54 protein-coding genes and 1 tRNA gene (1 of these 55 only partly in view) are annotated in these 55,140 nt (G+C 63.8%); 28 read left to right on the forward strand and 27 right to left on the reverse strand.

Annotation, left to right across the window (positions count from 1 at the left end; all coding sequences use genetic code 11):
- Nucleotides 1-33: 33 nt before the first annotated feature.
- The 6 genes from A9D13_RS13080 to A9D13_RS13105 are packed head-to-tail and all read right to left on the reverse strand — an operon-like array spanning nucleotide 34 to nucleotide 8,476.
- Complete coding sequence (locus A9D13_RS13080; RefSeq protein WP_066774429.1) at nucleotides 34-918, reverse strand: SPFH domain-containing protein; 885 nt, start codon at nucleotides 916-918, stop codon at nucleotides 34-36.
- Nucleotides 919-966: 48 nt separating this feature from the next.
- On the reverse strand, nucleotides 967-2,772 hold the full coding sequence (recQ, locus tag A9D13_RS13085) for a DNA helicase RecQ (RefSeq protein WP_373288757.1): 1,806 nt from the start codon (nucleotides 2,770-2,772) through the stop codon (nucleotides 967-969).
- Nucleotides 2,773-2,797: 25 nt separating this feature from the next.
- Nucleotides 2,798-5,431 (reverse strand): methionine synthase, encoded by a 2,634-nt coding sequence (gene metH / locus A9D13_RS13090; protein ID WP_066774431.1) that lies wholly within the window; start codon nucleotides 5,429-5,431, stop codon nucleotides 2,798-2,800.
- Between the two features lie 20 nt (nucleotides 5,432-5,451).
- On the reverse strand, nucleotides 5,452-6,513 hold the full coding sequence (locus A9D13_RS13095; protein WP_066774433.1) for a homocysteine S-methyltransferase family protein: 1,062 nt from the start codon (nucleotides 6,511-6,513) through the stop codon (nucleotides 5,452-5,454).
- The gene (gene metF / locus A9D13_RS13100; RefSeq protein WP_066774435.1) at nucleotides 6,510-7,430 is read right to left on the reverse strand and encodes a methylenetetrahydrofolate reductase; all 921 of its coding nucleotides are present in this window, start codon (nucleotides 7,428-7,430) and stop codon (nucleotides 6,510-6,512) included. Before metF ends, A9D13_RS13095 begins: the two co-directional genes overlap by 4 nt.
- A complete protein-coding gene (locus A9D13_RS13105; protein ID WP_066774437.1) occupies nucleotides 7,427-8,476 on the reverse strand; it encodes an ArsR/SmtB family transcription factor in 1,050 nt (349 codons plus the stop codon). Before A9D13_RS13105 ends, metF begins: the two co-directional genes overlap by 4 nt.
- Nucleotides 8,477-8,618: 142 nt before the next feature.
- Between A9D13_RS13105 and A9D13_RS13110 the strand changes: the two genes are divergently transcribed.
- The 3 genes from A9D13_RS13110 to A9D13_RS13120 are packed head-to-tail and all read left to right on the forward strand — an operon-like array spanning nucleotide 8,619 to nucleotide 9,398.
- Nucleotides 8,619-8,912: a hypothetical protein gene (locus A9D13_RS13110; protein ID WP_066774440.1), complete on the forward strand. Its 294-nt coding sequence runs from the start codon at nucleotides 8,619-8,621 to the stop codon at nucleotides 8,910-8,912.
- Nucleotides 8,913-8,914: 2 nt separating this feature from the next.
- On the forward strand, nucleotides 8,915-9,118 hold the full coding sequence (locus tag A9D13_RS13115; protein ID WP_066774442.1) for a hypothetical protein: 204 nt from the start codon (nucleotides 8,915-8,917) through the stop codon (nucleotides 9,116-9,118).
- Between the two features lie 25 nt (nucleotides 9,119-9,143).
- A complete protein-coding gene (locus tag A9D13_RS13120) occupies nucleotides 9,144-9,398 on the forward strand; it encodes a hypothetical protein (RefSeq protein WP_066774443.1) in 255 nt (84 codons plus the stop codon).
- Between the two features lie 3 nt (nucleotides 9,399-9,401).
- Here A9D13_RS13120 and A9D13_RS13125 read toward each other — a convergent pair whose 3' ends face one another.
- Entirely contained in the window at nucleotides 9,402-9,650 is a 249-nt protein-coding gene (locus A9D13_RS13125; protein ID WP_066774445.1) for a ribbon-helix-helix domain-containing protein, read from the reverse strand.
- Nucleotides 9,651-9,721: 71 nt separating this feature from the next.
- On the opposite strand from A9D13_RS13125, the gene trmB reads away from it, so the two are divergent.
- Nucleotides 9,722-10,420 (forward strand): tRNA (guanine(46)-N(7))-methyltransferase TrmB, encoded by a 699-nt coding sequence (trmB, locus tag A9D13_RS13130; protein ID WP_066774449.1) that lies wholly within the window; start codon nucleotides 9,722-9,724, stop codon nucleotides 10,418-10,420.
- A 40-nt stretch (nucleotides 10,421-10,460) separates the two neighbouring features.
- Here trmB and A9D13_RS13135 read toward each other — a convergent pair whose 3' ends face one another.
- Complete coding sequence (locus A9D13_RS13135; protein WP_066774700.1) at nucleotides 10,461-10,655, reverse strand: YdcH family protein; 195 nt, start codon at nucleotides 10,653-10,655, stop codon at nucleotides 10,461-10,463.
- A gap of 262 nt (nucleotides 10,656-10,917) precedes the next feature.
- Between A9D13_RS13135 and A9D13_RS20140 the strand changes: the two genes are divergently transcribed.
- From A9D13_RS20140 to A9D13_RS13165, 7 genes are all read left to right on the forward strand, one after another.
- Nucleotides 10,918-11,073, forward strand: coding sequence for a YdcH family protein (locus A9D13_RS20140; RefSeq protein WP_082922389.1), 156 nt, complete (start codon nucleotides 10,918-10,920; stop codon nucleotides 11,071-11,073).
- A 146-nt stretch (nucleotides 11,074-11,219) separates the two neighbouring features.
- The gene (gene ptsP / locus A9D13_RS13140; RefSeq protein WP_066774451.1) at nucleotides 11,220-13,493 is read left to right on the forward strand and encodes a phosphoenolpyruvate--protein phosphotransferase; all 2,274 of its coding nucleotides are present in this window, start codon (nucleotides 11,220-11,222) and stop codon (nucleotides 13,491-13,493) included.
- A gap of 224 nt (nucleotides 13,494-13,717) precedes the next feature.
- A complete protein-coding gene (locus A9D13_RS13145) occupies nucleotides 13,718-14,563 on the forward strand; it encodes a helix-turn-helix domain-containing protein (protein ID WP_082922390.1) in 846 nt (281 codons plus the stop codon).
- A 74-nt stretch (nucleotides 14,564-14,637) separates the two neighbouring features.
- A complete protein-coding gene (locus A9D13_RS13150) occupies nucleotides 14,638-15,591 on the forward strand; it encodes a tetratricopeptide repeat protein (protein ID WP_082922391.1) in 954 nt (317 codons plus the stop codon).
- Entirely contained in the window at nucleotides 15,527-16,570 is a 1,044-nt protein-coding gene (gene tilS, locus A9D13_RS13155; RefSeq protein ID WP_082922392.1) for a tRNA lysidine(34) synthetase TilS, read from the forward strand. Before A9D13_RS13150 ends, tilS begins: the two co-directional genes overlap by 65 nt.
- Before the next feature lie 80 nt (nucleotides 16,571-16,650).
- Nucleotides 16,651-18,594, forward strand: a complete 1,944-nt coding sequence (gene ftsH / locus A9D13_RS13160; protein WP_066774453.1) for an ATP-dependent zinc metalloprotease FtsH — start codon at nucleotides 16,651-16,653, stop codon at nucleotides 18,592-18,594.
- A 111-nt stretch (nucleotides 18,595-18,705) separates the two neighbouring features.
- Nucleotides 18,706-18,984, forward strand: coding sequence for a hypothetical protein (locus A9D13_RS13165; protein ID WP_066774456.1), 279 nt, complete (start codon nucleotides 18,706-18,708; stop codon nucleotides 18,982-18,984).
- Between the two features lie 4 nt (nucleotides 18,985-18,988).
- On the opposite strand, the gene A9D13_RS13170 is transcribed toward A9D13_RS13165, so the two are convergent.
- The 3 genes from A9D13_RS13170 to rpoZ form a co-directional block, all read right to left on the reverse strand.
- Nucleotides 18,989-19,396: a GNAT family N-acetyltransferase gene (locus tag A9D13_RS13170; RefSeq protein ID WP_066774708.1), complete on the reverse strand. Its 408-nt coding sequence runs from the start codon at nucleotides 19,394-19,396 to the stop codon at nucleotides 18,989-18,991.
- A 59-nt stretch (nucleotides 19,397-19,455) separates the two neighbouring features.
- Entirely contained in the window at nucleotides 19,456-20,523 is a 1,068-nt protein-coding gene (locus tag A9D13_RS13175; RefSeq protein WP_066774458.1) for a DUF3667 domain-containing protein, read from the reverse strand.
- 139 nt (nucleotides 20,524-20,662) lie between these two features.
- The gene (rpoZ, locus tag A9D13_RS13180) at nucleotides 20,663-21,007 is read right to left on the reverse strand and encodes a DNA-directed RNA polymerase subunit omega (protein WP_066774460.1); all 345 of its coding nucleotides are present in this window, start codon (nucleotides 21,005-21,007) and stop codon (nucleotides 20,663-20,665) included.
- Nucleotides 21,008-21,128: 121 nt separating this feature from the next.
- Here rpoZ and A9D13_RS13185 point away from each other — a divergent pair, with 121 nt between their 5' ends.
- A complete protein-coding gene (locus A9D13_RS13185; protein WP_066774462.1) occupies nucleotides 21,129-22,325 on the forward strand; it encodes a phospholipase D-like domain-containing protein in 1,197 nt (398 codons plus the stop codon).
- On the opposite strand, the gene A9D13_RS13190 is transcribed toward A9D13_RS13185, so the two are convergent.
- The gene (locus tag A9D13_RS13190; protein WP_082922393.1) at nucleotides 22,322-22,948 is read right to left on the reverse strand and encodes a TetR/AcrR family transcriptional regulator; all 627 of its coding nucleotides are present in this window, start codon (nucleotides 22,946-22,948) and stop codon (nucleotides 22,322-22,324) included. The two genes, A9D13_RS13185 and A9D13_RS13190, sit on opposite strands and share 4 nt — an antisense overlap.
- Before the next feature lie 91 nt (nucleotides 22,949-23,039).
- On the opposite strand from A9D13_RS13190, the gene A9D13_RS13195 reads away from it, so the two are divergent.
- Nucleotides 23,040-24,299 carry a multidrug effflux MFS transporter gene (locus tag A9D13_RS13195; RefSeq protein WP_082922419.1) on the forward strand — a complete coding sequence of 420 codons (1,260 nt, stop codon included), beginning with the start codon at nucleotides 23,040-23,042 and terminating at the stop codon, nucleotides 24,297-24,299.
- Here the strand turns inward: A9D13_RS13195 and A9D13_RS13200 are convergent.
- Nucleotides 24,267-24,956: a PAS domain-containing protein gene (locus tag A9D13_RS13200; protein WP_082922394.1), complete on the reverse strand. Its 690-nt coding sequence runs from the start codon at nucleotides 24,954-24,956 to the stop codon at nucleotides 24,267-24,269. The genes A9D13_RS13195 and A9D13_RS13200 overlap by 33 nt on opposite strands.
- A 166-nt stretch (nucleotides 24,957-25,122) precedes the next feature.
- On the opposite strand from A9D13_RS13200, the gene A9D13_RS13205 reads away from it, so the two are divergent.
- On the forward strand, nucleotides 25,123-25,350 hold the full coding sequence (locus tag A9D13_RS13205) for a hypothetical protein (RefSeq protein ID WP_066774468.1): 228 nt from the start codon (nucleotides 25,123-25,125) through the stop codon (nucleotides 25,348-25,350).
- 105 nt (nucleotides 25,351-25,455) lie between these two features.
- On the opposite strand, the gene A9D13_RS13210 is transcribed toward A9D13_RS13205, so the two are convergent.
- The 3 genes from A9D13_RS13210 to metX form a co-directional block, all read right to left on the reverse strand.
- Nucleotides 25,456-26,979: a replicative DNA helicase gene (locus A9D13_RS13210; RefSeq protein WP_066774470.1), complete on the reverse strand. Its 1,524-nt coding sequence runs from the start codon at nucleotides 26,977-26,979 to the stop codon at nucleotides 25,456-25,458.
- A gap of 110 nt (nucleotides 26,980-27,089) precedes the next feature.
- A complete protein-coding gene (gene metW / locus A9D13_RS13215; RefSeq protein WP_066774472.1) occupies nucleotides 27,090-27,689 on the reverse strand; it encodes a methionine biosynthesis protein MetW in 600 nt (199 codons plus the stop codon).
- Complete coding sequence (gene metX / locus A9D13_RS13220; protein WP_066774476.1) at nucleotides 27,689-28,813, reverse strand: homoserine O-acetyltransferase MetX; 1,125 nt, start codon at nucleotides 28,811-28,813, stop codon at nucleotides 27,689-27,691. The genes metW and metX overlap by 1 nt, the downstream gene beginning before the upstream one ends.
- A 103-nt stretch (nucleotides 28,814-28,916) precedes the next feature.
- Here metX and hisC point away from each other — a divergent pair, with 103 nt between their 5' ends.
- Nucleotides 28,917-30,035, forward strand: a complete 1,119-nt coding sequence (hisC, locus tag A9D13_RS13225; protein ID WP_066774477.1) for a histidinol-phosphate transaminase — start codon at nucleotides 28,917-28,919, stop codon at nucleotides 30,033-30,035.
- Nucleotides 30,032-30,976: a prephenate/arogenate dehydrogenase family protein gene (locus A9D13_RS13230; protein ID WP_066774479.1), complete on the forward strand. Its 945-nt coding sequence runs from the start codon at nucleotides 30,032-30,034 to the stop codon at nucleotides 30,974-30,976. The genes hisC and A9D13_RS13230 overlap by 4 nt, the downstream gene beginning before the upstream one ends.
- Here A9D13_RS13230 and A9D13_RS13235 read toward each other — a convergent pair.
- The 5 genes from A9D13_RS13235 to A9D13_RS21290 form a co-directional block, all read right to left on the reverse strand.
- Nucleotides 30,973-31,698: a lysophospholipid acyltransferase family protein gene (locus tag A9D13_RS13235; RefSeq protein WP_308420393.1), complete on the reverse strand. Its 726-nt coding sequence runs from the start codon at nucleotides 31,696-31,698 to the stop codon at nucleotides 30,973-30,975. The genes A9D13_RS13230 and A9D13_RS13235 overlap by 4 nt on opposite strands.
- Nucleotides 31,699-31,709: 11 nt before the next feature.
- Nucleotides 31,710-32,240 (reverse strand): YdcF family protein, encoded by a 531-nt coding sequence (locus tag A9D13_RS13240; protein ID WP_066774486.1) that lies wholly within the window; start codon nucleotides 32,238-32,240, stop codon nucleotides 31,710-31,712.
- 88 nt (nucleotides 32,241-32,328) lie between these two features.
- Nucleotides 32,329-33,303: a cell division protein FtsX gene (locus A9D13_RS13245; RefSeq protein WP_082922395.1), complete on the reverse strand. Its 975-nt coding sequence runs from the start codon at nucleotides 33,301-33,303 to the stop codon at nucleotides 32,329-32,331.
- 13 nt (nucleotides 33,304-33,316) lie between these two features.
- A complete protein-coding gene (gene ftsE, locus A9D13_RS13250; RefSeq protein WP_066774714.1) occupies nucleotides 33,317-34,075 on the reverse strand; it encodes a cell division ATP-binding protein FtsE in 759 nt (252 codons plus the stop codon).
- Nucleotides 34,076-34,144: 69 nt separating this feature from the next.
- On the reverse strand, nucleotides 34,145-34,267 hold the full coding sequence (locus tag A9D13_RS21290) for a hypothetical protein (protein ID WP_268235836.1): 123 nt from the start codon (nucleotides 34,265-34,267) through the stop codon (nucleotides 34,145-34,147).
- A 70-nt stretch (nucleotides 34,268-34,337) separates the two neighbouring features.
- Between A9D13_RS21290 and A9D13_RS13255 the strand changes: the two genes are divergently transcribed.
- From A9D13_RS13255 to A9D13_RS13285, 7 genes are all read left to right on the forward strand, one after another.
- Nucleotides 34,338-35,216, forward strand: coding sequence for a zinc-ribbon domain-containing protein (locus A9D13_RS13255; RefSeq protein ID WP_066774716.1), 879 nt, complete (start codon nucleotides 34,338-34,340; stop codon nucleotides 35,214-35,216).
- Nucleotides 35,217-35,346: 130 nt separating this feature from the next.
- Nucleotides 35,347-35,433 (forward strand) — tRNA-Leu (locus tag A9D13_RS13260).
- A gap of 492 nt (nucleotides 35,434-35,925) precedes the next feature.
- Complete coding sequence (locus A9D13_RS13265) at nucleotides 35,926-36,864, forward strand: glycosyltransferase family 2 protein (RefSeq protein WP_244884886.1); 939 nt, start codon at nucleotides 35,926-35,928, stop codon at nucleotides 36,862-36,864.
- A gap of 34 nt (nucleotides 36,865-36,898) precedes the next feature.
- On the forward strand, nucleotides 36,899-38,185 hold the full coding sequence (locus A9D13_RS13270; protein ID WP_229665443.1) for a class I SAM-dependent methyltransferase: 1,287 nt from the start codon (nucleotides 36,899-36,901) through the stop codon (nucleotides 38,183-38,185).
- A gap of 5 nt (nucleotides 38,186-38,190) precedes the next feature.
- Nucleotides 38,191-39,417 (forward strand): class I SAM-dependent methyltransferase, encoded by a 1,227-nt coding sequence (locus A9D13_RS13275; RefSeq protein ID WP_082922396.1) that lies wholly within the window; start codon nucleotides 38,191-38,193, stop codon nucleotides 39,415-39,417.
- 129 nt (nucleotides 39,418-39,546) lie between these two features.
- Nucleotides 39,547-40,680 carry a glycosyltransferase family 4 protein gene (locus tag A9D13_RS13280; protein WP_172808174.1) on the forward strand — a complete coding sequence of 378 codons (1,134 nt, stop codon included), beginning with the start codon at nucleotides 39,547-39,549 and terminating at the stop codon, nucleotides 40,678-40,680.
- A 6-nt stretch (nucleotides 40,681-40,686) separates the two neighbouring features.
- Nucleotides 40,687-41,658: an endonuclease/exonuclease/phosphatase family protein gene (locus A9D13_RS13285; RefSeq protein ID WP_156522060.1), complete on the forward strand. Its 972-nt coding sequence runs from the start codon at nucleotides 40,687-40,689 to the stop codon at nucleotides 41,656-41,658.
- Between the two features lie 6 nt (nucleotides 41,659-41,664).
- Here A9D13_RS13285 and A9D13_RS13290 read toward each other — a convergent pair whose 3' ends face one another.
- Nucleotides 41,665-43,164 carry a lipopolysaccharide biosynthesis protein gene (locus A9D13_RS13290; protein ID WP_066774489.1) on the reverse strand — a complete coding sequence of 500 codons (1,500 nt, stop codon included), beginning with the start codon at nucleotides 43,162-43,164 and terminating at the stop codon, nucleotides 41,665-41,667.
- A gap of 603 nt (nucleotides 43,165-43,767) precedes the next feature.
- On the opposite strand from A9D13_RS13290, the gene A9D13_RS13295 reads away from it, so the two are divergent.
- A complete protein-coding gene (locus A9D13_RS13295) occupies nucleotides 43,768-44,058 on the forward strand; it encodes a hypothetical protein (protein ID WP_066774492.1) in 291 nt (96 codons plus the stop codon).
- Nucleotides 44,059-44,180: 122 nt separating this feature from the next.
- On the opposite strand, the gene A9D13_RS13300 is transcribed toward A9D13_RS13295, so the two are convergent.
- The 4 genes from A9D13_RS13300 to A9D13_RS13315 form a co-directional block, all read right to left on the reverse strand.
- Nucleotides 44,181-45,629, reverse strand: a complete 1,449-nt coding sequence (locus A9D13_RS13300) for an O-antigen ligase family protein (protein ID WP_082922399.1) — start codon at nucleotides 45,627-45,629, stop codon at nucleotides 44,181-44,183.
- Nucleotides 45,630-45,732: 103 nt separating this feature from the next.
- Nucleotides 45,733-46,881, reverse strand: a complete 1,149-nt coding sequence (locus A9D13_RS13305) for a glycosyltransferase (RefSeq protein ID WP_229665445.1) — start codon at nucleotides 46,879-46,881, stop codon at nucleotides 45,733-45,735.
- Nucleotides 46,878-49,013 (reverse strand): GumC family protein, encoded by a 2,136-nt coding sequence (locus A9D13_RS13310; protein WP_066774730.1) that lies wholly within the window; start codon nucleotides 49,011-49,013, stop codon nucleotides 46,878-46,880. The genes A9D13_RS13305 and A9D13_RS13310 overlap by 4 nt, the downstream gene beginning before the upstream one ends.
- A 118-nt stretch (nucleotides 49,014-49,131) precedes the next feature.
- A complete protein-coding gene (locus A9D13_RS13315; RefSeq protein WP_066774494.1) occupies nucleotides 49,132-50,604 on the reverse strand; it encodes an outer membrane beta-barrel protein in 1,473 nt (490 codons plus the stop codon).
- 573 nt (nucleotides 50,605-51,177) lie between these two features.
- Here A9D13_RS13315 and A9D13_RS13325 point away from each other — a divergent pair.
- Together A9D13_RS13325 and A9D13_RS21120 are read left to right on the forward strand one after the other, a co-directional pair.
- Nucleotides 51,178-51,813 (forward strand): polysaccharide biosynthesis/export family protein, encoded by a 636-nt coding sequence (locus tag A9D13_RS13325; protein WP_229665446.1) that lies wholly within the window; start codon nucleotides 51,178-51,180, stop codon nucleotides 51,811-51,813.
- Between the two features lie 175 nt (nucleotides 51,814-51,988).
- On the forward strand, nucleotides 51,989-52,663 hold the full coding sequence (locus A9D13_RS21120; RefSeq protein WP_066774498.1) for a response regulator transcription factor: 675 nt from the start codon (nucleotides 51,989-51,991) through the stop codon (nucleotides 52,661-52,663).
- A gap of 171 nt (nucleotides 52,664-52,834) precedes the next feature.
- On the opposite strand, the gene A9D13_RS13335 is transcribed toward A9D13_RS21120, so the two are convergent.
- On the reverse strand, nucleotides 52,835-54,127 hold the full coding sequence (locus tag A9D13_RS13335; RefSeq protein ID WP_082922401.1) for a cell wall hydrolase: 1,293 nt from the start codon (nucleotides 54,125-54,127) through the stop codon (nucleotides 52,835-52,837).
- Between the two features lie 145 nt (nucleotides 54,128-54,272).
- Here A9D13_RS13335 and A9D13_RS13340 point away from each other — a divergent pair, with 145 nt between their 5' ends.
- A complete protein-coding gene (locus tag A9D13_RS13340; protein WP_066774501.1) occupies nucleotides 54,273-54,755 on the forward strand; it encodes a zinc-ribbon domain-containing protein in 483 nt (160 codons plus the stop codon).
- A 119-nt stretch (nucleotides 54,756-54,874) separates the two neighbouring features.
- Nucleotides 54,875-55,140, forward strand: the start of a protein-coding gene (locus A9D13_RS13345; RefSeq protein WP_066774503.1) for a DUF4136 domain-containing protein. The gene runs 334 nt beyond the window's last position; only the first 266 of its 600 coding nucleotides appear in the window; it begins with the start codon at nucleotides 54,875-54,877; its stop codon lies off the right edge, out of view.

Genomic DNA, 55,140 nt, shown 5'->3' on the forward strand with positions numbered 1-55,140 from the left:
CGCAATTCGCTCCTTGGGCGCGGGCCGTCACCCTCACCCTTTCCCCGTATTCACCACCGGCTGGGCATCGCGGTCGCCGCAAAGCACCACCATCAAATTCGCTACCATATCGGCGCGCTGGTCGGGGGTGAGGTCGACGATCTCGTCCGATTTCAGCTTGTCCAGCGCCATCTCCACCATCGAGACTGCGCCCATCACCAGCTTGGCGCGGGCGGCGATGACGGCTTCGGCCTGCTGGCGGCGCAGCATGGCGCCTGCGATCTCGCTCGCATAGGCGAGATGGGTGAGGCCCGCTTCGTCAACCACGATGCCGGCGACCTTCAGCCGTTCGTTCAATTCGGCCTGCAGTTCGGCGTTGATGACATCGGCGCTGCCGCGCAATGTCGTCTCGTCCTCTTCACCCATGTCGTCATAGGGATGGCGCGCGCCCACGGTGCGCAGCCCCGCCTCGATCTGGATGTTCACGAATTCCTTGTAGTCGTCGACGTCGAACACGGCCTGCGCCGTATCCTCCACGCGCCAGACGACATTGCAGGCGATGTCGATGGGATTGCCGCGCAGATCGTTGATCTTGACCTTTTCGGAATGGATATTGTGCGCACGCACCGACACCTTGTGGCGCGCCATCCACGGCCACACCCAGCGCAGACCATTGGTCCGGTCGGTTCCGCGATAGCTGCCGAACAGGGTAATGACCGCTGCATTATTGGGTTGCAGCATATAGAACCCCGCCGTCATGAAGACGAGGCCGACGACCGACAGGATCAGCGTGAAGACCCCGAACGCCCCCGCCCGATCAAGCTGAGGGACCGAGAACAGGCCCATCAGAATATCGCCCAGCAGCAGCACCAGTATCGGATAGCCGCTGAATGTGTTCGCCCCGGTCTCCCGCGACGTCTTCATCGATTTGAGTTCCATCGGAATGCCCCTTTCCCGTCTGGGGCAACGCTATAGCACAATAGAATATCAGGAATACTGCTCGATCACGCCCAGGAAATCCTCGCCATAGGCATCGAGCTTTTTCGCGCCAATGCCGGGGAGTTCGCCCAGCTGCCACAGGCTGCCGGGTTTCTTTTCGGCCATGTCGCGCAAGGTGCTGTCGTGGAAGATGACATAGGGCGGCACGCCCGCGTCCTTGGCCAGATCGCGGCGCAGCGTGCGCAAAGCCTCGAACAAGGGATCGCCTACGGGGTTGGGTGTGGCATCGCCGCCCACGCCCCGTTTCCGGCTGCGAGCGGTCCGCGGCGGCATCACGAGGTCAAGCGGCACCTCGCCCTTCAAATAGGCTTTCGCCTCCGGCCCCAGCATCAAACCGCCATGTTCGGTGGGAAGCAATGCGCCCCGCACCTGCAGCGCGCGTGACACGGGCTTGAGCAGTGCCGCCTCCTCGCCATCGACGATCCCAAAGACCGAGAGGCTGTCATGCCCGTTCTGGCGGCTGCGGTCGGTGGACTGGCCGGTCAGGATGCTCTCGACATAGCCCGCGCCATACATCTGCCGCGTGCGGGCGACGGCAGACAGGTATTTCTGCGCGGTGACGGTGGCGTCGACCGCCTTGGGCGGGTTGAGGCAATTGTCGCAATTGCCGCAGGTTTCGGGCGGGGTTTCGCCGAAATGCCGCAGCAGGATCGCGCGGCGGCATCCGGCGGTTTCGACCAACGCGCCCAATGCGCCCAGCCGCGCGCGTTCGCCGGTGCTGCGGTCCTGCCCCACTTCGGCCACGCGCATGCGGGCGCGGGCGAAATCATCGCCGCCCCAGAAGAGATGCGCGACCGAAGGATCGCCATCGCGGCCAGCGCGGCCGGTTTCCTGGTAATAGGCCTCGATCGACTTCGGCAGCCCTGCGTGGATGACGAAGCGCACGTCGGGCTTGTCAATGCCCATGCCGAAAGCGACCGTGGCGACGATCACCATGTCCTCGCTCGCCACGAAATCGTGCTGGTTCTTCGCGCGCACTTCGGGCGGGAGACCAGCGTGATAGCAGCGCGTCTCGCGGCCCGACTTGCCCAGGGTTTCGGCAAGGCGCTCGGTCGCGGCGCGGGTGGGTGCATAGACGATGCCGGGGCCGGGCTCCGCATCGATGATCTGCTGGATCTGCCGCGTCAGGCTGTCGCGCGGGCGGATGTGATAGCGGATATTGGGGCGGTCGAACCCGGCGACGATCAGCCCCTCGCCGGGAATGCCGAGCTGGGTGAGGATGTCGGCGCGCGTATGTTCATCCGCCGTCGCTGTCAGCGCAAGGCGGGGAACGTCCGGAAACGCCTCCATCATCGGCGCGAGCAGGCGATAATCAGGGCGGAAATCGTGGCCCCATTCGGAAACGCAATGCGCCTCGTCGATGGCAAACAGCGCGATGCGGCATTGCTGCAGCAAATCGCGGAAGTGCGGCTGGCTGGCGCGTTCGGGCGCAACGTATAGCAGGTCGAGATCGCCCGCGAGCAGGCGCTGGATCGTCTCGGCCCGGTTTTCATCGACGCTGGTAAGGGTCGCGGCGCTTATGCCGTTCGCCTCGGCACTGCGCAGCTGGTCATGCATCAGCGCGATCAGCGGGCTGACGACGATGCAGGTGCCCTCCAGCATCAGCGAGGGGAGCTGGTAGCAAAGCGACTTGCCCGCGCCGGTGGGCATCACGCCCAGCGTGGACTGTCCGGCCAGCACGCGCTCCACCACATCGGCCTGCACCCCGCGAAAGGCGGAAAAGCCGAAGGTGCGCTTAAGGATGTCGAGGGCGGCCTGCATGCTGAAAGGCCATGGCAGATCGCGCGCCCGCATGGAACGGGCGCGCCTGTCTTAATCCTCAGTCGAGATTGGGCCTAAGCCAGCGTTCCGCCGTGGCAAGGTCAATGCCGCGCCTCTGCGCGTAATCCTCCAGCTGGTCGCGCCCGATGCGGGCGACGCCGAAATACTGGCTTTCGGGATGGCCGAAATAGAAACCCGAAACCGCGCTGGTCGGCCACATCGCATTGCTCTCGGTCAGGGTGATGCCCGCTTTTTTCTCGACGTCCATCAGCTCCCACAGCATGGGTTTCAGCGAATGGTCGGGACAGGCCGGATAGCCGGGAGCCGGCCGGATGCCGCGATACTGCTCCTTGATCAACGCCTCGTTCGTCAGCTGCTCGCCCGGGGCATAGCCCCATAGTTCGGTGCGGACATGCTGGTGGAGACGCTCGGCGAATGCCTCGGCAAAGCGGTCGGCCAGAGCCTTCAGCATGATGTCGGAGTAATCGTCATGCGCGGCGCGGAAGCTTTCCGAATGGCTGTCGATGCCGTGGATGCCGACGGCAAAGCCGCCGATCCAGTCGCCATCGGGATCGACGAAATCGGCAAGGCAGAAATTGGCACGGTCCCGCGATTTCTTCACCTGCTGGCGCAGGAAGGGGATGCGGGTCCCATCGGTCAGCAGGACATCGTCGCCATCGCGCTTCGCTTCCCAAAAGCCGCAGACGCCGCGTGCGGTAAACCACTGGCCTTCAATGATCTGTTGCAGCATTTTCTGTGCATCGGCAAAGAGGTTGCGCGCGCTTTCGCCCACCACCTCGTCATCGAGGATAGCGGGATAGGTGCCTGCCAATTCCCATGCGCGGAAGAAAGGCGTCCAGTCGAAACATTGCGCCAGATCGGCAAGGTCCCACGCCTCGAACACATGCACGCCGGGCTGCGCCGGGGCGGCCGGCTTTTCCGCCATGTCGGCGGCGAAGCCGTTTGCCCGCGCCTCTTCCAGCGAGAGCAGAGCACTCTGCCCCTTGCCAGCCCGCTTTTCGCGCACGCTCTCGTAATCCGCCGCCACGCTTTCAACGTAAGGATCGCGCTGCGTATCGGACAAAAGCTGCGAGGCCACGCCCACCGCACGGCTGGCATCCAGCACGTGGATCACCGGGCCGTCATAGGCCGGGTCGATCTTCAGAGCGGTGTGCACCTTGCTCGTCGTCGCGCCGCCGATCAGCAGCGGAATGTCGAATCCGGCGCGCTGCATTTCCTCCGCCACGGTCACCATCTCGTCCAGCGAGGGGGTGATCAGGCCCGACAGGCCGATGATGTCGGCGTCATTGTCCTTCGCGGCCTTCAGGATGTCGGGCCAGGGCACCATGACGCCAAGGTCGATCACTTCGTACCCGTTACACTGCAGCACGACGCCGACGATATTCTTGCCGATATCGTGAACGTCGCCCTTCACCGTCGCCATGATGATACGGCCCTTGGCCTTGGCGCCCGCTTCCTTTTCCGCCTCGATGAAGGGGATCAGGTGCGCAACCGCCTTCTTCATGACGCGCGCGGATTTCACCACCTGCGGCAGGAACATCTTGCCGCTGCCGAACAGGTCGCCCACGACATTCATGCCGTCCATCAGCGGGCCTTCGATCACCTCGATCGGGCGGGCGCCATTGGCGGCGAGTTCGCTGCGCATCTCTTCGGTATCGTCGACGATATGCGCGTCGATACCCTTGACCAGCGCATGCTCCAGCCGCTTCGCCACCGGATAGCTGCGCCATTCGGCGGCCTGCTTCTCGGCCTCAGGGTTCTTGCCCTTGTAGCTTTCGGCGAGCGCAATCAGCCGTTCGGTCGCGGTCTCGAACCCGCTGTCCGCCGGGGGATCGCGCATCAGGATCACATCTTCGCAGGCATCGCGCAGCTTGGCGTCGATCTGGTCGTAAACGTCGAGCTGCCCCGCATTGACGATCGCCATGTCGAGCCCTGCCGGGATCGCGTGATAGAGGAAGACCGAGTGCATCGCGCGGCGCACCGTCTCGTTCCCGCGGAAGCTGAAGGAGAGATTGGAGAGACCGCCTGAGAAATGCACATGCGGGCAGGATTTGCGCAGCACCGCCACCGCCTCGATGAAGTCGAGGGCGTAGCGGTCATGCTCTTCAATACCCGTCGCCACGGCGAAGACATTGGGATCGAAGATGATGTCCTCGGGCGGAAAGCCGATGCCGGTCAGCAGCTTGTAGGCGCGCTCGCAGATCTCGATCTTGCGCTGCTTCGTGTCGGCCTGTCCGGTTTCGTCGAAAGCCATGACCACCACGGCGGCGCCGTAATCCATGCATTTGCGCGCAGCATCGAGGAATGGCTCTTCGCCTTCCTTCATGCTGATCGAATTGACGATGGGCTTGCCCGAAACGCATTTCAGGCCCGCTTCGATCACCTCGAACTTCGATGAATCGATCATCACCGGCACCCGCGCGATGTCGGGTTCGGCGGCGATCAGCTTGAGGAAGGTCGTCATCGCCTCGACCGCGTCGAGCAGGCCTTCGTCCATGTTGACGTCGATGACCTGTGCGCCGTTTTCCACCTGCTGGCGTGCGACCTCCACGGCGGCTGGGTAATCGCCCGCCATGACAAGCTTTTTAAAGCGCGCCGAGCCGGTGACATTGGTGCGCTCGCCGATATTGACGAAGCGGCTTGCCGCTGCGGCAAAATCCTGATCAGACATGATAATTCCTATGCGCCCGCTCAAGCGGCCATGATAAAGGGTTCGAGGCCCGCAAGCCGCGTTTTCGTTTCAAGCGTCGGCAGCTGGCGCGGTGCGATGCCCGCCACCGCCTTGGCCATGGCCGCAATATGCTGCGGGCTGGAACCGCAGCATCCGCCCAGCACATTGACCAGTCCGCGCTCCGCCCATTCGCGGACAAAGCCCGCCGTGGTGTCGGGCATCTCGTCGTATTCGCCCAGCTCGTTGGGGAGGCCCGCATTGGGGTAATGCATGGTCAGGCAATCGGCGATCTTCGCCAGATGCGCGACATGGGGTGCAAGCTGCGTCGCGCCGAACGAGCAGTTCAGCCCGACCGTCAGCGGCTTGGCATGGCGCACAGCATACCAGAATGCCTCGACCGTGTGGCCCGACAGATTGCGGCCCGAAAGATCGGTCAGCGTCATCGACAGCATGATCGGTACTTCGCGGCCCAGCTCGCGCTCGACCTGCTTCACCGCCATGATGCCGGCCTTGGCGTTCAAAGTATCGAACACCGTTTCGATCAGGATGAAATCCGCCCCGCCTTCGGCCAGTGCCTTGGCCTGCTCGGCATAGACCTGGGTTAGATAGTCGAAATCAATCTCGCGGTAGCCCGGATCGTTCACGTCGGGCGAGAGCGAAAGCGTCTTGTTGGTCGGCCCGATCGCGCCTGCGACAAAGCGCGGGCGGCCATCCTTGTCTGCGAATTCGTCTGCAACCTTGCGCGCCAGACCTGCGCTTTCGCGGTTGAGTTCGACGACCAGTTCTTCCGCAGCATAATCGGCCTGGCTGATACGATTGGCCGAAAACGTGTTGGTCTCGGCAATATCGGCGCCGGCCTCGAAATAGGCGCGGTGGATCGATTCGGGCACTTCGGGCTTCGTCAGGGCGAGGATATCATTGTTGCCCTTCTGGTCCTTCGTCAGTCCCAGCGTTCCGGCATAATCTTCCTCGACCAGCCCCTTGGTCTGGATCTGGGTACCGAATGCGCCATCGGTGATGAGAATGCGCTTCGCGGCTTCGGTCTCGAAGGCGGCGCGTGCTGCACTGGGTTCAATCGTCATGCTGCGGTCTCCGGTTCGGGCGTCTTCACCTTGGGCCGCAGGCCCAGAAGGTGGCAGATCGCATAGGACAGTTCGGCCCGGTTCAAGGTGTAGAAGTGGAAGTCGCGCACGCCGCCCTGATACAGGCGGCGGCACATTTCGGCTGTGATGGTGGCGGCGACCAGCTTGCGCGCGTCGGGTCGGTCGTCCAGCCCTTCGAACAGATCGTCCATCCATTTCGGAATATGCGCGCCGCATTGCGTGGCGAATTTGCGCGTCTGGGCCACATTCGAAACAGGCAGGATGCCCGGCAGGATCGGCGCGCTGATGCCCTGCGCTGCTGCCGTGTCCTGAAATTTCAGGAAGCTGGCAGGATCAAAGAAAAACTGCGTGATCGCCCGGCTCGCGCCGGCATCGATCTTGCGTTTGAGATTGTCGAGATCGGCCTGCGGCGACAGCGCCTCGGGGTGTGTTTCGGGATAGGCCGCGACCGAGATGTCGAAATCGGCGATCTCCTTCAGCCCCGCGACCAGTTCGGCGGCGCTGGCATAGCCGCCGGGATGCGGTTCGAACTTGCCGCCGGGCGTCGTTGGATCGCCGCGCAGCGCGACGATATGGCGCACGCCCGCTTCCCAATAGCTTTCGGCGATTTCGCGGATCTCATCCTTGGTCGCTTCCACGCAGGTCAGATGCGCGGCGGCGGGGAGATGCGCTTCCTTGATGATGCGCTCCACCGTACCATGGGTGCGTTCGCGGGTGGTGCCGCCCGCGCCATAGGTAACCGAAACGAACGAAGGATCGAGCGGCGCCAGCTTACGGATCGCATCCCACAGCTGCGCCTCCATCTTCTCCGTCTTGGGCGGGAAGAATTCGAAGGAGACCGCGATATCGCCGGGAAGCCCGGCGAACAACGGCGCTGAAATGCTGGTACTGCTCATGAACTGCTACGCTTTCTGGAACTGGCCCCGGCCTTGCGCAGGGGCGTGATATTCTTGATCGTGTCGGCGCGGGTGGCGACCCAGATTCGCACCGTCAATTCTCCGCCCTCGATGGCGGCATCGGCACTGGCCGTGAATCCGGCATCGCCCAGCAGGGATGCCATCTGCCCGTCGGTAAAGCCAAGGCGGGCATGGGCATCACGCTCACGCAATTCCTCGAACCGATGGGCCGCGAAATCGACGATGACGACGCGCCCGCCGGGGCGGGTGACGCGGGCCGCTTCTGCCAGCGCGAGTTCGGGGAGCTGCGCGTAATGCAGCACCTGGTGAAACAGCACCGTGTCGAAGCTGCCATCGGAAAACGGCAGTTCGGTAAAATCGCCCTGCAGCAGATTGAGCCGCGCAGGCGGCAGATGCTGCAGGCGGGCACGCGCAACACGCAGCATGTCCGCGCTCTTGTCGATGGCGGTGACGTGGCGAGCATGGGCGGCGAACAATTCTGCCATGCGCCCCGTCCCGGTACCGATGTCGAGAAGATCGCCCAGCGCCTCCTCACCCTCGTTCGCGGACAGGCCCAACAGCTCGCCCAGTCGCGCCTCGACCAGCGCGTCATCGCTGTGGAGGCTCCTGAGCCGGTCCCATTCCTCGGCATGGCGGGCGAAGTAATATTCGGCGCTTTCCTCCCGCGCGGCGCGGATCGCGGCAAGGCGGTGCAGATCACCCTGCGCATCGGCGGCGAAGCCTGCGTCCTCTTCCTCTGCCGCCGCCAGCAGGCGGTCGGTCGCGGCCATCATGGCCGAGGGAGAATCGCCGAGCCGTGTCTTCAGAAAGACCCAGCTCCCCTCCTTGCGCTTTTCCACCAGCCCCGCTTCTGTCAGAATGCGGATATGGCGCGAAATGCGCGGCTGGCTCTGCTCCAGCACTTCGGCCAGTTCGCCCACGGCCAGCTCCATGCGCGACAACAGGCGCAACAGCCTGAGGCGCGAGGGATCGTCGATCGCGCGCAGCAGGTCGGAAATGGCCAGGGATGATGGCGTGGCTGTCATGACGGACCGGGATATAAAGAAAGCTTTATATGTTTGCAATGATTGCCTGCATCCCTCTTTCGCGCCTAAAACCCCCCGCATAAATCATCCATCCGCATGGCCGCCGTGGCGATGCGAAATCCCAAAGGGAGCAATACCGCCCATGAAGAAGATCCTCACCCTTGCCGCCGTGGCCGCCCCGGCCCTGCTGCTGGCTGCCTGCGGCTCGACCGAATCCGCCGACGCCCCGGCAGAGGCCGACAATGTCGAAATGCCCGCCGCCGAGGTGATGGCGCAGCCCGGCATGGAAGAAGACTCCGCGGTCGAGCCCGAAGCTGCCGATGCGGCCATGGCAGAGCCTGCCGAACCCGCCCCCGTCACCGACACCACCGCGGAAGAAGCAGCGGACGAGGCTGACGATGCCGCCGCCGATCTTTCGGCAGCGATGGCCGAATAAAGATGCGCATCCGCCTCGCTGCCGCGCCAGTGTGCATGGGCATGTGCCTGTGCGCACTGGCTGCCTGCGGCGAGGCGGTGCCTTCGCCCGCGCCTGCCGACGCGGATGAAGCGAAGATTTTGAGCGAAGCGGCCGAGATGATTCCCGCCAGCCCAGACAAGCCGGATGAAGCAAATCCTGAAACGAACCCCGCTCTCACGCGTTGAAGGGGCAAACACAGGAGAATGATATATGGGTCTTATCAAACTCGCAGCCCTTGGTGCCGTCGGTTACGGCGCCTATCGCTATTACCAGTCCAAGACGACTGACAGCTCGCCCGCCTTTGCCGGCGGCACCCCGGTCGATCACGACTCCACCGACGAGGTGACGCCGATCCGCGATGCCGGCCCCGCCGCCATGCGCGACGAACCGCGCCGCAAGTGGACCGAGGTCGATCAGGCCGCGGACGAAAGCTTTCCGGCAAGCGACGCACCGGCGACCTATTAAAACCTAATCCGGCCCGCCTGTTTCCAAGAGGCGGGCCACCAGCCACAGGCGGATCGCACTGGCGAGCCCCGGCGGGGTTTCGCTGGCGATCCGTTCTGCGTCTATGCGCGCGACGATCGCATTGATCGGCAGCGCCTCTTCCTCGCTGGCGGCGCGCAACATTTCCCAGAACGCGGGTTCCAGACTGATCGAGGTCTTGTGCCCGGCAATCTCGACCGAGCGTTTGACCGGAGGATGGTAGAGCGGCGTCATCGCGCCCTGCCATAACTGCGCATGCGTCCAATGTCTCGACGAAGCCGCATCACTGGGCTAACGGCGCGCGCATGAGTGCACATAAAGAAGGCGATCCCACCACGCTGAGCAGGCTCTATGGCCGCTCGAAAGGCAAGGCCCTGCGCGCAGGCCAGCAAGAGCTGGTCGACACGCTGCTGCCGCAGATCTCGGTCCCCGATGAAGGGCCGGTGGATTCGCGCACCCTGTTCGGTGACGATCGCCCGCTCCATTTCGAAATCGGTTTTGGCGGGGGCGAGCACATGGCTACCCGCGCCGACATGCTGCCCGATCACGGCTTTGTCGGGTGCGAACCGTTCGTCAATGGCGTGGCGCAGGCGCTGGTGCATATTCGTGACGACCGGCTCGCCAATGTGCGCCTCCACATGGGCGATGCGCTTCAGGTCCTGTCGCGCGTTCCCGATCAGGCACTCTCTTTCGCTTATCTCCTCCATCCCGATCCCTGGCCCAAGGCCCGCCATGCGAAACGCCGCATGATGAACGACGGCCCGGTGGAGATGATCGCGTCAAAGCTTAAGCCCGGCGGCGAATTCCGCTTTGGCACCGATCACCCGATCTATCTGCGCCACGCGCTGATGGTGATGCAGCGCCATACCGACAAGTTCGAATGGCTGTGCGATGGGCCAAAGGATTTCCTCACCCGCCCCGGCGGCTGGCCCGAAACCCGGTACGAGGCGAAAGCCCGCAGGCAGGGGCACGAGGTCTGGTATTTCCGCTATCGCCGGAAGTAAGTGGCGCCGGAAGTAGGGGCGCCGGAAGGGCTGACGCGGATCAGGCGATGATGTCGGGGATCAGCGCATCCTCGATCAGCATGATCTGATCCTTCAAAAGCAGTTTGCGCTTTTTCAGACGTGCCACGCGCAACTGGTCGCTCGGATTTTCCTCAAGCGCGCCTATGGCAGCGTCGAGGTCGCGGTGCTCCACCCGCAGAATCTCCAGCCGTTTGCGCATCTCGTCTTCGGTCATGACGCGATCCATGCCCCTTTCATCGCGTGCAGGCAACGTCTCTTGCGACCCGTCGCAATCTTATTGCCATTTCACCGCAAGCCACCGGGTTTACGCTTCGCAAGATGACGGTTTTGTGATTGTCTGCTGCTTGTCGGATGGATGACCGCCATACGAGTCGCCACCGGCCATGGCACAGCCATGAGGGGCAAGCCCGTGCCAGTCCGCCCGGGCCTCGCTGCGCTACCAAAGAGCAACACGCTAACGCAGGAGATGAAACTCTATGGAATCCACGCACATCAGCGCGCTCAATACGAAACATGCCGGTCTTGAACGGCAGATCCACGAGGAAATGATGCGCCCCGCCCCCGATGATGCGAAGATAAAGACGCTGAAGCGACGAAAGCTCAGGATCAAGGAAGAGATCCTCATGAACTGAGGGCAGATCCCCTTCTTACGTTGCGCCCCCGTGCCATTGGCTTCGGGGGCGTTTTCGTATCCGGCGCGCTCGGCGTTGCCCGCTGAAATAACTAAGGGTTCTCTGGCCCTTTGCTCAGCCGCCCGTTTGCTATAATCCGCAGGGCCATGCCATCCGCCATTCTCGCCGCACGCACGATCCTGACCAGCCTTCACGAGGTGATGGCCTCGCGCACCCATGCGCAGGCAAAACTGAACATGGTCGTCGATCTGATCGGTGAAAACCTCGATAGCGAGGTCTGCTCGATCTACCTGCTGCGCGAAGGGATGCTCGAACTCTTCGCGACGCGCGGCCTCAATCAGGACGCGGTGCATGTCACCCGCCTTGCCGTGGGCGAAGGTCTCGTCGGCTCCATCGCCGAACAGGTCGAGGTGCTGAACCTTGCCGAAGCCGCGGCCCATCCCGACTTCTCCTATCGCCCCGAAACGGGGGAGGACAAGTTCCACTCCTTTGCGGGCGTTCCCATCGTCCGGCTAGAGCGCGCCGTGGGCGTGCTGGCCGTGCAGCATGTCGAACCACGCCGCTATGAAGAGGTGGAGATCGAGGCGCTGCAGACCGTGGCCATGGTCTTGTCGGAGCTGATCGCAAATGCCGGGCTGATCGACGATGCCGACACCATAGCCGCCCCGCAGCTGACCGATCCGCGCCAGCTTTCGGGCCTGTCGCTGGTCAAGGGGCTGGCCAAGGGGCACGCGGTGTTCCACCAGCCGCGCATCACCATCGAACATGTCGTCGCCGAAGACACCGAGGCCGAGCGCGCCCGCGTGCTGCAGGCGTTCGACAAGATGCGCGAGCAGATCGAGACGATGGCGAACCAGGCCGAATTCGGCGTGGGCGGCGAACATGACGAGGTGCTCTCCACCTACAAGATGTTCGCCTATGACGAAGGCTGGGCGCGCCGCATCAACGAGGCGATCGACAGCGGCCTCACCGCAGAGGCCGCCATCGAGCGCGTGCAGCAGCGCACCCGCATGCGCATGCGCCAGATCGACGATCCGCTGCTGGCCGACCGGATGCACGATCTGGAGGATCTGGCGAACCGGCTGCTGCGCATCGTGTCGGGGCAGGTCAGCACTGCGGCGCGGCTGGGGCTTCGCGACGATACGATCCTGATCGCGCGCAACCTGGGCCCTGCCGAACTCCTCGAATATGACCGGCGGCGGCTGAAGGGCGTGATCCTCGAGGAAGGCTCGCTCACCAGCCATGTCGTCATCGTCGCGCGCGCCATGGGCGTGCCGGTGCTGGGCCGCATCCGCGGCATGCGCGGGCTGGTGCGTGAAGGCGATCTGGTGCTGCTCGACGGCACGCAGGGCATTGCCAATATCCGCCCCACCCCGCCCGTGGTCGAAGCGTTCGAGGCGCGCAGCGCCCGCAGCAAGGAGCGGCAGGCCCGCTATGCCGCGCTGAAGGATGTCGAGCCCTTCACCAAGGACGGCGAGCGCATCACCTTGATGATCAATGCCGGGCTTCGCGACGATGTGCCGATGCTGAACCTGACCGGCGCCGACGGCATCGGCCTGTTCCGCACCGAATTCCAGTTCCTCGTATCCGCCGCCCTGCCGCAGCGTGATCGCCAGACCCGGCTTTATCGCGACGTGCTGGAAGCTGCCGGCGAAAAGCCGGTCGTGTTTCGCACCGTCGACGTGGGCGGCGACAAATCGCTCCCCTATCTGCGCGGCGATGAAAGCGGCGAAGCGGATGAAAACCCCGCCATGGGCTGGCGCGCCCTGCGCCTCGCGCTGGAACGCGAAGGGCTGATGAAGGCGCAGGCCCGCGCCCTCCTCGAAGCATCGGGCGGCAAGACGCTGAACGTGATGTTCCCGATGGTCTCCGAACCGTGGGAATTCGACGCCGCAAAGGCGGTTTTCGACAACCAGCTCGCCTTCCTGCGCGAGAGGCGCAAGCTGCTGCCCGAGGCGATCCGCTATGGCGTGATGCTGGAAGTGCCAGCCCTTGCCGAAGTGCTTGACGTGCTGGCACCCAAGATCTCTTTCCTGTCGATCGGCACCAATGATCTGACCCAGTTCCTGTTCGCCGCCGATCGGTCGAACCCGAAACTGGCTGAACGATATGACTGGCTGAATCCGTCGATCCTGCGCTTTATCCGGCGGGTAGTGCGCGGACTTGCCGGACAGCAGATCGACATCACCGTATGCGGCGAAATGGGTGGCCGCCAACTGGAGGCGCTGGCCCTGATCGGCATCGGGCTTCGCCGCCTGTCGATTACGCCAGCCTCGATCGGCCCGCACAAGGCGATGTTCCGCAAGATCGACACGCGTGAATTATCGGAGGTCGTCAATCGCTGGATCGACGAACCAGTGTCGGATTTGCGCGGCGCGCTGGCCGAATGGGCCGATGCCCGCGACATCGATGTGGAGTAACCGACGCTGCGAAATGGGCCACAGAGCGTAAAAATCGCTCGATTCGCGGAAATTTCTGCGCAAACCCGCATTTCTGCTGGGAAAGACCGCCCCTCGCGGGGTGCAATCCGGCGTTTGATGCCGTAACGACTGAAACCGTGGCTTTCCGGGGTCGTGATATTCCGGGTCGGGATGGATTCTGACCGACGGCCGCCCCCAAGGCCTGCACGAGAGGTTCCGGACGAGTGGACGATAGCGAACTGGACGAACTGCCCCTCGGCAATGACGCCGAGAGCGAAGCCGAGACCGGGACGGGTTCCGGCACGGTCAGCGACATCCTGCGTTCGGAGCGCGAGAAGCAGGACATCAGCCGCAAGGAGATGTCGAGCCGGACCAAGATTTCCGAACGGCACCTGATCGCCATCGACAATGGCGATTTCTCCGTGATGCCCAGCCGCACCTATATCATCGGCTTCGTGCGCAGCTATGCGCGCGAACTGGGGCTCGATGCGCCAAAGCTGGTCCAGCAGTTGCGCGATGAAATGGGCATGGCCGACCGCCAGAAGGTGGATCGCAGCCTCGAACATCTCGAACCGGGGGATCCGGCGCGCAATCCTTCGTCAAAGCTTGCATGGATCGTGGGCGGCGCGCTGATCGTGCTCGTCGTGCTGGTGCTGATCGGATGGCGCGGATTGTTCATGCCGGCCGCTGACCTTCCCCCGCTGGAGGAAGACGAGATCGTGGCCGATGCGCCCGCGATCGTAGCCCCCGCCGATACCGGTGCCGTGAACCCGGATGTACCCGCGGACGAGGTAACCTTCACCGCCACTGTCGATGGCATCTGGGTCAAGTTCTACGACCGCTATGGCCGCCAGCTTTATCAAAAGCAGATGGCGCTGGGCGAAAGCTTTACCATTCCAGACGACGCCGACGGCCCGCAGCTGTGGACCGGACGCCCCGACGCGCTGACCGTGACCATCGGCGGGCGCGAGGTCGCGCCGCTGGCCGACGGCGAAACCGTGATCCGCGACGTGCCGGTCGATGCCGCCTCGCTGCGCGCGCGACCGGCCGGCCCCGGTACGCCGGGCTGACTCCGTTCAGCGCCGGTTCGACTTCGCCGCGCCAAAACTGAAGTTTCAAGCATTATCTCCAAGAGGTTGCCCGCATGACCGCTCCCGCCATTTTCTCCAACCTGCGCCGAACCGCATTGATGCTGGGCGGCGCGCTGCTGGTCGCCGTTCCGCTGGCGACACCCGCCCACGCGCAGGACGATGCGCAGCGGATCCGCAAGCTGGAGGCCGAAGTGAAGGCGCTGCAGCGCAAGGTGTTCCCCGGCGGCAGCGACAAATATTTCCAGCCCGAAATCGTCGCCCCCGAAACGCAGGCTACGAACCCTGCCTTCAACACATCCGGACCGGTGACCGATCTTCTCGCCCGCATGGATTCGGTGGAATCGGCATTGCAGAGCCTGACCGCGCAGGTCGAGAGCAACACCAATGCGATGCGCCTGATGAATGCGCGGGTCGAACAGCTTGAGGCCGAGGCCGAGCAGTTCCGGGCCATGCAGAATCCGGCTGCTGCCGATGTCGCCGCAGCCGCCGATACCGCGATGGGCAATAATCTGAGCGCCATGAGCGGCACCCCGACCCCCGGCCCCGCTCCGGTTCCGGCTGCCGCCGCGCCCGCACCCACCACGCCTGTCGCCGCGATCGAGAAACCCTCGACCGGCGATGATGCCGACGACACCTATGTCTATGGCTATCGCCTGTGGGACGCGGGCCAGTATGGCCCTGCCCGGACCGAGCTGCAGAAGGTCGTCAATCTCTACCCCGATCACCGCCGCGCCAGCTGGGCGCGCAATCTGATCGGGCGTTCGTGGCTGGATGAAGGCCAGCCGGGCAAGGCGGGCGAAGCGTTTCTCGCCAATTATCTCAACAACCGCAGCGGCGAGCGCGCGCCCGACAGCCTCGTGTATCTCGCCCGCGCCACCCTCGCGCTGGGAAATAAGACAAAGAGCTGCGAGGCATTGTCCGAATTCCGCCGTGTCTATCCGAATGAAGCGGCTGGCCGCCTCTCTTCCATCGCGAACGAGACGGGCCGCGAGGCGGGCTGCAATTGATACGCCCCTTGATCTGAATGAGCTGGCGGCGCGCTTTCGCGATGATTGCGCGCCGCTGATCCTGCCCGGCAGCAGGCTGGGCATCGCGGTATCGGGCGGGCCGGATTCGCTGGCCCTGCTGATCCTCGCCCAATGGGCATTCCCCGGCTCAATCGCTGCGGCGACGGTCGATCACGGGCTGCGCGCCGAAAGCGCGGAAGAAGCCGCCATGGTGGCCGGGGTCTGCGCAAATCGCGGAATCGCGCACCAGACGATTCCCGTGTCCGTTTCGCAGGATGGCAATCTTTCCGCCAATGCCCGGAAGGAACGCTATCGCGCATTGGGCGACTGGGCGCGCCGTGAAGGCATTGCCGCCGTCGCCACTGCCCATCACGCCGACGATCTGGCCGAAACCTTGTTGATGCGGCTGAACCGGGGATCGGGTTTGAAAGGGCTTGCCGCCATGCGCGCATCGCGTCCGATGCCGATGGCTGCCGACATTGGGCTTGTCCGCCCCTTGCTGCAATGGTCGCGCGCCGAACTCGCCGCGATCTGCGATGCTGAGGGATTGACCCCGGTAATCGATCCGTCGAACACCGATCCGCGCTATGACCGCGCCCGAATCCGCGCCGCCATGGCGCAGGCGAACTGGCTCGACCCAATGCGCCTTGCCGGTAGCGCGCGCCATTTGCGCGATGCCTTTGACGCGCTGGAGGCTGTCGTCGATGCCGAGTTTTCGGCGCGCGTCAGCCTGACTGCCGATGGCGAAACCGCAGCCTATAACCCGCAATCGCAAGCAAGGGCCGTGCGCTATCGCGTGCTTGAAAAACTGTTCGCACAGCTGGGCAGCGCGCCGCGCGGTGGGGAAATCGAACGACTTCTTGGCACGCTCGAATCGGGCGGCGTCGCCACGCTGGCAGGCTATCGCTGCGCCGCGCATGGGCCCGCAAATGCCCCCGAATGGCGATTAACCCGCGAGGGTCCGAGAAAATCAGGCTGAATCGTGCCTTTCGCACCCCCGCGTTTGCTTGCCATTCACCATCGCGACCCTAAATTGGGGGGGAAAGGATTCTTAAGCGAATGAACAAGGACGAACAGCCGAGCGGCAATCCCTGGCTGAAGAGCCTGATGATCTGGGGCGGCATCTTTCTTGCCCTGCTCCTCGTCGTCTCGCTCTTTTCCGAACGGGGCCCGGCGCAGGGGACGCAGATCCGCTATTCCGACTTCCGCGATTCCGTCGCCGAGGGCAGCGTGCGCGAAGTGCAGATTGGCGAGGACCGGATCACCGGCACGCTCAAGAACGATCAGCCGTTTTCGACCACGCCGGTGCCGAATGACACCGGCCTGACCGAACTGCTGCAGGAAAACGGCGTCGAATATTCGGGTGCCGCGCCTGAACAGCAGAGCCTGCTGCTCATCATCCTCCTTAATTCGCTTCCCTTCCTCCTGATCCTCGGCATCGCGTTCTTCGCGCTGCGGCAGGTGCAAAAGGGCGGCGGCGCTGGCGGCGCAATGGGTTTCGGCAAGTCGAAGGCCAAGCTGCTGACCGAAAAGCAGGGCCGCGTAACCTTCGCCGATGTCGCCGGCATCGACGAAGCGCGCGAGGAACTGGAGGAAATCGTCGAGTTCCTCAAGGACCCGTCGCGTTTTTCGAAGCTGGGCGGCCAGATCCCCAAGGGCGCGCTGCTGGTCGGTTCGCCCGGTACCGGCAAGACGCTGCTCGCCCGTGCCATCGCGGGTGAGGCGGGCGTGCCCTTCTTCACCATTTCGGGTTCGGATTTCGTCGAGATGTTCGTCGGCGTCGGCGCGAGCCGCGTGCGCGACATGTTCGAGCAGGCGAAGAAGAACGCGCCCTGCATCCTCTTCATCGACGAAATCGACGCGGTCGGCCGTTCGCGCGGCCATGGCCTTGGCAATTCCAACGATGAGCGCGAGCAGACGCTGAACCAGCTGCTGGTCGAGATGGACGGTTTCGAGGCGAACGAGGGCATCATCATCATCGCGGCGACCAACCGCCCCGACGTGCTTGACCCTGCGCTGCTGCGTCCGGGCCGCTTCGACCGTCAGGTCGTGGTGCCCGTTCCCGACATCGACGGGCGTGAGAAGATCCTGTCGGTTCACATGAAGAAGGTGCCGCTGGCTCCCGACGTGAATTCGCGCACCATCGCGCGCGGCACGCCCGGTTTCTCGGGTGCCGACCTCGCCAATCTGGTGAACGAGGCTGCGCTGCTTGCCGCCCGCCGCAACAAGCGGCTGGTCGCCATGCAGGAGTTCGAGGACGCCAAGGACAAGGTCATGATGGGCAGCGAGCGCCGCTCGATGGTCATGACCGAGGACGAGAAGAAGATGACCGCCTATCACGAAGCGGGCCATGCGCTTGTTTCGATCAACGAGCCGGCATCTGACCCGATCCACAAGGCCACGATCATCCCGCGCGGCCGCGCATTGGGCATGGTAATGCGCCTGCCGGAACGCGACAGCTATTCCTATCACCGTGACAAGATGCACGCGAATCTTGCCGTCGCCATGGGCGGACGCGTGGCGGAAGAGATCATCTTCGGCCATGACAAGGTTTCCTCGGGCGCTTCTTCCGACATCCAGTATGCCACCGATCTTGCCCGCAACATGGTCACCAAATGGGGCATGTCGGACAAGCTGGGTCCGCTTCAGTACGAGCAGACGCAGGAAGGCTATCTGGGGGCGGGCCAGACCGCGCGCACCTTTGCCGGGGCGGAGACCAACAAGCTGATCGACGCCGAGATCAAGAAGCTCGTCGAGGACGCGCATGTTCGCGCAAACGACGTGCTTCGCGAGCAGGAGGACAAGCTCCACCTGCTGGCCCAGGCGATGCTTGAATATGAAACGCTGACCGGCGACGAAATCGACCAGCTGCTTGACAGCGGCAAGATCGACCGTCCCGACCAGCCGAGCGGCCCGGCGCGTCCGGTTTCGACCGGAAGCCTTGGCGTGCCCAAGGCGGGCAAGCGTTTCTCTGGCGACGGGGCCACGCCGCAAGGCGCCTGATCGACGCAGATTGCCACGTTACTTCGGCCCCGCCGTCACACCCCTTGGGGAACGTGGCGGCGGGGCCAAGCGTATCTTGAGCATCGAGAAATCTGTGATGGGGTGCCCAAGATGCGCAAGTTCCTGATTTTCACCGCGCTGGCTGCCGTGCCGCTGTTCGGCGTTGCCGCCTGTTCCGAAGAAACGCAGCAGAACGCCGCGACAACCGCGGAACGGGCTGCCGCCGACACGCGCGACAATGCCGAAGTCGTCGAAGACACGCTGCGCGAGGGCGCGATCGTGGCATCCGACAAGGTCGCCGAAGGCGCCGCCGATCTGCGCGGCGAACTGGTCGAGGACGAGCAGACCGATCCCAATCAGGGCGACGGGAAGCTCGACGGTACGGACTGACCCGTCAATTCAAAGGGAGATGCAGGAACTGGTTGAAGGCGCTGGCGGTGTAATCGCCGAACGCCTCGCCGCTTACGAAGCCGCGCCTGCGATATAGCGCCAGCGCCGGTTCGAATGTGTCGCCGCTCCCGGTTTCGAGGCTGAGCCGGGTTAGCCCCTTGCCGCGCGCCTGTGCGATAATCGCCTCCAGCAGCGCGGCCGCAGCGCCCTGCCGCAGGAAATCCGGGTGGGTGCGCATGGATTTTACCTCTCCCTGCCCGTCACCCAGCAGCTTGAGCGCGCCCATCGCCGCTAGCCTGTCCCCGGCCCATGCCCCCAGCATCGTCAGTTCAGGCACGGCCAGGCCCGAAAGGTCCAGCGCGAAGACGGCATCGGGCGGAGAGTTTTCGTGCATTCCGGCAAGATGCAGCATCAGCAAAGCGCGCAATTGCGTATCGTCGAGCGAGACCGGCCCGACGGTAAAAGCATGTTTCAACCCATGACCCCAAGAAGCAACAGGACGGAGAGGAAGATAATGGTCGTGATGCCGACCACGAAAGTCATCGCGAAGGTGCGCACGAACGCGCCGAAACGGCTGAGTTCATATCCATATTTCAGCTGCTTGTAGATGTGGACCAGCGGGATCGCGATGCATAGTGGCCAGATCCAGCCAGCGGGCACACCGATCACGCCCGCGATGCTGGCCACGATGAACAACAGCGACATGAAGGCGATGGAATAGGTTACGAAGACTGCATGGTCGTAAAGGCCAAAGCGCCGCTTCCACGCGAACATCAGCCAGACGAACGGCATGGAGATCGGGATCAGCAGCCAGGAGAACTTGTAGCCGCTCGATTGCAGCTTGTAGACCATGAGCGAGGGGTTCTTCCGCCATTTCTCAAGCCCCTTGTCGATGCTCGCGATGCCGGTTTTCCCTTCGGCGACGATCTCGTCGCTCTTTGCGATGCCGGTCACGGTCTTGCGGGCCGCTTTTAGACTGTCGATTTCACGCTGGATATTGGTGAAGGCCGCGCTGCCTGCCTCTTCATCGGCAAGCCGATCCTGCGCAGCTTCGATCTCGGCGTCGAGATTCGCCACTGCAGGCTCCACCTGCTCATCGCCAATGGCAGGCCCTTTCAGGTCGGTCGGGACCGACAGGCCCAGCATCGAAAACACGGCGAACATCATAAATACCGAGAACAGGAACAGCGCCATCGGCGAGACATAGCGGCGGCGGTGCCCCTCGATGTAATCGCGGGTCAGCTTACCCGGCTTGAATGCCAGCATCGGCAATGTCCGCCAGATCTTGCCGTCAAGGTGGAGGACACCGTGCAGCAGGTCGTGGAAGAACGCGCCGATGGTGCGGTGGAGATGCGCCTCCTGCCCGCAATTATGGCAATGCGATCCGATCAGCTCGGTCCCGCAGTTAAGGCAGGCGTGTTCGTGGAAGTGCCCCTTCCCGCCCTTTGCCGCGCCTGTGCCTGCCGTCTCGCGCTCCACCGCGCGCGAATAGGCACCGCCTTCCATCGCCGTGCCGAATCCATCGGTCAGATCACTCATGTCCGCTGTTTCCCCCCGGATGTCTGAGCTGCGACTATAATCATGGCCGGGCCCGCGTGAAGGGCGGTGCTGCAGATGCAAACAAAAAGGGCGGCTCCGTCAGGAACCGCCCTCTTGGTGATCTGTAATCTCGCCGCGATCAGCCGTCGTAATCGGACCCGATCGAGGTGTTGCGCGTCGGCGCGGCAGCGGTCAGGCGCAGCGCCTCTGCCGAGCGCGAGAGCGAGCCGACTTCATCGATCTCGTCATCGTCGTCCACGGCGACCTTCTGCATGCCCTGGACCAGCGTTTCCTTCAGCTCGGTCGGCTTAACGGTCTGCTCCGCGATTTCGCGCAGGGCGACGACCGGGTTCTTGTCGCGGTCGCGGTCGACGGTCAGCTCGCTGCCGGCCGAAATTTCGCGCGCACGCTGGGCGGCCAGCAGCACGAGATCGAAACGGTTCGGGATCTTGTCGACGCAATCTTCGACGGTAACGCGCGCCATGGGGCACTCCGTGTAAAATGAATGTCCTGTCGGAAAGGGCTGCAACTAGGGCGTGATCGCTGCAGAGTCAAGAAAATCGCCCGCACTTGCCGCTTTGCGCCCGCCTCCCCATCTGGTGTCAATGGGAAAGGCCGAGCCGATAGAGACCGACAGCAAGCACGCAGCGGCAGGCTATCGCGATCCCGATCCCTTTCATGTCGAGGCGCAGGGGCAATCACTGACCTTTTATCCCGCGGGCAAGGACCGTTTTGCCGCATTGATCGAACTGATCGGATCGGCGCGGTCAAAACTCGACATGTGCTTCTACATATTCGCCGAGGACGAGGCATCGCGCCGGGTCCGCGATGCGCTGGTGGCCGCCGCCCGGCGCGGGGTCGATGTCACCCTGCTGCTTGACGGTTTCGGCGCATCTGCGACCGAGGCATTCCTGGAGCCATTGCGCGAAGCTGGCGGCCATCACGCGCGATTCGTTTCCAGACCGTCGCATCGCTATCTGATCCGCAACCATCAGAAAATCGTGATCGCCGACCAGACCCGCGCCATGATCGGCGGCTTCAATGTAGAGAACGACTATTTCGATCCGCCCTCACTGAATGGCTGGAACGACCTTGCCATCGTGGTCGAGGGGAGCGCGGTCGATGCGCTGGTGGACTGGTATGCCAAGATCAGCAACTGGACCGCCGACGCCAGGGCGCGCTGGTCGGGCATTCGCCGTATCATTCGTGGCTGGGACCCGGGTACGGGTCCGGTGCGCCTGCTGGTCGGCGGGCCGACGCGGGGCCTCTCGACATGGGCAGCCAGCGTGTCGCGGGATCTGATCCGGGCCGAAAGGCTCGACATGATGATGGCCTATTTCTCCCCGCACAAACGGCTGGTGCGGCGCATCGCGCGAATCGCACAGCGCGGCAGCGCGCGGTTGGTCATGGCGGGCAAATCCGACAATGCGGCAACCATCGGCGCGACGCGCGCGCTATATCGCTATCTTTTGAAACGCGGCACACGGATATGGGAATTCCAGCCGTGCAAGCTGCACACGAAGCTCATCGTCGTTGACGATGCGGTCTATATCGGCAGCGCCAATTTCGACATGCGCAGCCTGTATCTCAACCTCGAACTCATGCTTCGGATAGAGGACGCGGCACTGGCGCAGCGCATACGCGAGTTCATTGCCCAGCACCTTCCCGCCAGCGAGGAGATCACGCCCGCACTGCACGCGGCCCGCGCGACATGGTGGAACCGCCTGCGCTGGCGGCTCAGCTGGTTCCTTGTTGGCGTCGCAGATTACACTGTCAGCCGAAAGCTCAACCTCGGCCTCTAGCCGCCGAATATCTCGGCAACGATGCCCTGCGCCAGCCGGTCGTCCAGCGCCTGCCCGTTGAGCAGGCGGTACCAGAAGGCGCCATGGACAAGCGCCGTCAGCATCGCGGTATCACGCCCTGCGCCAAGCTCTCCGCGCTTCTGTGCGTCGCGCAGCAGCTCTTCGACGATGTGGCCGCGCGGCTCGACGAAGCGGGTCCGGAAAATGGCGCAAAAATCCTCATCCTGCTGCGCGGCGGCGATAAGGCTGCGCAGGGCTGCGCCATCGCGTTGGAGATGCGCGAAAATGTCGCAAAGAAAATCGCGCAACACGATGCTGCGCGGCACATCCGGCGCAGGATCGGGCCGCGCCGCGATCGCATTTGCCTGCGCAAAGAACGCATCGAGCACCAGTTCGGCCTTTGTCGGCCAGCGGTTGTAGAGCGTCTGCCGCGCAGCGCCCGCTTCCTTCGCAATGCGCGAGATCGAGACCTGCCCATAACCCTCCTCGCGCACCAGCTTCAGCGCGGCTGCGCGGATCCGGCCGCTTGCCTCCTCGTCCCGCGGCCTGCCAGGCGCGGTGGCGGGCGGGGTAACGGCATCACCGGCGTCGACGCCGGATTCGGCTTCGGCTTCGTCGTTCATGGCTTTTTCCCTCGAATCCCGAACCATGGGGTTTAATTATTGGACTATAGTCTATAAATAAGCGTCACTGTCTGCAAGAGCATGGATGACGATGACCGATACAAACGAACCCGCGACCACGCGGCAAGGCACCTTCGGCGCTGCGCTGATGATCGGCGTGCTGGCCCTGCTCTCGATATTCCCGCCGCTCGCGACCGACATGTATCTGTCGGCGATGGACGATCTTGCGCGCGCCCTGAACGCCAGCGCCTCCGCGACCGAGATGTCGCTCTCGATCTTCTTCTTTGGCCTGTGCATCGGGCAGTTCATCATCGGGCCGCTGATCGACGCGCATGGGCGCAAGCTGCCGCTGCTGGCCGGAACGATGCTGTTCTGCATGACCTCCCTTGGCCTGCTGCTGGTGCGCGACGTGACCATCTTCAACGCGCTGCGCCTGTTTCAGGCGATCGGTGCCTGCGCCGGGATGGTCGTGGGCCGCGCGATCATCGCCGACATCTATCGCGGGCGTAAGGCGGCGCAGGTGCTGACCATCCTTGTCATGCTGATGACATTGGGGCCCATTCTCGCGCCCTTCCTCGGCAGCCTGCTGCTGGCTGCGTTCGGGTGGCAATCGATCTTTGTTTGCATGCTGGCCGTGGGGATCGCCGCCCTTTTCCTCAGCATGGCGCTCATTCCCGAAACCCTGCCGCGATCCGATCGCCAGCCCGGCGCGATGCGAAAGGCTGCGGGCACGTTCGCGCGGCTTGCCCGAACGCCTGTCTTTATCCTTCCCGCTCTCACCGTCGGCTTCGTGCAGGCCCCGATGTTCGCGTTCATCACCGGGTCCTCTGGCATTTTTCAGGGCGTGTTCGGGTTGAGCGCGACGGAATATGGCATCTTGTTCGGGGTCATCGCTTCGGCGCTTGTCGTGTTCGGCCAGCTCAATTCGATGTTGCTCAAACGCTTCGATGCCGACCAGCTTCTCAATCGCGGGCTGCCCGTCTTTGCCGCTTGCGCGGCCCTGTTGGTGACGGCTGCGCTCAGCGGCGATTTCTGGCTGATCGTGGTGCCGCTGTGGTTCACGCTGGGCATGGTGGGTCTGTTGACAGCCAATGCCATGGATGCCGCCATGCGCGCCGCGCCTGCGGCGGGCATCGGTTCGGCCGCCATCGGCGCGCTCCAGTTCGGCTTCGCCTTCCTCACCTCCACGCTTGTCGCCCTGCTCGGGACCGATAGCGCCATGCCGATGGTGCTGGTGATACTGGCCGCATCCGTACTGGCCAATGCGGCATGGCTGCGGCTTCGCGGCCTGAACCGCAGCGCGGCTGGCCCGCGCGGTTCAGGCGCTCTGCACGTTTCCGCCGGGGAATGACACGACATTCGCGCTTGCCGCAGCAGGCTTGAGCCGGACCCCGTTCACGGTTCCGTCCTGCACCAGCAGATCCAGTCCGGCCCCTCGCAATGCCTGAATGACCAGCGCCGCCGTATTGCGATGGATCGAGCGGTTCTCCTCCTCGCTCTCCATCCGGCGCACGGTAGAGCGCGAGATGCCTGCCGTCTGGGCCATTTCCTCGGCCGACCAGTTCAGCATGGCCCGCGCCGCGCGCAGGGCGCCGGGCGCAATATCGTCGGCCGCGCCGCCGCTCACCGCCGATGGTTCGCGGCGCACGCCGGGGACGGGCAGCATCATGCCGACCCACCCGCTGACATTCCCGTTTTCATCGAAAATCGCGACCGCACGCGCATTCATCCAGTGAAACGAGCCATCCTTGGCGCGAACGCGAAATTCGGTGTTGTATTCGGTCCCGTGATCGACGGAGGTTTCCCAGGCATGCATCGCCCGTTCGCGGTCATCGTCATGCACGGCATCAAGCCAGCCGCCATCCGTGACCTCGGCCCCTTCCTGCCCGGTCATGGCTGACCAGCCAGAAAATTCCACCGGGGTGCCGTACGCATCCGTGCGGAAAAAGGCTGTCGCAGCCTTACGCACGAGGTTTTCGATCTGGGTTGAAGATATGGAGTGCGGCATGGCGAGCGTTTAGCACAACACGCGCCAAGCGCTCAATCCTATGTTCGCACGAGCGAAAACTAGTCAAAATGATAGGCATAAGCCAAATTTTGAAGCATTTTGGCCTATTGACACAATGGATGGCAGCAATCATAGAACAAATTGATCCAAAGCAGGGGCGCGGACAATGCAGTTGAAGCAAGAGAACCCGGACATGGTCGCGAATCTTTCCCATCGCGTGCAAAATCTCGAACAGGAGAACGAGGTCCTCAGGCGTTATCTCGCTGCTGTGCCGCTCGATCTCGAGGCGATCATTGATCTCGAGTGCGAGGAGGTCCGGGCTGAGCGGCTCAACCTGCTTCGGAATCGGGTTGCCCGCATCACCGGTCGCATCGACAACTTCGTGAACGGCTGACACGCTCCTGCGCCGGGCAGGCTTCCCCCAAGCCTGCCCGGCATTCCGGATCAAGGGTTTCCGATTGAAGCCAACTACGCCCGCGCCCCCAGAGCGGGCGTTTTTCTATTCGTAATCCGAGTGGTAATCATCTTCGGCCAGGTCAGAGAAGCGCGTGATGCGCGGCTCGAACCGCAGTCGCACCTTGCCGGTGGAGCCGTGGCGCTGTTTCGCGACGATCAGCTCGGCAAGGCCGAACACGCGCTCCATTTCCGCGGCCCATGCGGCGTGGGCTTCGTGGACCTTGGCCTCGTCCGTTTCCAGCGGGCGCTTCGGTTCGCGCGACTGGACGTAATAATCTTCGCGATAGATGAACCAGACCATGTCGGCGTCCTGCTCGATCGAGCCGGATTCGCGAAGGTCAGACAGCATCGGGCGCTTGTCATCGCGCTGCTCCACCGCACGGGAGAGCTGCGACAAGGCGATCACCGGGACCTGGATCTCCTTCGCCAGCGTCTTAAGCCCGCGCGAGATTTCGGAAATCTCGTTCACGCGATTGTCGCTGGCGCGGCCCGAACCCTGCAGCAGCTGCAGGTAGTCGACGATGACAAGGCCAATATTGTGCCGCCGCTTCAAACGCCGCGCCCGCGCGCGCAGGGCCGAAATCGTCAGGCCCGGCGTATCGTCGATATAAAGCGGCAGGTCGTTGAGTTCCTGGCTGGTGCGCGCCAGCGTCTGGAAATCCTCGCGGCTGATCTTGCCCATGCGCAGGTTCGACGAGCTGATCCCGGCGGCTTCGGCCAGAATACGCGTGGCGAGCTGGTCCGCGCTCATTTCAAGGGAGAACAGCGCCACCGCGCCGCCCACCGATTCGTCCTCGGGAATGCCGTCATCCAGATCGCGCTTCAGCCGGCTGGCGGTGTTGAAGGCGATATTGGTCGCGAGCGAGGATTTGCCCATGCCGGGACGTCCGGCAAGGATGATAAGGTCGGAATCGTGAAGCCCGCCGGTCTTTTCATTGATCGAGGTGAAGCCGGTGGTCGTGCCCGAGACATGGCCGCCCGAATTCAGCGCCTGCTCGATCATCTTGATCGAGGTGCGGGTCGCCTGCGCGAAGCTTTGCGTTTCATTGCCGGTCGATGCGCCTTCGGCGACCTTGAACAATGCGCCCTCGGCCCGCTCGATCTGCTGCATCGGCTCGACGTTTTCGGACGTGTCCATCGCATCGGTGACCAGCCCGCGGCCCACCGCCACCAGTTCACGCAATAGCGCGAGGTCGAACACCTGCTGCGCCAGTTCGCGCGGGGCCAGCAACGCCTGCGGGTCGCTGGTCAGCCGCGCGAGATAGGAGATGCCGCCCAGTTCCTTCAGCCCGTCATCATCGTCGAAATAGGGCTTCAACGTCACCGGCGTCACCACCGCCTTGCGGTCGAGCAATGCGATGATGCGCTCAAAGATGCGGGCGTGGAGGGGTTCGAAGAAATGATTCGGCGCGAGCGTAACCGGAAGCTCTTCGATCACCCGGTTGTCGATCAGCACCGCGCCCAGAAAGGCGGCCTCCGCCTCGACGTTTGCGGGCAGGGCGCGGCCCTCTTCGGCCTTTTCGGGCAGGGCGACGGGGTGAAGTTGAATCGGTTCTGACGGGCTCATGGACAAGGGTAATGCCGGTCCCTCGCACCGGCTTCAAGATGGAAGCGGGGCGATATATTTTTCGCGGCCTGTGGAAGACGGGGATAGTCGCCCCCGAACGGCGGAAAGCCTTAGCTCCGCGCCAGCGCGAACACCGCATATTCGGCGCGCAGATTGGCCGCGATGCTGCCTGTCTCATGCCCGCCTTTCAGGAACCAGCTTCCCTTTACCGCGCAGCCCAGCCCTTCCGCCAGGGCGCGGAAATCGTCGATGGTAACGTGGTGGATATTGGGCGTGTCGTACCAGCGTTCGGGCAGCAGACGCGTGACCGGCATGTGCCCGCCGAACATCAGCGACGCGCGCACCCGCCAATGCGCGAAATTGGGAAAGGAGACAAAGCAGCGCGGCGCGATACGCAAGAGCTGGTCGATGACGAGATCGGGCCGCCGCGTCGTCTGCAAGGTCTGCGACAGGATTGCGACATCGACGCTGTCATTGGGATAATAGGACAGGTCGCTGTCGGCATCGCCCTGCAGCACCGACAGCCCGCGCGCGACGCAGGTGGCGACATTGGCAGGCTCGATTTCCAGCCCGCGCGCATCGCAGTTCTTTTCGGTAAGCGCGGCCATCAGCTCCCCATCGCCGCAGCCGACATCCAGCACCCGCACCCCTTCGGGCACATGGCGCGCAATGATCGCAAGGTCGGGGCGCAGGCGTGCCGTTGTCGCCATCACAGGAACCCCTCGATCACGCGGTCGAGCGCGGGCACATCGAGGAGGAAGCTGTCATGCCCGAATGGCGCGGACAGTTCGACGAAGCTGACCGGCGCTCCGGCCGCGTTCACCGCATGGGCGACGGCGCGCGATTCGCTGGTGGGGTACAGCCAGTCGGTATCGAAGCTGACGAGGCACATGCGCGTCTTCAGCCCGGCAAAGGCATTGGCCAGCCTGCCGCCATGTTCTTCGGCAAGATCGAAATAATCCATGGCGCGGGTGATATAGAGGTAGCTGTTCGCATCGAAGCGGTCGGTGAAGGCCAGCCCCTGATAACGCAGATAGCTCTCCACCTGGAAATCGGCGTCGAAGCCGAAAGTCTTGGCATCGCGGTCCTGCAGCCTGCGCCCGAATTTCTGCGTCAGCCCCTGTTCCGACAGATAGGTGATATGCGCCGCCATGCGCGCCACGGCGAGGCCCGCTTCGGGCCCAACCTTGCGCGGATCGTCGAGATCGGCGGTGTAGTAATCGCCGCCCTTCCATTCGGGGTCGGCCATGATCGCCTGCCGCCCGACTTCGTGGAACGCGATGTTCTGCGCCGACTGCCGCGGGGCAGAGGCCAGCACCAGCACCGCGCCGCAGCGTTCGGGGAAATTGGCCGCCCAACTGAGCGCCTGCATCCCGCCCATGGACCCGCCGACGATGCCGTGCAGCCGATCGATGCCGAGATGGTCGATCAGCGCCACCTGCGCGCGAACCATGTCGCGGATGGTGATGACGGGAAAGCGCATCGCAAAGGGCGCGCCGTCATCGGCCATGCTGGATGGTCCGGACGAACCCATGCAGCTGCCGATCACATTGGAGCAGATCACGAAAAAGCGATTGGTGTCGATCGGCCGGTTCGGCCCGACCACGCGGCTCCACCAGCCGGGCTTTCCCGTTTTGGGGTGCGGGCTGGCCAGGTGCTGATCGCCCGTCAGCGCATGACAGACGATGATCGCATTGTCCTTTGCCGCATTCAGCCGGCCATAGGTCTGATACGCGATTTCCACCGGCGCAAGCGCGCGCCCGCTGTCGAGCGGCAGCGGCTCTGCCAGCGTCAGGACATGGGCATGCGTCTCGATAGGGCTTGCGTCGGCCATGGCTGGCGATTGGGCTGACATCGCCGCGCTGTCAACACGGGTATGCCAGATGTTTCAAATGTTCCATTTGCATTGCCGCCGGGTAAGGCTAGAGCGCTGCGCCATGGCAGATAAGGGCAATGATCGAACCGTGACCGGACCGCGCATGAAACCGTGGATCGAGGCGATCCATGCCTATGTCCCCGGCAAGTCCGCCGGAGCGGACGGCAAGCCGCTGATCAAGCTGTCTGCGAACGAGAACCCGCTGGGCACCAGCGAGGCGGCATTGGCCGCCCGCGCCAAGGCGCCCGCAGGCTATCCCGACCCCGACAGCAAGGCGCTGCGCGCCGCGGTCGGAGAAGTCCATGGCCTCGACCCCGCGCGCATCGTGTGCGGCACGGGAAGCGATGAAATTCTCCACATCGCGGCGCAGGCCTATGCCGGGCCGGGGGATGAAATCATCCATGTCCGCTATGGCTTTGCAGTCTATGACATCGCCACCCGCCGCTGCGGCGCGAGCGTGGTGGTCGCACCGGACCGCGATTACGGCACCGATGTCGATGCGCTGCTGGCGCTGGTGACGGAAAAGACGCGGGTCGTCTTCCTCGCAAATCCCAACAACCCGACCGGCCGCTGGATCGACGCCGATGAAGTCGCGCGCCTGCACGCGGGCCTGCCGTCAGACGTGCTGCTGGTCGTCGACCAGGCCTATGGCGAATATCTCCTCGACGGGCAGGACGATGGCGGCATCGCGCTGGCGACGGATCATGGCAACGTGCTGGTCACGCGCACCTTTTCCAAGATCTACGGACTTGCAGGAGAACGCATCGGCTGGGGCTATGGCGCACCTGCCATCATCGACGCGCTCAATCGCATTCGCGGGCCGTTCAACGTGTCGAACACCGGGCAGGCCATGGCGCTGGCCGCCGTGGCAGACCGGGATTTCGTGCGCCGCGCCCGCGATCACAACGCAGCCGAACGCGCGCGTTTCGTCGAGTGCATCGAATCGCTCGGCAATCACGGCCTGCGCGCGGTGGAGAGCCACGCCAATTTCGTCCTCGTCCTGTTCCAAGGAGCGCTGAAGGCCGAGACCGCGATGGCGGCGATCGCCGATGCCGGTTACGCCGTGCGCCATCTTCCGGGACAGGGTCTGCCAGACGCGCTGCGCATCACCATCGGCACGGCCGAGCAGATGGACGCCATCACCCATGCCCTGCGCGAAGCGGCAAAGGCTGCATCATGACGAAGCCTTTCAACCATGTCGCCATCATCGGCCTTGGCCTGATCGGCGGATCGATCGGGCTCGCCACGCAGGCTGCCCTGCCCGAAGCCCGCGTCACCGCCTTCGACGCGAGCGAGGACGTTCGCGACCGCGCCCGCCAGATCGGCCTTGCGCATGAGATCATGGACACGCCCGCCGCCGCGGTTGATGGCGCCGATCTCGTCGTGCTGTGCGTCCCCGTGCGCGCCATGGGCGAAGCCGCCGCCGCGCTGAAGGGCGCGCTGAAGCCCGATGCCATCATTTCCGATGTTGGCTCGTGCAAGGCATCGGTGGCCGAGGCGATCACCGCCGCGCTTCCCGGTCAGACCGTGATACCGGCGCATCCGGTTGCGGGCACCGAACATTCCGGCCCCGACGCCGGTTTCGCCGAACTGTTCCGCAATCGCTGGTGCATCCTGACCCCTGCGGATGACGCCCCGGCAGCGGCGGTAGGGCAGCTGTCCGACTTCTGGGCCGCAATGGGAGCGCGGGTGGAGATCATGGAAGCCAAGCACCACGATCTCGTGCTTGCCGTGACCAGCCATGTTCCGCATCTGATCGCCTATACCATCGTCGGAACCGCCTCCGATCTTGAGGATGTGACCCGCGGCGAGGTCATCAAATATTCGGCAGGCGGTTTCCGCGATTTTACCCGCATCGCGGCATCCGACCCGACGATGTGGCGCGATGTGTTCCTGTCGAACAAGGAAGCCGTGCTCGAAGTGCTTCAGCGTTTCAGCGAGGATCTGTCCGCCCTGCAGCGCGCGATCCGCTGGGGCGATGGGGATACGCTGTTCGACCGCTTTACCGAAACGCGCGCCGTGCGCCGTTCGATCATCGAGGAAGGGCAGGACGATGCGCGCCCCGACTTCGGCCGCCGCGACCACAGCGGGGCCGCGAAAGACCAGCCCCCAAAGAATTAACGCCCGTCGATCTGGTCCCCTGAAACCTGCCCCTCGAACGCGGGGTTCAGCGCGTTGATCGCGGCATGCACCTCGGCCTCGAGCACATTGCGCGGCAGGCCCGGTTCGATCGCCTTGCCGATGCGATAGGTAATGGTGCCCGCCCGTTTGGGGCTTTGCTGATAGAGGCGGCCCGAATCCACCGCGACAGGGACCAGCGGCAATTCGACCATGCGGTAGATGCCATAGAGCCCTGCCTTCATCTCGGGCGCTTCATTGTCGCGCACGCGGGTCCCTTCGGGAAAGATCGCGAAATCGCGCCCGCTTTCTTTCGCGGCCAATGCAGCGCGGCGCATGGTACGCAGCGCGCTGGCGCCCTTGCCGCGTTCCACTCCGACAATGCCATAGCGCGCCGCCAGCCAGCCCCACAGCGGGATGCGCAAAAGCTCCATCTTGGCGAAGATGATCGGCGGGGTGGGCAGGAAGATCGGCAGGTCGATCGCCTCGAAAAAGCTTTCGTGGCGCAGGGCATACATCGCCTGCCCGTCGTGCAGTTCTCCCTCGATCCGAATGCGGACCCCCAGCAGCCAGCGCACGCACCAGCGGTGAATGCGGCACCATATGGTTGCCGCCGCGATCACGCCGCGCCGCGACACCAGCCCGATCGGCATCGCGATCACCACCAGCAGGACCGAAGCGGTGTAGAAGAAGATCGAAAAGAGGAGCGTGCGCAGCCGGGCCATCAACGCCGTCCTCAAAGATCGAGGAGATTGCCGACCCAGCCGATCAGCAGCTTGTGATATTCAAGGAACAGCATGGCGAGCGAGGGTTCGGTCGGCACCGCATCGCGCACGATGGTGATATCGCTGCCGACCTGTCGGCGCAGTTCCGATGCGGCCCGCCGCATGTGGTAATCCGCCGTCACCAGCCGCAGCGAAGTCTTGCCGCCATCCTCCACCCAATGGGCGGTTTCCGATGCATTGGTGCGCGTGTCGACCGCGTCGTAGCCCAGCGTGATGCAGCAGCGCATCAGCGAATTCTCGATTCGGTATTCGGCGGCGAATTCGCGGGGCTTCACCTCTCGCCCGACGCCGGAGACCAGCATTTCCGGGCTCCACCCTTCGCGCAGGGCCTCCAGCCCGCGTTCGATCCGCCCGCCGCCGCCGGTCAGCACGACGATGCCATCGGTCGTGTCATCGCCAGCGGGCCGCGGCAGCATCATGGCAAACCAGATGAACCCGATCGCCCAGACAAGCAGAATGAATGACAGGATGCGACGGATCATGGTTTAACCGGCTTTAGAGCGACTATGCGCGAACGGCAATCGCGGTGATGCGGCTTTTGCGCGGGCAAGGCGCCGACAGCCCGCGCGATCACACCATGCGCCGCAATGTCGCCAGCACGGTCAGCCGCGCGGTCACGGCGGCCAGCAGCGTCACCATGATCGGGATCAGCGCCAGCACCGCCCAGTGAAGCGGGTTCAGCCCCGCCGCCGATTGCCCCGGCCCCAATGCCTCGAACCGCCCGGCAAGGCCGGACACCACGGCCAGCGCGACCGCAAAGCCGGCCGCCCCGCCCACACCCGCGCCCACGGCGGCGGCGCGCTGGAACAATTCGGCGACCTGCCGATCCTGCGCGCCCAGCAGATGCATCAATTCGATCACCTGCCGATTGGCGTTCAGCGCACTGCGACTGGCCAGCAATACCGCCGCCAGCGTCGCCAGCGCCAGCAGCCCGACCAGTGACAGCGCCAGCCATTGCAGCGCCTCGATCGCGCGGCCAACGGGTGCCAGCCATGACGTATCGGCGCTGACCAGCGCATCGGGCGCGACCGCTTCGACGCGGCTGCGCAAATCGGCGAGCACATCCTCGCCCGCCTCGCCCGTCAATTGCACCTCGACCAGTTCGGGCAGGACAAGGAGATTGTCGTCCGCGTCTTCGCCATCGAAACCGGCATCGCCCAGCCATGGCGCGATCAGGGCGGCGCGCTCGTCTCGGTCAAGCCGGCGCAGGGCGCGGATTTCCGGGTCATCGGCCAGCAGCGCGGCGACGGCCTGCGCCTGCCTTGCCGCTTCCGCTTCGGGCGGCCCGGCGATCTGCACCGTCACCCCGCCCTGCAATTCATCGCCCGCCGCCGCTGCGATCGAACCCAGTGCCAGCCCGCCCGCCGCCGCGATCACGGTCAGCGCGGTCATGATGGCGATAACCCACGGCACCGGCCCCGAAATGGCGCGCTGCTTGATGACAGGGTCCGACCCTGCGTTGATGCGCCATTTGCGGCCCTTGGCGGTCAGGCCCGACAGCTTTGTGCGAAGCCCGTGCCGGCCCGGCGAATAGACACTTACCATTGGCGCACCCGCATCACGCCCAATCCTCGCGCGAGGATCCGCCCCAACTCCACGGCGGGTTACGCAGCGCGCCGGTCGGATCGTCGAGCCGTCCGCGCACCAGCCGCATGACGGAGGCATCCTTTTGCCGCTCCATCAGGCTCATGTCATGGGTGGCCAGAACGACGGTGGTGCCCAGCCGGTTCATGGCCGAAAACAGCTTGAGGAGGCGGATCGCCATGTCGGGATCGACATTGCCGGTGGGCTCGTCCGCGACCAGCAGGTCGGGGCGGGTAATGACCGCGCGGGCAATGGCGACGCGCTGCTGTTCGCCGCCCGACAGGGTCTCGGGCCGCGCATCGCGCGCATGGCCAAGGCCCACCCAGTCGATCATGTCGTCGACAGGACCCGCCATTTCTTCCTCGGGAACGCCAGCCAGCCGCAGCGGCAGGGCGATATTGTCATAGACGGTCAGGTGGCCGACCAGCCGGAAATCCTGAAACACCACGCCGATCCTGCGCCGTAAAGCCGGACGCGCGGCCCGGTCCATCGCCACCGCGTCTTCGCCGAACAGGCTGATCGCGCCGCGCGACGGGCTTTGCGCCAGATAAAGAAGCTTCAGCAGCGAGGTCTTGCCCGCGCCCGACGGGCCGGTCAGGAAATAGAAGCGGCCCTTGTGCAGCTGGAAGGAAACATCGGACAATACCTCACGCTCGGTACCATAGCGCAGGCCGACGTTCTCGAAGCGGACGATCGCCTCACGCGCATTGCTGCCCGACCGGCGCGGGCCCATCGGCCCCGAACCGGAGATACCGCCCGAACCGGCGAAACCTTCCACGCTGCTGCTAGCCTGCATCGTCCTTTACCGCCGCGCCGCGACCGTGATGGTACCCGTTTCGGGCGGTTCGCGTCCTTCGCTATCGGTCATATGCGCCTCTATCGCGGTGGATCGCGGCAATTTGAAGCCCGTTAATGTGGAAAACATCCTTAACCGCTCTGGCACAGGGCTTGTCCCACTTGTGCCGGTTCGCTGGGCAGGCTTAGGATTCAACATCATGCAGATCGCTTGTCCCGCCTGTCATACTCGCTATTCGGTGCCCGACACCGCGATCGGTGCCAAGGGCCGCACCGTACGTTGTGCAAAATGTCGCCACAGCTGGTATCAGGCCGGCAGTGAAGAGGCGATCGAGGCCGAGGGCCCGCCGCCCGTCGATACTCCCGAGGATGCGCCCGCCCCGCCCGCCGATCCCGCGCCGATGGCAGAGGGTTGGGACGAGCAGCCCGAAGCGGAAGAACCGACCGTCACGACCGAGGTCGAGGACGCCCCTTCTGGCTTCTCCCCGCGTGAGGGCGTGACCCAGCAGGACGAGGTTTTCGGGGAAAGACCCTCCCCCGCCACCTATGAAGAGGTGGTGATCGAGGAGACCATCGTCACCGAAACCGTGGCAGAGCCTTACGAAGAGCCCGAGCCGGTCGACGCCGAATACGAAGATCTCGACACCCCGCGCCGCGGTGCGGGTCGTATCGTGGTGATCTGCCTCGTGCTGCTCGTGCTGGCGGCGGCGGGCATCTATGGCGCGGTGCGCTATTTCGGCGCGCCCGACTGGCTGCCGGTGGGGCAAACGACTTTCGGCGCGCCATCCGAATCGCTCGTTCTCGATTTTTCGCGCGACGATTTCGATCACAAGGACCTGCCCAACGGTCGCCAGCTGGTCGCGACCAGCGGCACGATCACCAATACCGGCACGAAGATCGAGCGCGTGCCGCCGATCCTGGTCGTGCTGCGCGATTCGCAGGACCGGATCGTCTACAGCTGGGAAATCGACCCGCCCAAAAGCGAGCTTGGCCCCGGCGAAAGCGTCAAGGTTTCGGAAATGGTGACCGACGTGCCGCGTTCGGCGCAGGACATCACCATCGGCTGGAAGCCCAGCTGATCGCGGGCATTTCGCCGCTTTCGACACAGATTTTCAAAACAGCGCAATTGCATGCTTGCACTGCCCATAACTCGCTGCTAGTGGCACGCGCCTACCACGGGGCAGCGCTCGTTTGCCCCCCTCCTTGGATGCGGTCGTGGCGGAACTGGTAGACGCGCAACGTTGAGGTCGTTGTGGCCGAAAGGCCGTGGAAGTTCGAGTCTTCTCGACCGCACCATACTTTCCTGAAATCGATGAATATCAACCTTGCCTTCGGGCAGGCCCGTCGCGCGATTGTGCCGGCGATCCGCAATGCTCGGTGCGGAGGTCCATCCGTCGACGAATGGCAGTCGTTCATCGCAAAACACCTACCTCTTTCGGATAGGTGACTGTTGTCGCGGTCCGCAGACCCGAAACGGGTAACGGGGTTCGTTATCCTAGGTTCCCCGCGTTTTGCAAAAAACTTGTAGAGCAGGCTCTTGGCCCCTGCCGGCAAGGTCGTTGTAACGCGCCCGTCACGTGAAAAGCGGCATTTTGGACACGCGGAAATGACAAGGCGACCCGCGCGCATATACCTTTGCGGGTTTTGGGCGATCGCGCCCCGCATCCTGCGCCATCCCATCGGGTTAGCCATTGCCTGCATGCGCCATTGAACGACTCGCCCCCATGTTGTGAATCGGTTGGCAGGAGAGATGCCAAAGCTGTGAAGGAACCGGGGGGTTCGATGGAATTGATCAAGAGTCGCGTCATTCTGGCGATGCCGGTCTATAACGGTGCTAATTATGTCGCGCAGGCGATCGAATCCATCCTTGCCCAGACGCACCGCGATTTCCGCCTGATCGTCACCGATAATGCATCCACCGATGCGACGCCCGACATCGTCGGCGAATTCGCGGCAAGAGACGAACGCGTCACGCTGGTCCGCAACCCGGTGAACCTTGGCGCATCGCGCAATTACAATCTCGGCTATGACCTGTCGGACGGTGAATATCTGAAATGGTGCGCCCATGACGATATTCTGGGTCCGACCGCGCTCGAAACCTGCATCGCCGCGCTTGACGATGATCCGACGCTGGCGGTCGCCTTTCCGCGCACCATCTCCATCGGCACCAATGGCGAGATCCTGCCGGACATGGGGCATGACACGCCGTCCTTGATGGATGCCGATCCGGTCAGGCGTTTCGCCGACATGCTCGACACCTCGGGCACCTGCTATCCGATCTTCGGCCTGATGCGCCGCTCGATGCTGTCGCGCACCATGCTGCACCAGTCCTATTACGGGTCCGATCGGGCACTGCTCGCCGAAATGGCCGTGCGCGGGCGGATCAGGCGGATCGAACAATCGGTGATCTACAATCGGGAGCACGAGGTCCGCTCGATCAATATTGACGACAAGCTGGAGAGGAGCCGCTGGCAATCGGGCAAGTCGGGTCGTTTCGCAGCGGCGGAGCATATCCAGTTGCTCACCCATCTGCTGCGCATCGCATCGCGGTCGAAGGATGCGGCATCGCCCATGGCGCTGCGCCGTGAAGTGCTGAAGCGATCGACGACAAAAAAGCAACTGGGCCGCTATGCGCTGGAGATCGCGGCCATGATCTCGCCGCGCCTCGCCCGCTCGCTCAAATCCATGTTCCGCTCATCGGCGAAAGAGAAGTTGAGCGCGGCCTGATGGCACCTTGCCCAGCCATAACGGCGTCCGCCGCATGACGCAGGTGCACGACCGCCTGCTCAATCCGGCTTTCGACCGCGAACCCATGTCGCGGCCGATCACCGGCTGCCGCGCGTGCGGGTCGCAGCATCTTCACGTTTTCCTCGATCTGGGCGAAGCGCCGCTGGCCGACCGGCTGCTCGCGTGTGACCACGAACGCCGCGCCGAACCGCGTTTTGAACTGATGGCCGCATTGTGCAGAGATTGCGCGCTTGTCCAGATTACCGAAACGGTCCGGCCAGAAGTGCTTTTCGCTGACGAATACCCCTATTTCTCGTCTGTCTCGCCAACCGTGCTTTCCCATGCGCGCCGCAATGTAGGGGACCGGCTGAAAGAGCGCCGGCTCGACCGCTCCAGCCTCGTTGTCGAGCTGGCGAGCAATGACGGTTACCTGCTGAAGAATTACGTCGAGGCGGGCGTGTCGGTGCTGGGGATCGACCCTGCCGGCGGGCCGGTAAAGGCGGCGCGCGCTGCGCATGTCGATACGCTGCAGGCGTTCTTTTCACACGATCTGGCACGCGATGTCGCCCGGCGGCGCGGCCATGCCGACATCATCCACGCCAATCACGTGCTCGCCCATGCGGCCGACACCAATGGCTTTGTCGCCGGCATTGCCCATCTGCTGAAGGATGACGGCACCGCGGTGATCGAGGTCGCCTATCTGCGCTCGCTGATAGAGGGGCTGCAGTTCGACACCATCTGCCACGCGCATCTGTGCTATTTCTCGCTCACCGCGCTAGACAGCCTGTTTCGCCGCCACGGCCTCTTCATCAACCGGGTGGAGCGGCACGACATCCATGGCGGCACGCTGCGCGTCTTTGCCGAAAAACAGGAGGCATGCGAACAAGGCGTGCTCGACCTGCTGGCCGAGGAACGCGCCATCGGCATCGCGTCGGGCGAATATTTCGACGGCTTCGCGCAAGAAGTCGAATTGCTGCGCGACAAGCTTGTCGACATGATTGAGGGGCTGCGCGCATCGGGCCGCTCCATCGCTGCCTATGCCGCATCGGCCAAGGGCGCGACGCTCCTTGATTACTGCGGCATCGACCGCCGTCACATCAGCTTCGTCGCCGACCGCAACAGCCACAAGCAGGGCCGCATGATGCCCGGCGCGCATATCCCGATCCTGCCAGCAGAAGCGCTGTTCGAGGAGCGGCCCGATTATACGCTGCTGCTCGCGTGGAATTTCGCCGACGAGATCATCGCCCAGCAGGCCGCCTATCTGGAAGCGGGCGGCAAATTCATCATTCCCCTACCCGAACCCATTATTATCGAAGGCTGACGTGCATGAATATCGCGACGACCACGATCACCCAAGTGCAGCACGAGCTTTTGTGCGCCTGCCCGTCATGCGGATCGGCAGAATTGAGCGGGATCTATGCGCAGGACGACGTGCCGGTAAGCTCGTGCCTGCTTTTCGAAAACGCCACCGCCGCCGCTGCGGTGGAGCGGGGGGATATCCGCCTGACCCATTGCGCGGGCTGCGGCTTCATCTTCAACGCCGCCTTCCGCGCAGGGGCCAGCGAATATTCCGAACGCTATGAGGAAACGCAGGGCTTCTCGCCCACCTTCTCGCGCTTTCACACCCGCCTCGCGCAAGAGCTGATCGATACGCACGACCTCAACGGCAAGGAGATCCTTGAGGTCGGCTGCGGCAAAGGCGAATTCCTGCTGCTGCTGTCCCATCTGGGCGGCAATAATTGCCTTGGCGTCGACCCCAGCGCCCTGCCCGACCGCATCAAGGATGCACCGGGCGCGGAGCGCGTCACCCTGATCCGCGATTTCTTCACGCCCGACATGGCGGACCGCGCTTTCGACGCGATCATCTGCAAGATGACGCTGGAGCATATCATCGACACGCTCGATTTCCTCTCCGTCATCCGCGAAGCGGTGACCGAAGGGAGCCAGCCGCTGGTGTTCTTCCAGATCCCCAATGCGATGCGCATCCTCACCGATGCTGCATTCGAGGATATCTATTACGAACACTGCTCCTATTTCACCGACGGTTCGCTGGTGCGCCTGTTCGAAAAGGCGGGCTTTACCCCGCTGCGCGTGCTGCACCAGTATGAGGACCAGTACCTGACCATCGAGTGCACCGTCGGCGAGCCGACAGCCGCCATGGGCCCGGCGCTTGTCGCCGATGACGACCGCGCCGAAATCGCTTCGCTGGCCGCGGTATTGGCGCAGCGCCTGGCCGGCAGACAGGCCGAATGGGCGCAAAAGATTGCCGCCGCCGCCGAGGCGGGAAAGAAGGTCGTGATGTGGGGTTCGGGGTCAAAAGCGGTCGCCTTCCTCTCTTCCCTGCCCGCGCCGCAGCTGATCGATGCGGTTGTCGACATCAACCCCAACAAGCAGGGCAGCGCCATGCCCGGAAGCGGCCACGACATCATCGCGCCAAGCGAGCTGATCGGGATCGACCCCGATCTCGTCATCGTGATGAACGCGGCCTATTGCACCGAAATCATGGAAGATCTCGCCTCCATGGGGATCGCTGCGCAGGTCGTTGCACTCTAGCCCATCACCCGTTTGGGCGCTTGTGTTGTTCGCGTATGCAGCGCAGCGTGACGCCGTATGCACGACATGATTGCCCCCGAAGACCGGCCCGTTGCCGCGCCGAATAGTGCCGTGAGCGAAGATCCCACAATGTCGGGGGCGCCGGAGGCGCGCCCCGTCGACCGCAGCGAAGACCGCAGCAAGGCGCGTCATTTCATCATCAACGGCCGTTTCCTCGCGACCGAACCGGTGGGCGTGCACCGCGTGGCGACCGAACTGGTGCGCCACGCGCATGCCTTGATCGAGGCGACGCCCGACCTTGCCCGCCGCATCGCGCTGGACCTTTGGATCCCCGCCGATGCGGAAGAGCGGGCAAAGGCGCTGGGCGTACCCTATCGCGTTATCGGCCCGCTAAAAGGCAATGCATGGGAACAGGCCACCCTGCCGCTGCGTGCCGGGGGCCGCACCGTGGTCTCGCTCTGCAATGTCGGGCCGATCGCGCGGACGAATGCCGTGACCATGCTGCATGACGTGCAGGTCGTGTTGTCGCCTGCCAGCTATTCCCCGAATTTCCGCCGCTGGTATTTGATCCAGCAGCCCGCCTGCGGTCGCCGCCATCGCCGCATCCTCACCGTATCGGGTTTTTCACGCGAACAGATCGCGAAGGCAGGCGTCGCGCCGGAGGAAAAGGTCACGGTCATTCACAATGGCTGCGATCATGTGCTGGCCGACAGGGCCGATGACACAATCATCGACAGGCTCGGCATTGCAAAAGGCAGCTATGTGCTGGGCCTGTCCAGCATGCAGGCGCACAAGAACATCGCGGTCCTGCTGCGCGCCTTTTCGCGCCCCGCGCTCAAGGACAAGACGCTGGTCCTGTTCGGCTCCACCCCGCGTGAGGCTTTTGCAAAAGCGGGGCTGCCGGTGGGCGATAATGTCGTTTTCGCCGGGCGCGTCAGCGATGGCGAATTGCGCGCGCTTTACGAAAACGCGCAGGTCTTCGCCTTTCCCTCCACGACAGAGGGTTTCGGCCTGCCGCCACTGGAAGCGATGCGGCTGGGCACGCCTGCCATCGTCGCACCCTGCGGCGCCTTGCCCGAAGCCTGCGGCGACGGCGCGCTCTACGTCGGACCCGATGATGACGAGGGATGGGCCGACACCATCGCCACCTTCAGCCAGAAGCCGCATCGCGCCGCCATGTCCGCACGCGCCCTGGCGCATGCGCGCACCATGGGCTGGGACGCGGCTGCGCGATCGCTGGTGGAAACCCTGCTCGCGACCTGAGCGGTGGTGAGCACCCCTTCCGAACCGGGACCGCACCGCACACGGCATCGGCTGTCCGTCATGGTGCTGGCACTCGCGCCTGTCGGCCTGCTGGTCTCGCGCCTGGGTGAATGGTGGGTAGAGGCGGATGCCGTCAATCTGCTGGCGATCTATTGGTGGCCGCTGATGCTGGTCGCCGTGCCGCTGGCGGCGTGGCGTATCGGGACAAGGGCAGCGCGCTGGGCCGCGCTGACCATCATGGCGCTGACATTGTGGCAGGGCGCGGCGCTTTTCCGCCCCGTGATCCAGCCGCGCCCCGATATCGGTCCCGACCCCATCGCGCTGCGGCTTGTCAGCTACAACATGTACAAGAACAGCGCCTCCACCACACAGGATGCACGCTGGGTAGAGGAGCAGGACGCCGATTTCGTGGTGCTGCTGGAAGGCCGGCGGATCAATGACGGACCGGGAAAGCGGCTGCGCGCCAAATATCCGGTCATGCTCGATTGTTCGGCAACCGCGCGCTGTTCGACCATATTGCTGTCGCGCTATCCGCTGCTGTCCTTCCATCCGCTGGCGCGCGGCGATGCTGAAAACCGGCAGGCGCTGTCAGCCCTTGTCGCGACCTTTGACGTCAAGGGCGTGCCGCTCACTCTGGTGGTCGTGCATCTCGACCAGCCATGGCCACTGGGGGATCAGGAAGCATATCTGCCCCAGCTCGTTTCCGCCGCGGCGCAGGTCGATGGCCCGGCGCTGATGGTGGGTGACTTCAATTCGGTGCCATGGACTTATGCGGTGCAAAGCGCGGCGGATGCCAATGGGTTTCGCATAGCCGAACTCCCGTCTCGAAGCTGGCCCGCAGGCGCACCCAAACTGCTGCGCCTGCCGCTTGATCAGCTGCATCTGAAAGGGCCGGTGCGGGTACAAAAAATGGAAAGCGGGCCGCGCTTGGGATCGGATCACCATCCGATCATCGCGGATATACTGCTCAAACGCTGACCGCTATCAGGACCGCGCCGGATCGCTCTTCGGCTTGCGGAAGCGGCTGAGCATGTGCTGGACCTGCTCGATCGCGAAATGCTCCGGCCCGGTATCGGGCGAACCCGACAGTTTCCACAATACCAGATGCGTCGCGGCAAAGATCGCCACGCCAATGATCCCCGTCACCGCCAGTGCGAGGAGCTGATACAGCCATTCGCCGCCGGTCAGATGCTCGGCCGCGAAATACAGAAACAGCGAGAAAACGGCGCTGGCGACGATGGTGCGCCAGACATTGGTGATCTGCTTCATGATGGTGATGCCCGACAGGCGCGACACCATCTCAAGGCTCATGATCGTGTGGATCAGCGAAGCAAGCACGCGGCCCATCACCGCGCCCATCAGCCCGTAATAGATCGCGCCCAGCACGACAGTCGGCAGCGAAACGATCAAAGTCGCAGCCTCGCGCCAGATCAGCTGGCGCGGCTGGTTCAGCGTCAAGGCGATGGCCTGCGCCGGCATCGACAATGTCGCCACCGTGCCCACCAGCGCCAATGCGCGCATGACCGGGACCACTTCCATCCATTCCTCACCCAGCCCCAGCCGGACCAGCGGTTCGGCCAGCAGCGCCAGCGTGAGCGACAATGGCATGATCGCCATCACCACCATCGCCTGTCCGCGCAAATATGACCGGCGGAACCGCGGCTCGTCATCGCGGACCTTCGACAGGCCGGGGTAAAGCACGGTGATAAGCGGCATCGCCACCGCCCAGCTGGCCGTCGTCGCGACCGAGCGGCCCATGGAGAAGAAGCCCAGCGCCGATTTCGAAATAAAGCCGCCGATGAGGAAGCGGTCGGATTCGCTCGACAGAGTGGCCAGCACGCGTGAGATCGTGACCATGCCGGCAAAGGAGAGGATCGTACGCGTTTCCGACAGACAGAAGCGCGGGCGATAGGGGGCCCAGATATAGGTGACGACCGCCTGGATCACCTGCGGCGTGACCGACAATACGACCAGCGAGAGATAGCTTTCGGTCCACCATGCGCAGATCACCGCCAGCACGAAAGCGACGATGCGCGAGGTGACATCGATGATCGCAGTCGGCTGATAGTTCACCTCCCGCGTGAATTTCACCATCAGCGGGCTCAATAGCCCCTTGGCCAGCGGCGCGAGCGCGAGGAGGCAGATGAGCAGCACCAGCCGCTGATCGTCATAGATCAGCGCCATCGGATAGGATGCGAGGATCAGCACCGCCGCGATCGCGATCCCGCGCAGGAACGACAGAGTGAAGGCAGTATCGAGATGCGCGCGCCGCAATTCCTTTTCACGGACCAGCGCGTCGGCGACGGGCAGTTCGGAAAAGCTTTCAAGGATCATCAGCGCGGCAAGGCCGAGCGTAACGACACCGAAATCGGCCGGCGAGAGGAAGCGCGCCATGACCAGCGCGGCAAAAATATCGAGTCCGCGGCCCGCGAATCGGCTGATCGAGAAGATGGCCGAAGATGCAAAGACTTTGCGGGCAAGCATTCGTGTCTGTTCTACTCTTCTCTTCGCTTCGTCCCGGCAATCGCTGCTGCCGGTTCCAATCGGCATCTGCGTCGGTGTCCGTGCACCTGCCTTGCCGTCGTCGTCCAGGGCGGTTGCACGCCGCCGTTCGCCCCGTTTGCGGATCTTGCGATTCCCGGTGGGGCGATGTCACACCGGTTTTGCGTCATCGCGCGGGCAGCAGCCATCCGCTAAAGGGCATATACCCCGATATAGCCCCGCAAGGCACGGATATTATGGCCAAAGAGTGCGATAAACCGCTCAGGCGGAGGGGAAAAAGCACATATGCGCCAAGGCGCCGATTGTACCTGTCGCAGCCGGAACCCGCACGGATCAGCCTTTCGGAAGGGGTTCCCTTCGATTTCGAGCAATCGCGTGCGCGCTGGGATAGGAACGCTTTTCACTGCGTCATGTTGCGGTACAACAAACCTATTGTGTCGACATGAGACAAGTGCCCGACACGGGACCGTGCGCCAAGGCAATGGTATGCCCCGCCCCGGTTCCAGTGCTTTCGAGGATTTTCGGGCTCGCACAGACACGGTTTGGGAAAGGGCTGCCCCCAGTTTAGCCCGGGAGCTGTGAATTATGTGGAAGGACTACGGTTTGGACGATGACGACACCGGCCCCGTGATCCCCCCGGTTATGGACCTGGGTGATGGCACGACGCCGCCATTCGAGGCATTCGCCCATGTGTCGCGCCGAATGCTCGATGGCTATAGCCTGCTGGTATCCAGCGGCTTCAAGCCCGAGGCGATCGGCATGGCCATGATCGGTGCCACGGTGAATTTCTACGACATGCTCGGCATGCGCGAGGTTCTGCCCAATATCCTGCGCAGTATCGCCGATTCGATCGACAGCGACGACGCCGTGCATTGAACCGAGGTCGATCCGGCCTTTCCCCGCGCTGATTGAATCGCGAGGAAGGCTCAGCTCATGAGAAAGCGCGCTGCGGGATTATCCTGCGGCGCGCTTTTCCTTTGGGGTTGGCAAAATGGGCTTCAGACCCGTCGCCAGCCGCCACGAAATGGCGGTGGAACCAGATCGGGGCCCTCATCCTCTTCCTCATCGCTTTCAGCAGGGTTTTTGGTCCGCAGCTTGCGGAAGGCGAGCGCGGCACCCGCGACGATGGCGAATTCGCCCGATGGCACTGGCGTCGGTGCGGCGACCAGCGCAGGGATCTGCCCCAATATCGCCGCCGTGCCCGCAGCACCGCCCAGACGCGCCGCCAATGATCCGGATACGCCCCAGCTCGAAGCGCGGCGCGGTTGGAACAATGTAATGAGATAGGCGATATAGCTGACGATGCCGATCACGCCGCACGATCCCAGGATCGCAGTGATCAGGCTGGACGATCGGAAACTGCCCGGCCCGATGCCAAGGCCGAACGACACCTGGAAAGCTTCAAGTCCCTGCAACGCCCAGAACAGGCGCTGACGGCCGGATTCGCTGTCCGCCTTTTCGAACAATGCGTCATTGGCGATGTCCTGGATGGCGGCGGCGAACGCAGGCAATGCAATCAGCGCCACGGCCAGCAGCATGACGGCGGCAAGCCCGATCAGCGATGCCTCGCGGATACGCTGATGGCTGGCGAGCTGCGGGAAGATGAATACCCGCACCGCGAAAAAGGCCGCATACCCCCCGACCGCGACATAGGCCGATGAAGAGGTGGAGGCGAGAAGGACGAGCAGAAGAAGCGCGGCTGCACGGCCTGTGGATTTGGGTTCGATCGAACGGTACCAGCACTCGGCCAGCAGCACGAACCATGAAAATGCAAAGCTGGCCCATGCGGAAGGTTCGGGGAACAGCCCGTTGATGCGGGCAAAGCCATTCGCCTCCTGCTCAAGCTGGCTGTAGGTCGCGTTGCGGAACACCTCGAACACGGCGTCCACCGGCGTTCCGCGCCCGACAGCGCCCAATATGCCGGTAAATGCGTGGACATATGCCACGATCACCGCGCCGCGCACCAGGGCATTCGCTCCGCCCCGATAGCGACAGGCGACATAGGTTGCGACCGCGCTCATCAGCGTGCCGATCAGATAGATCGCGGCGGTGACATTCTGGGACGATGGTTCGAGCAGGACGGTGGAATAGAGCGAGCTTGTCGGCCCGCTGACGCGCAGCGGCGATACTTCCATGTCGCCGATGAACAGGCGCGGGCCGACATAGGCGATGGCCACGCCATATATGACAAAGACAAGCAGCCAGATATTCTCACGAAAGGCCGGCCCCACGGCAGGGCCGAAGCGGCTGCCCGGAATGATCATGCGGATCCAGATAAAGGCCAGCGCGAACTGCACCGGGGGGATCGACGATCCGCCCACGATGACCGAAGCCGATCCGCCGAACATCCCCGAAATCATCGCGAACACCAGCATGGATGCCAGCGAACCACGAAGCAGCAGCACCATGCCGATGGCGATCTGGATCAGCCCGACGAATGTCAACATGCGCTAGGCGCCCCGCTTTGCCCGATTGCCCATGGCCGATTTGCCGTTGCCGCACGATAGGCTTGACCGGACCGGGCCGGCAAGTCGATCGCTGGCGCCGGGATCACGCGCTATATTGCTCGGTCAGCGAGCGGATCTGGCTGTCGAAGCGTTCGGGCGCGAACACCTGCGCCCGGCGCACCGCGACCGAGGGGTCGAAATGCGGCAGCCAGCGTTCCATCTCGGCGATGCCGTCAGCCAGCGATTCCGGCGTCTGGCGCGGGAAGAAGATGCCGGTCTGTTCCGGCAGCACGCTGTCGAGAATACCGCCGCGGCCATAGGCCAGCACCGGACGGCCCGAGGCCATCGCCTCGACCGGAACGATGCCGAAATCCTCTTCCGCTGTGAAGACCAGCGCGCGGGCGCGGGCATAGGCGCGGCGAAGATCGTCAAAGTTCAGCCGGTCGACGAACTTGATGTTCGGTTTGGCGATCTTCTTCAGATGCTTTTCCATGCCGCCGGTGCCCACCATCATCAGCGGCTTGCCGCTCATGTTGAAAGCCTCGACCGCAAGGTCCGGACGCTTGTAGGGGACCATCTGGCCGACCCACAGATAATGATCGTCCACCTCCGTCGAAGGGGTGAACAGGTTCGTTTCAACCGGCGGATGCACGACATCGGCCTCGCGGCGCCAGTGCTTCAGGATGCGCTGGCGGATGAAGTTCGAGTTCGCGACGAAATTGTCGACGCGCGTGCTCGACGCGACATCCCACTGGCGCAGCTTGTGATAGAGCATCGGCATCGCCGCGCGCGCCACCACATTGGCGCCATTGCGATACTGGTGGTAGTGATCCCACAGGTACCGCATCGGCGAGTGGCAATAGCACATGTGATGGCTGGTCGGATCGGTGATCACGCCCTTGGCCGGACCGCTTTCCGAGGAAATGATCAGGTCGTAACCGTTAAGGTCGAACTGCTCCAACGCCATCGGCATCAGCGGCAGGTAGTATTGGTACCACCGGCGCGCCATCGGCATCTTGTTGATGAAGCTGGTGGTGACCTTCGCCTCGTTGATGGCGTTCGACATCTTCGACGGGTCATAGACATTGGTGAAGACATCGGCCTGCGGGAAGAGGCGCAACAGGCGTTCGAGCACACGCTCGCCCCCGCGCATCGAGACAAGCCAGTAGTGCACGATCGCGACGCGCGGTTCCGAGAAACGGGCGCGGGGGGCTTCGCTGGTGTGCAGGTTGAGGGGGTGGACCGCGTTCACGCGTAATACTCCCGATATTCTTTATAATAGAAGTTAGGATCGCGCTTGGAGAACAGGCCGCGCTTTTTAAGATCGACCTGGGTAAGCGCGATGCCGGCGCGGCTGACACGACCACGGGGCAACTGGCGAAGTGCGGCCTGAACCGCGGGGATCGTGGTGGAGCGCCAGCGCGCCAGCATGATCGTGGTATCCGCATATTGCGCGATCGAGCGGGTAGCAGCGATCGGCAGAACCGGCGGAAGATCGAGGATCACATATTTGAAGCCCTGCCGCAGCGCGGTCAGGAATTCCTCGAAATCGGGGCCGCTCATCAGCGATTCGGCGCGTTCGTCCGACTTCACGATGGGCAGGATGGCAAGGCCTTCGCTGCCCTGGCGGATGGCATCGGCCAGCGGCGCCTTGCCGGAAAGCACGTCGAGCAGGCCAACGCTTTCATCCGAAAGATTGAGCAGGCGGGAAACACCCTTCTTCACATAATCGCAGTCGACCAGCAGCGTCGGATGGCCCTGCATCGCCAGCACCTGCGCAAGACAGGTGGAGGTGACGGTCTTGCCTTCCTTGGGCAGGGTGGACGTGATCGCGATCACCTGCACCGGCGTATCGGACTGCTGCTCCACCGCGATCATCAGCGAACGGAATGCCTCGGTAAACGGAGAGCGCGGTTCATTCAGCACGGCGCCAACGCCTGCTTCGCCCTTCGACACGGAGGACAGCAGCGGGATCGAGGCGAGATAGTTCTGGCCCAGTTCCTGCTCGATCTGTTCGGGCGTGGTGATGCCGCGATTGGTCGCTTCGGCGATCATGGCGGCGAAGATGCCGAGACCGACGCCAAGCACCAGCGAAAGCGCCATGTTGAGGATCGTGTTCGGCGCGCTCGGCTTGATCGGTACTTCGGCGAGCGTGATGATGCGCGCATCGGGACGCTCGGTGCCCTCGGCCGCAAGCAGCTGCTTGTAGCTGGAGAGATAGGCTTCATAGAGGCCCTGCGACGCTTCGGCCCGGCGTTCGAGTTCGGACAGGCCGACCATTGCCTTGTTCGATGCCGACAGCTTGGCCTGCGCCGAACCCAGCGAGCTGGTCAGCGAGGCGAGGCGCTGGTTGGCGACATCACGCTCCGACCGAAGATTCGAGATGACGCGGTTGATCTCGGCCTGGATGCGGCTGCGGACCTCGGCAAGATCGGCCTTGGTGCGGACCAGTTCGGGATGGTTGGGGCCATAGCGCGCCGAAAGATTGGCGACCTGTCCGGCCAAAGTCGATTCCTGCGAACGCAGCGAACCGATCACGCCCGAACCCAGCGCCGCGCCCACGTCCTCCCCGCTCGACCCGCTGCGCAGCTGCGCCGTCGCGGTGTTGAGGCGGGCCTGCGCTTCGGATGCCTGCGCACGGGCGCGGGTCACTTCCTGGTTATAGCTCGAAATCTCCTGCTCGGTCAGCGAACTGCCCGAGGTGGAAAGGAGATTATTGGCGATGCGATAGCTCTGCAGCGCAGCGGTATCTTCCTGCGCCTGCGACTGCAGCTCGTCCAGACGGTCGCGGATCGTCTCGATCTGCTCGCCCGAACGGCTCTGAGTCGCCAGCACGTTCCACTGCGTGAACTGCTGCGCGTATTCGTTCGCGATATCCGCCGCCGCCTCGGGCGTGTCGGCATCATAGGAGATATAGAGCGCATAGCTTTCGCCGGTGCGGCCCGCGCTCACGTTCTCCTGCAGATCGTCGATCAACTCGCGGCGCTCGGCATCGTCCAGACCCTCGGTCAGGCCCAGCGCATTGGCGACCCGCGTCGCCATCTCGCGCGAGGTGATGATCTCGACCTGCGTTTCCACGTAGGACGCGTTGAGATCGGGCGCCTCGGCCGGGGTCTGCCCCTCGGTACGGACCGAATCGTCGGCCTTGGTCTCAAGGCTGGTGACGGCGGTCGCGGTATAGGTCTTGGGCATCAGCACCGATGCCAGCGCGCCGGCCAGCATGCAGGCGGCGACCACGGCGGCGATCAGCCAGAAATGCCGCTGCAGGAACGAGATCGACTTCGAGATGTCGACCCGGTCGTGATGCGTGGGCAGATTGTCCCCGACTTCCACGAGGGAGCGACCCGACATGCCGGGCTGCATGATCTGCTGGGAAACGTTCATGGGCATGTCCATTCCACTTTGCGACCGGCCATGACGGTGCCTGCACGCGCAGGACCGGCTGCCGAAGCCGATTCAGGTGCCGGGGATCCGTCCCGGCCAGGATGGCTCAGCGCAGCGCTCACAGCGCTATGCTCAGCCCGATACGGAAATTGCTACCGGAATAGTTGCGGGCGTTGTCGCCCGAACCCGACTGGTCGCGGTAACCGGCTGCGGCAAAGGCCGTCAGCTGATCGGTCACGAGATATCTGAGGGTTGCATCACCGCCGATGCGCGTTTCCTTGCGGGTGATACCGCGATAGTCCCAATTGTCGTAGGTGACTTCGGTTCCCACGAGGAAACGGCGGCCAAGGCTGCGCTGCGCGACAAAGCGCAGGCGGGTCGCCAGAACCGTCGGCACATTGGCCAGCGGCGAACGGTCGAAACGGCGCTGCCCCTCCAGGCCGAACTGCCAGCGCGGTGTCGGCGTCCAGCGGCCCGAGACGCGGAAATCGACGCCATCGAAGCTGTCTGCCGCCGGATCGTCGAAATTGCGGTGGGCATAGCCGACGGCGATCTCGCCATCGATCAGCTCCGACACTTCCATGCGCAGGCCGACCAGCGCGCCATAGCCGTTGGAATCGCGCGGCACGTCGGGTTCGCTGCGATAATCGGTCCAGTCCGCCTTCAGCTCGACAAAGGTGCGAAGCTTGGGCGAGACGCGGTAATCGGCGCGGGCAAAGCCGCCATAATTGTCGACATCGCGCCAGCTGGTATCGAGACGGACACCATCGAGCGTCGCATCGTCATAGCGGGTCTGGCGGAAATTGCCGCCGGTGCGCAGTTCGAGGATGCCGCCGGTGCGCTGCAGGCCCGCAGCGCCGTCGAGCGTGTCATATTCGATCGGCTGATCGCTCTCCAGCGAATCGCCATAGCTGCCGCGCGGTTCGATCCGGTGGGCATAGCGCAGCGACGCGGTGGCCGCGGTCCGCTCCGCGAAGTCGAGACGGGTGCGCGCGCCGACGCCGTACTGGTCGGAATTTTCGCTCTTCACATCGAAATAGCGGCGCAGCTGGCCGTTCGCCTCCAGCACGAATTCGTGCCGGGCGGTGTCGGGCCGGATGCGGACGCTGGGGCGCACGACGAACACGGTGTCGTCCACCTTGTTGTCGTCGAGGTTGTAGATGTTGCTGTCCTGCTCAAGATCGAAGTCGAGCTGCGGGTAGATCAGCACATTGCCTGCGCGAACGCCCTTGGTCCCGGGCTGCAGCAGCAGGGTTTCGGGCGTGTAGACCGGCAGCGGCTGCGCATTGGCGACGCTGTTTGCGGCGATGATCGCGCCGAAAGTCGCTGCGACGCGGCCTGCGGGCCGTGCGAATGAAACGGCGCGGCGAGCGCCCTGAAGCTTGGTAGTGATAACCGACCCCCCAAAGTCGTAACCAGAAAGAATATGTCCATCAGCCGTCCGGCGCGAGGCTGTACCCCCCGCTTGCCCTGCGGCTGCCTGATTTCGCGCCCGCTTTGACGCAGGCTGTGGAAGCCGCGCCGACAGGGCGGGCGATTCGTTCATCGCCAGGCCCGGTGCGGCCCGATCCGGGTGACCGGCGCGCATCATTGCGGGCCTCCAAAGCGCTTGAAGGCATCAACCGGAGCGCGCCCCGGAAGGGACGATGCGACCATGGCGAGAAGCGTTGGCTCGCCGCAGATGCAGGGATCAGAATCACCCGAAAGCCGCGCCAATCCGCGCTTTTTGACACGTTCCGCGCAGGCCCTCCGCGCTGCCGGGGACAGGCTTGCCCCCAGTCGCTCGAGCGCATCCGCCCCCGCCTTTGCATCATGCGCACGGCGCAGGCAGCCACCCTTTCGCAGGCTGGCGACACGCTGGCCGCCGCCCCGCGAAGAGAGCGTCACGCCCCCTTGCACAGGCCCCAGCGGCTGTCCGTTCATGATGGTGAAGTCAGGCAAGTCAGAATCCATGTCACGTCAATCTACGTCACATGATCGTCGTATTGACCGGCCCGGGCAAACGCGCATCGGAACTACCCCTCCTATCCGGTGGGGCGATCCGCGCGGGCAAAAGGGGTTGTCCCGTATTGGTTATGGTTGAAAGCCTGCCAAATACTTAAGCTCGAAGAACTATCCCATGCCGGGATTCGCAATTATTCAAATCTGACGGGAGACCCGCGTGATGACCGCCAACGCCAGCAAGGCCGTGCCTGCCCGCAAAGCAACCAGCCGCCGCAAATCCACTTTCCCGCTGATGGCAGCCAGCTGTCTGGCCCTTGGCCTTGCGCTTACGGGCTGCGGTGGTGCGGATTATCCGGTGGCCAGCATTTCCGATGCCAACGCCACGATCGCCAATGGCTATACCGTCGCCGCGGGCGACCAGCTCAAGGTTACCGTCTTCGACGAACCGTCGCTGACCGGGGAATTCCAGGTGGACAGCGCCGGCGATCTGGCCATGCCGCTGATCGAAAAGGTCGCCGTCACCGGCAAGACCCCGAACGAGGTAGCGATGCTCGTTACCAGCCAGCTGAAGGCCGGCGGCTATGTGCTCGACCCCAAGGTCTCGGTCGAGGTTATGGGTTATCGCCCGGTCTATGTGCTTGGCGAAGTCGGTGAACCGGGCGAATATCCCTATGCGCCGGAACTGACGATCTATCAGGCGATCGCCAAGGCAGGCGGTTTCAGCCCGCGCGCGAACAAGACCAGCGTCGTGCTACAGCGCGCAAGCTGGGCGAGCCCGCGCGTGATTAAGCTTACCGGAGAGCCACTTATGATCGCGCCGGGAGACACCGTGATCGTCGAGGAAAGCTTCCTCTAAAAGCTGTCCCAATGCGGGACATTAAATTTCCGTAAACTTTTGAAATTGCGTTTTTTGCCGGATTCCCATTTGTTGCAGTTGCGAACGGATGATTCGATGCCCGCCTGGGGGGGTAAGGGCATCGGTCAAAGGTCATCCTTTCGCGTCACACCGGCAACAGTGGGGGCCACTTGAAATGACTGATTATGTTTCGCTCGTATGTCGCAATCCCTTGCAGCGCGAGGGTCTCGCGCGCATTCTCGCAGCGTCGGAGTTCGAGGTCCTGACCTCGGCCGCTGACGTCACCGAGGTTGATTGGGAGGCGACCAATGGTGATGCACTCGCGGTAATCGATACCGACGCGACGACCGACGCCGTGGGCGCGGTTCACGCAATTCTCGCACAGAACCCGAAGCTGAAATGCGTACTTCTTGTCGACATGCTCGACATGCGCGTGATGCTCGATGCGTTCCGCGCCGGCGCGCATGCCTATCTGGTGAAGGACATGGACTATGTTCCGCTCGTCACCACGCTGAAGCTTGCCGCACAGGGCCAGAAGATCGTTCCGCCGAACGTGATCGACGCTCTCGAAGGCCAGGCGATCAGCTTCTCCGATCCGGCTGGCGCTGAAAAGGCGCTGGATTCGGCCAATCTCTCGCAGCGCGAGACCGACGTGCTGTGCTGCCTGATGGCCGGTCACTCGAACAAGGTGATCGCTCGCTCGCTCGACGTGTCGGAAGCGACCGTGAAGGTGCATGTGAAGGCGATCCTTCGCAAGCTGAAGGTCGGCAACCGCACGCAGGCCGCGATCTGGGCCACGAACAAGAGCGTTGGTCAGCATTCGGCCATGGGTGCGCTCGCAGCGATGTAATGCAAGGGGCGGCGCGTCGCCGGTGGCGCGCCGCTTCCTTATTCTCAGCGCCTGTGCCCGGCGCTTACCGGCAAGAGGTTTCCCCCAATCATTCGTTGATCGGCCAAGGCCTGAAAAAACGCGCCCGCAGCTTTGCGAGGCGCGTTTTTCGTATCTGGCGGATCGCCGGGTTCAGTCAGCGTCGGTGCTGCGGTCACGCATCAATCGCGACAGCGCAGGCCCGTCGGCAGGCAGGCATTGGCTGGCTGACGGGCGCTGGAAACGCTCGCAATCCCAAAGCGCCTGATCAAGACCCGAGGCGCCATCGCGCACGTAGAGAAACGCCGGTCTGCCACTGGCGGGTACGTCCTGGGCATAGCCGAGCACCTGGCAATCCTGCTGCCCGTCGCAATTTTTCAGCGCATTCATCGCCCATCTCCCGGCGGGCTGACCCATGTCGAGCCGCATGACAATGCGCGCGGTCGCGCTGCCATCGGCGCGCAGCGCCTGCGCCCGGCGGGCCGTGCCGACTGCCGCTGGCAGGGCGGCCGTCATCTCGGCAAAGCTGACGGGCTTGTCATCGCTCTGCGGTTCGGCTTCCGGCGCTTTGTCCTTGTTGTAATCGGGGTTCACCCATGACAGCTGCGCAATGCGCGGCTCCATCTGGCTGCCCGGATCGCGGAACACCCGCCTGCTGCCGAAACCGCCGGGCCAGCGGTAGAAGATATGCGGGCCCACTTGCGCGATTTTCTGAAGCTTATCGCTCCAGACCGGGATCACGTAATCGGCATGGTAATGGGTCGCGGTTCCGACATCCTTGTCGATGTCGCCGCCGATCGCCTTTTCCGCGATGGCATGCGCGGCCTGCCACTGCCGGTCACTGGGCCGACGGCGCATCGCGCCATCGCAGGTAAAGGTGAACTGGCAGCCGGTGCGCCGCTCCGACCCTTCGAACACGACGCCGCATACGCTGGGCGGATAGGCGGGATGGCGCACACGGTTGAGCACGACCTGCGCCACCGCCTTTTGCCCGGCGCGATCATTGCCCGCCTCGTACCATGCGGCAGCGGCAAGGCAGTCGGCGGCCCGCGCCCTGTCCTCGACGCCTGCACCAAAGCGGAAGGCGCGCGGCATCTCGGGCTTTGCGTCAAAGGGCCGCGCCTCGTTGATCGTCAGCGCGTCATCGCTGGCGACTTCCTTGATCGCGAGGGCCACCGTGTCGGCAGCTGCGGGAAGGCCCGCGGCAGCGATCGCCGGATCGTCGGCAATCGGTCCGGCCGGGCCATCGCCCGCCGCCCCGCCGCCGCTATTCGTCGCCCATATCGCAAGCATCGCGGCCCCGAGCACCGGCAACCCGGCTGCTGCCAGTGCCAATGTCCGCCTGCGGCCAGAAAGCCGTGGCGACACCGCGCCATCCCCCGCTTCGGCGGGATATTGCGGCGTGTCATGGGTGGAGTCGCTCTCCATGACTGTAATGTGGGCCATCAGTGCCCGCGCCCCAATGAACCCATGTGGACTAATCAATGTTTACAGGGTCCGCTAATGCAGAGGTTTATTCCCCCGGATAATCACGCTAACGTGGGAACCGGACCTTGCATCATGTCGCGCACAGGAGAAATCTGCGTTGGTCATGCATGTCACCTGCCAATCCTGCGACACCCACTATGCCGTTCCGGCCGAACTTGTGGGTGATGGCGGCCGGCGCATGCGCTGCGGCGAATGCGGATCGCGCTGGTGGCAGGATGCAGGCGCCATGGCTGGCGCTGGTGTAGCCGTTGCCGAAAAGCCCGCATCGCGAACATTGGTCGTACAGCGCAACGGCCAGTGGCAGGAAGAAAGCAGCCATCGCTTCACCTCCTTCTTCGACAATGTCTCCAACCGCTTTTCCGCACAGGACTTTGACGCCGCCGACCATTCGCCGCAGCGGTTCCAGCGGATGAAGACCGGGCGGCAGCAGCGCCGCCTGCGCGAAGAAAACGCCATCGTCGAGGCGGAATACCGCGAGATCCGCGACTGGCGCGGCGGGATCGAAAAGATCAAATACTGGCTGCCGCGCGCGGGCGTGGTGGGCCTGATGGCGGCCTCGATCCTGATCGTCATCTTCGTCGAATAGGCAATTGCCCATGGCTGGTCCGGCCAGACCCTTGATCGACCGCGATATTCGGCCCAAGTTCGCATAGAGGGTCGAACGCAGCGAACCGCTGCGCGCCCTATGTGGGAGCGCGACTCGCCATGTTCGCCAAGAGACTGAAGCCCCTGATCTTGCCGCTGGCCCTGTCGCCCCTGATGGCAGGATGCGCCGCGCCGCTCGAACCGATCAGCGTGACCCGTTTCCACGACGAGGCGCATGAATTCACCATGGAGCAGACCATCGCGGTCATGCCCGCGCCCGGCGAACAGGATTCGCTGGAGCTTGCCCCCTATATCGCTGCCGTGCGCACCGTCCTCCAGCGCGAAGGCTATGCTGCCACGAACGCAGGGCAATACCGGGTCGAGGT

Source organism: Croceicoccus mobilis (genome assembly GCF_001661965.1).
Taxonomy (GTDB): Bacteria; Pseudomonadota; Alphaproteobacteria; order Sphingomonadales; family Sphingomonadaceae; genus Croceicoccus; species Croceicoccus mobilis.

Excerpts from the sequence above, each read along its gene's own strand:
- metF (WP_066774435.1), bottom strand. The coding sequence starts at position 7,430 with ATGAGCAGTACCAGCATTTCAGCGCCGTTGTTCGCCGGGCTTCCCGGC.
- A9D13_RS21290 (WP_268235836.1), bottom strand. The coding sequence starts at position 34,267 with ATGTTTTCCACATTAACGGGCTTCAAATTGCCGCGATCCACCGCGATA.
- A9D13_RS13190 (WP_082922393.1), bottom strand. The coding sequence starts at position 22,948 with ATGAACGACGAAGCCGAAGCCGAATCCGGCGTCGACGCCGGTGATGCC.
- recQ (WP_373288757.1), bottom strand. The coding sequence starts at position 2,772 with ATGCGGGCGCGCGATCTGCCATGGCCTTTCAGCATGCAGGCCGCCCTC.
- A9D13_RS13310 (WP_066774730.1), bottom strand. The coding sequence starts at position 49,013 with ATGAACGTTTCCCAGCAGATCATGCAGCCCGGCATGTCGGGTCGCTCC.
- hisC (WP_066774477.1), top strand. The coding sequence starts at position 28,917 with ATGGCAGATAAGGGCAATGATCGAACCGTGACCGGACCGCGCATGAAA.
- A9D13_RS13335 (WP_082922401.1), bottom strand. The coding sequence starts at position 54,127 with ATGGCCCACATTACAGTCATGGAGAGCGACTCCACCCATGACACGCCG.
- A9D13_RS21120 (WP_066774498.1), top strand. The coding sequence starts at position 51,989 with ATGACTGATTATGTTTCGCTCGTATGTCGCAATCCCTTGCAGCGCGAG.
- ftsE (WP_066774714.1), bottom strand. The coding sequence starts at position 34,075 with ATGGGCCCGCGCCGGTCGGGCAGCAATGCGCGTGAGGCGATCGTCCGC.
- A9D13_RS13270 (WP_229665443.1), top strand. The coding sequence starts at position 36,899 with ATGACGCAGGTGCACGACCGCCTGCTCAATCCGGCTTTCGACCGCGAA.
- A9D13_RS13290 (WP_066774489.1), bottom strand. The coding sequence starts at position 43,164 with ATGCTTGCCCGCAAAGTCTTTGCATCTTCGGCCATCTTCTCGATCAGC.
- A9D13_RS13115 (WP_066774442.1), top strand. The coding sequence starts at position 8,915 with ATGCGCATCCGCCTCGCTGCCGCGCCAGTGTGCATGGGCATGTGCCTG.
- A9D13_RS13105 (WP_066774437.1), bottom strand. The coding sequence starts at position 8,476 with ATGACAGCCACGCCATCATCCCTGGCCATTTCCGACCTGCTGCGCGCG.
- A9D13_RS13175 (WP_066774458.1), bottom strand. The coding sequence starts at position 20,523 with ATGAGTGATCTGACCGATGGATTCGGCACGGCGATGGAAGGCGGTGCC.
- A9D13_RS13255 (WP_066774716.1), top strand. The coding sequence starts at position 34,338 with ATGCAGATCGCTTGTCCCGCCTGTCATACTCGCTATTCGGTGCCCGAC.
- A9D13_RS13300 (WP_082922399.1), bottom strand. The coding sequence starts at position 45,629 with ATGTTGACATTCGTCGGGCTGATCCAGATCGCCATCGGCATGGTGCTG.
- tilS (WP_082922392.1), top strand. The coding sequence starts at position 15,527 with ATGAAGCGGCTGGCCGCCTCTCTTCCATCGCGAACGAGACGGGCCGCG.
- A9D13_RS13295 (WP_066774492.1), top strand. The coding sequence starts at position 43,768 with ATGTGGAAGGACTACGGTTTGGACGATGACGACACCGGCCCCGTGATC.
- A9D13_RS13340 (WP_066774501.1), top strand. The coding sequence starts at position 54,273 with ATGCATGTCACCTGCCAATCCTGCGACACCCACTATGCCGTTCCGGCC.
- A9D13_RS13230 (WP_066774479.1), top strand. The coding sequence starts at position 30,032 with ATGACGAAGCCTTTCAACCATGTCGCCATCATCGGCCTTGGCCTGATC.
- A9D13_RS13125 (WP_066774445.1), bottom strand. The coding sequence starts at position 9,650 with ATGACGCCGCTCTACCATCCTCCGGTCAAACGCTCGGTCGAGATTGCC.
- ftsH (WP_066774453.1), top strand. The coding sequence starts at position 16,651 with ATGAACAAGGACGAACAGCCGAGCGGCAATCCCTGGCTGAAGAGCCTG.
- A9D13_RS13280 (WP_172808174.1), top strand. The coding sequence starts at position 39,547 with ATGTCGGGGGCGCCGGAGGCGCGCCCCGTCGACCGCAGCGAAGACCGC.
- A9D13_RS13110 (WP_066774440.1), top strand. The coding sequence starts at position 8,619 with ATGAAGAAGATCCTCACCCTTGCCGCCGTGGCCGCCCCGGCCCTGCTG.
- ptsP (WP_066774451.1), top strand. The coding sequence starts at position 11,220 with ATGCCATCCGCCATTCTCGCCGCACGCACGATCCTGACCAGCCTTCAC.
- A9D13_RS13095 (WP_066774433.1), bottom strand. The coding sequence starts at position 6,513 with ATGACGATTGAACCCAGTGCAGCACGCGCCGCCTTCGAGACCGAAGCC.
- A9D13_RS13080 (WP_066774429.1), bottom strand. The coding sequence starts at position 918 with ATGGAACTCAAATCGATGAAGACGTCGCGGGAGACCGGGGCGAACACA.
- A9D13_RS13150 (WP_082922391.1), top strand. The coding sequence starts at position 14,638 with ATGACCGCTCCCGCCATTTTCTCCAACCTGCGCCGAACCGCATTGATG.
- A9D13_RS13210 (WP_066774470.1), bottom strand. The coding sequence starts at position 26,979 with ATGAGCCCGTCAGAACCGATTCAACTTCACCCCGTCGCCCTGCCCGAA.
- A9D13_RS13235 (WP_308420393.1), bottom strand. The coding sequence starts at position 31,698 with ATGGCCCGGCTGCGCACGCTCCTCTTTTCGATCTTCTTCTACACCGCT.
- A9D13_RS20140 (WP_082922389.1), top strand. The coding sequence starts at position 10,918 with ATGGAATCCACGCACATCAGCGCGCTCAATACGAAACATGCCGGTCTT.
- A9D13_RS13200 (WP_082922394.1), bottom strand. The coding sequence starts at position 24,956 with ATGCCGCACTCCATATCTTCAACCCAGATCGAAAACCTCGTGCGTAAG.
- A9D13_RS13135 (WP_066774700.1), bottom strand. The coding sequence starts at position 10,655 with ATGACCGAAGACGAGATGCGCAAACGGCTGGAGATTCTGCGGGTGGAG.
- A9D13_RS13245 (WP_082922395.1), bottom strand. The coding sequence starts at position 33,303 with ATGGTAAGTGTCTATTCGCCGGGCCGGCACGGGCTTCGCACAAAGCTG.
- metX (WP_066774476.1), bottom strand. The coding sequence starts at position 28,813 with ATGGCCGACGCAAGCCCTATCGAGACGCATGCCCATGTCCTGACGCTG.
- A9D13_RS13185 (WP_066774462.1), top strand. The coding sequence starts at position 21,129 with ATGGGAAAGGCCGAGCCGATAGAGACCGACAGCAAGCACGCAGCGGCA.
- A9D13_RS13120 (WP_066774443.1), top strand. The coding sequence starts at position 9,144 with ATGGGTCTTATCAAACTCGCAGCCCTTGGTGCCGTCGGTTACGGCGCC.
- A9D13_RS13325 (WP_229665446.1), top strand. The coding sequence starts at position 51,178 with ATGACCGCCAACGCCAGCAAGGCCGTGCCTGCCCGCAAAGCAACCAGC.
- A9D13_RS13240 (WP_066774486.1), bottom strand. The coding sequence starts at position 32,240 with ATGATCCGTCGCATCCTGTCATTCATTCTGCTTGTCTGGGCGATCGGG.
- metH (WP_066774431.1), bottom strand. The coding sequence starts at position 5,431 with ATGTCTGATCAGGATTTTGCCGCAGCGGCAAGCCGCTTCGTCAATATC.
- A9D13_RS13205 (WP_066774468.1), top strand. The coding sequence starts at position 25,123 with ATGCAGTTGAAGCAAGAGAACCCGGACATGGTCGCGAATCTTTCCCAT.
- A9D13_RS13315 (WP_066774494.1), bottom strand. The coding sequence starts at position 50,604 with ATGATGCGCGCCGGTCACCCGGATCGGGCCGCACCGGGCCTGGCGATG.
- A9D13_RS13195 (WP_082922419.1), top strand. The coding sequence starts at position 23,040 with ATGACCGATACAAACGAACCCGCGACCACGCGGCAAGGCACCTTCGGC.
- A9D13_RS13170 (WP_066774708.1), bottom strand. The coding sequence starts at position 19,396 with ATGCTGCATCTTGCCGGAATGCACGAAAACTCTCCGCCCGATGCCGTC.
- A9D13_RS13275 (WP_082922396.1), top strand. The coding sequence starts at position 38,191 with ATGAATATCGCGACGACCACGATCACCCAAGTGCAGCACGAGCTTTTG.
- A9D13_RS13165 (WP_066774456.1), top strand. The coding sequence starts at position 18,706 with ATGCGCAAGTTCCTGATTTTCACCGCGCTGGCTGCCGTGCCGCTGTTC.
- rpoZ (WP_066774460.1), bottom strand. The coding sequence starts at position 21,007 with ATGGCGCGCGTTACCGTCGAAGATTGCGTCGACAAGATCCCGAACCGT.
- trmB (WP_066774449.1), top strand. The coding sequence starts at position 9,722 with ATGAGTGCACATAAAGAAGGCGATCCCACCACGCTGAGCAGGCTCTAT.
- metW (WP_066774472.1), bottom strand. The coding sequence starts at position 27,689 with ATGGCGACAACGGCACGCCTGCGCCCCGACCTTGCGATCATTGCGCGC.